This is a genomic window from Micromonospora sp. DT41, assembly GCF_049841715.1.
Lineage (GTDB): Bacteria > Actinomycetota > Actinomycetes > Mycobacteriales > Micromonosporaceae > Micromonospora > Micromonospora profundi.
Genome location: NZ_JBNCKU010000009.1, coordinates 294,528 through 338,060, shown reverse-complemented (window position 1 = coordinate 338,060; position 43,533 = coordinate 294,528). Strand labels below are relative to the sequence as shown.

The 43,533-nt window shown below is 70.8% G+C and carries 18 protein-coding genes (1 of these 18 cut by a window edge); 6 read left to right on the top strand and 12 right to left on the bottom strand.

Translation table 11 applies throughout. The features are described from left to right. From ACLQ23_RS19385 to ACLQ23_RS19350, 8 genes are all read right to left on the bottom strand, one after another. The coding region (locus ACLQ23_RS19385) for an amino acid adenylation domain-containing protein (protein ID WP_425880893.1) at positions 1–10,271 on the bottom strand (10,271 nt) is incomplete at its 3' end. Between the two features lie 3 nt (positions 10,272–10,274). Further along, a complete protein-coding gene (locus ACLQ23_RS19380; protein ID WP_355597517.1) occupies positions 10,275–11,690 on the bottom strand; it encodes an MFS transporter in 1,416 nt (471 codons plus the stop codon). Positions 11,691–11,800: 110 nt separating this feature from the next. Next, positions 11,801–12,508 carry a 4a-hydroxytetrahydrobiopterin dehydratase gene (locus ACLQ23_RS19375; RefSeq protein WP_355597515.1) on the bottom strand — a complete coding sequence of 236 codons (708 nt, stop codon included), beginning with the start codon at positions 12,506–12,508 and terminating at the stop codon, positions 11,801–11,803. A gap of 69 nt (positions 12,509–12,577) precedes the next feature. Then, on the bottom strand, positions 12,578–14,026 hold the full coding sequence (locus tag ACLQ23_RS19370; protein WP_355597513.1) for an MFS transporter: 1,449 nt from the start codon (positions 14,024–14,026) through the stop codon (positions 12,578–12,580). Positions 14,027–14,369: 343 nt separating this feature from the next. Next, positions 14,370–16,850: a condensation domain-containing protein gene (locus ACLQ23_RS19365; RefSeq protein ID WP_355597511.1), complete on the bottom strand. Its 2,481-nt coding sequence runs from the start codon at positions 16,848–16,850 to the stop codon at positions 14,370–14,372. 87 nt (positions 16,851–16,937) lie between these two features. After that, positions 16,938–25,076, bottom strand: a complete 8,139-nt coding sequence (locus ACLQ23_RS19360; RefSeq protein ID WP_355628030.1) for an amino acid adenylation domain-containing protein — start codon at positions 25,074–25,076, stop codon at positions 16,938–16,940. A gap of 14 nt (positions 25,077–25,090) precedes the next feature. Next, the gene (locus ACLQ23_RS19355; RefSeq protein ID WP_355597507.1) at positions 25,091–25,852 is read right to left on the bottom strand and encodes a thioesterase II family protein; all 762 of its coding nucleotides are present in this window, start codon (positions 25,850–25,852) and stop codon (positions 25,091–25,093) included. A gap of 13 nt (positions 25,853–25,865) precedes the next feature. Further along, entirely contained in the window at positions 25,866–26,078 is a 213-nt protein-coding gene (locus tag ACLQ23_RS19350; protein WP_355597505.1) for an MbtH family protein, read from the bottom strand. Between the two features lie 195 nt (positions 26,079–26,273). On the opposite strand from ACLQ23_RS19350, the gene ACLQ23_RS19345 reads away from it, so the two are divergent. Genes ACLQ23_RS19345 through ACLQ23_RS19320 form a run of 6 tightly spaced genes read left to right on the top strand, consistent with a single transcriptional unit; the run spans position 26,274 to position 40,940 of the window. Next, positions 26,274–30,905 carry an amino acid adenylation domain-containing protein gene (locus ACLQ23_RS19345; RefSeq protein WP_355628032.1) on the top strand — a complete coding sequence of 1,544 codons (4,632 nt, stop codon included), beginning with the start codon at positions 26,274–26,276 and terminating at the stop codon, positions 30,903–30,905. A 16-nt stretch (positions 30,906–30,921) separates the two neighbouring features. Further along, entirely contained in the window at positions 30,922–31,962 is a 1,041-nt protein-coding gene (locus ACLQ23_RS19340) for a MupA/Atu3671 family FMN-dependent luciferase-like monooxygenase (RefSeq protein WP_355597501.1), read from the top strand. Then, on the top strand, positions 31,959–32,447 hold the full coding sequence (locus ACLQ23_RS19335; RefSeq protein WP_355597499.1) for a flavin reductase family protein: 489 nt from the start codon (positions 31,959–31,961) through the stop codon (positions 32,445–32,447). Before ACLQ23_RS19340 ends, ACLQ23_RS19335 begins: the two co-directional genes overlap by 4 nt. Positions 32,448–32,504: 57 nt before the next feature. Beyond that, complete coding sequence (locus ACLQ23_RS19330) at positions 32,505–34,427, top strand: AMP-binding protein (protein ID WP_355597497.1); 1,923 nt, start codon at positions 32,505–32,507, stop codon at positions 34,425–34,427. Beyond that, positions 34,427–39,967: an amino acid adenylation domain-containing protein gene (locus tag ACLQ23_RS19325; RefSeq protein WP_355597495.1), complete on the top strand. Its 5,541-nt coding sequence runs from the start codon at positions 34,427–34,429 to the stop codon at positions 39,965–39,967. Before ACLQ23_RS19330 ends, ACLQ23_RS19325 begins: the two co-directional genes overlap by 1 nt. Positions 39,968–39,977: 10 nt before the next feature. After that, the gene (locus ACLQ23_RS19320) at positions 39,978–40,940 is read left to right on the top strand and encodes a chlorinating enzyme (protein WP_425880892.1); all 963 of its coding nucleotides are present in this window, start codon (positions 39,978–39,980) and stop codon (positions 40,938–40,940) included. Between the two features lie 12 nt (positions 40,941–40,952). Here ACLQ23_RS19320 and ACLQ23_RS19315 read toward each other — a convergent pair whose 3' ends face one another. The 4 genes from ACLQ23_RS19315 to ACLQ23_RS19300 all read right to left on the bottom strand — a co-directional run. Further along, on the bottom strand, positions 40,953–41,657 hold the full coding sequence (locus ACLQ23_RS19315) for an SDR family NAD(P)-dependent oxidoreductase (RefSeq protein ID WP_355597491.1): 705 nt from the start codon (positions 41,655–41,657) through the stop codon (positions 40,953–40,955). Between the two features lie 118 nt (positions 41,658–41,775). Further along, on the bottom strand, positions 41,776–42,807 hold the full coding sequence (locus ACLQ23_RS19310) for a pyridoxal-phosphate dependent enzyme (RefSeq protein WP_355597489.1): 1,032 nt from the start codon (positions 42,805–42,807) through the stop codon (positions 41,776–41,778). After that, complete coding sequence (locus ACLQ23_RS19305) at positions 42,797–43,399, bottom strand: GNAT family N-acetyltransferase (RefSeq protein ID WP_355597487.1); 603 nt, start codon at positions 43,397–43,399, stop codon at positions 42,797–42,799. Before ACLQ23_RS19305 ends, ACLQ23_RS19310 begins: the two co-directional genes overlap by 11 nt. Before the next feature lie 30 nt (positions 43,400–43,429). Next, a protein-coding gene (locus tag ACLQ23_RS19300; protein WP_355597485.1) for an alpha/beta fold hydrolase crosses the window boundary here: on the bottom strand, positions 43,430–43,533 show its final stretch. It continues 1,126 nt past the right edge of the window; only the last 104 of its 1,230 coding nucleotides appear in the window; its start codon lies beyond the right edge, outside the window; its stop codon occupies positions 43,430–43,432.

Genomic DNA, 43,533 nt, shown 5'->3' with positions numbered 1-43,533 from the left:
CCTGCCCAGGCTCCGGCGCCGGTGGGGTGAGCCGGCCGGGGCCGGTCGGTGGGGAAGTCCAGCGTCGGTAGGTCGGCCAGGATCATCCGCCAGCGATCGAGTTGGCGACCCAACTCCTCATCGTCGAGGCGGGCACGTTGCCAGACGGCGTGGTCGGCCGGCTGCACGGCCAGACCAGGCAACGGATCCGAAGCGGTGACGCCGGTTTCCGCGGCATAAAGGTGGGCCAACTCGTCGGTGAGGATTCCTACTGACCAGCCGTCGGCGACGATGTGGTGCGCTACGAGGACGAGTACGTGGTCGTCCGGTGCCAGGCGGCCGAGGGCGGTGCGGAAGACGGGTCCGGCTGCCAGGTCGAAGGGGCGGTTGATTTGTTCGTCGACCCAGGTGTCGATGGTGTCGGCTGTGATGTCGACCGTGGGCAGGGCAAGGTCTGCCGGTGGGGGGTCGATGACCTGGTGGGGGAGTCCGTTGTGTTCGATGAAGCGGGTGCGTAGTGCTTCGTGTCGGGTGATGAGGGTGTGCAGGGCGCGGTTCAGGGCGGTGTCGTCCAGGGCGCCGTGTAGTCGTAGTGCTGCGGGGATGTGGTAGACGGCCGAGGCGGGGTCGAGTTGGTGTTCGAACCAGAGTCCTTCCTGCTGGCGGGTGCAGACCAGTTTTTCTTCACGCGGTACCGGCAGGATCGGTGTGCTGCCGGTCGTGGTGGCGGTGCGGTCGATCTGGTCGGCGAGTTGGTGCAGGACTGGGTTGGCGAACAGTTCGCGTGGGGGAAGTTCGGTGTGGAGTTGGTCGCGTACTCGTGCGGCGAGTTGGGTGCCCAGGAGGGAGTTGCCGCCGAGGTCGAAGAAGTTGTCGGTGGCGCTGACCTGGTCGAGGTCGAGGAGGTTCTGCCAGGTGTCGGCGAGCCATTGCTCGGTGTGGGTGCGTGGTGCGACGTGTTCAGTGGCTGTTGGTGTGGGCTCGGGTAGCCGGGTGGTGTCGAGTTTGCCGTTGGGGGTCAGTGGTAGTTCGGGAAGTGTGATGAGGGTGGTGGGGACCATGTAGGTGGGGAGTCGGTCGGCGAGGTGCCGGCGAAGGTGGTTCAGGTCGGGGTGCCCGGTGAGGTAGGCGACGAGTTGGGTGTCGTTGTACAGCTGGACGGTGCATTGGCGTACGTCGGGGTGTTGGGCGATTGTGTGTTCGATTTCGCCGAGCTCGACGCGTTGGCCGCGGAGCTTGACCTGTCGGTCGGTCCGGCCGAGGTATTCGATGGCGCCGTCGGTTCGCCAGCGGGCGAGGTCACCGCTGGCGTACATGCGCTGGCCGGGCCGGTGATCGTGGGGGTCGGTCAGGAAGCTACGGGCGGTGAGTCCGGGGCGGTTGTGGTAACCGTGGGCGAGGCCGGTGCCGGCGATGTGGAGTTCTCCGGGTATGCCGATCGGTGTCGGGCGCAGCAGGTTGTCGAGCACGTAGATGCGGGTGTTGGCGATTGGCTGCCCGATGGGCACCGTGGTCGAGTCCGGTTCGCATTGCCAGGCGGTGACCTCGATGGATGCTTCGGTGGGGCCGTAGAGGTTGTGGAGTTCGATGTGGGGCCAGGTGGTGAGGAAGCGTTGTGCGGTGTCGGGGGGTAGCGCTTCGCCGCTGCAGAAGACGTGGCGGACCTGGCCGAGGGGGCCGCGGTCGGCGGTGGCGTCGAGGAAGGTCTGCAGCATGGTGGGGACGAAGTGCAGTGTGGTGATGCCTGTGTCGGTGATGAGTTGGTGCAGGTAGTCGGGGTCGCGGTGGCCGCCGGGGGCGGCGAGTACGAGGGTGGCTCCGGTGGTGAGGGGCCAGAAGAATTCCCAGACGGAGACGTCGAAGCCGAAGGGCGTTTTCTGAAGGACCCGGTCGCTGGCCTGGAGGTGGTAGGTCTCTCGCATCCAGGCGATGCGGTTGTGGAGTCCGCGGTGGGGGACTGCCACGCCTTTTGGTGTGCCGGTGGAGCCTGATGTGTAGATCACGTAGGCGGTGTCGTCGAGGGTGCAGCCGGCGTCGAACGTGGAGCCGGCGTTGACGCTCGGGTCGGCGTCGGAGGTGAAGCCGCCGGTGTCGGTGACGTCGAGGGTGTGGGTGGTGGGGAACGATTGGGTGTGGGTGCTTGTGGTGATGATCAGGGGTGGGTTGGCGTCGTGGAGCATGGCGGTGAGGCGTTCGGGGGGTAGGTCGGGGTCGAGGGGGACGTAGGCGGCTGCGGCTTTCCAGATGGCGAGCAGTGTGGTGACGAGGTGGATGCTGCGGGGTAGGCAGACGCCGATGTGGTCGCCGGGGGTGATGCCGTGGTGGTGGAGGCGGTGGGCGAGTTGGTTGGCGGTGGTGTTGAGGTCGCGGTAGGTGTGGTGGGTGCCGTCGTGGTCGATTACGGCGATGGCGTTCGGGGTGTGTTCGGCGACGCGTTCGACAAGGTGGTGCAGCGGCTCGGCGTGGTATCCGGCGGTCGTGTCATTCCAGGCGTGCAGAACCTGGTGGACTTCCGCGGCCGGCATGATGTCGATCTCTTCGGCGGGCTGGTCGGGCTGTGCGAGTCCGTTGGCGAGCGCGGTGATGTAGTGCTCGAGGAGTCGGTTGATGCGGTCGGCGTCGAAGAGTTCGGTGGAGTACTCGGCGGCGATGTTGAGGTGGCCGTCGGGTGTCTCTTCGATGTCGATGGCGATGTCGAAGCGGGCGTTTCCGGTGGTGGCGTCGATGGGGTTGGCAGTGAGGGTGCCGAGGCTCAGTTCGTTTCGGGTCGCCGGTTGGAGGGTGAGGCTGATCTGGAACAGGGGGTTGCGGCCGGTGACGCGTTCGGGTTTGAGGCTGTCGACGATCAGGCTGAACGGGATGTCCTGGAGTGCGGTGGCTTCCAGGACGGTGTCGTGGCAGCGGTGGATGAGGTCGGTGAAGGTGGGGTCGCCGTTGGTGTTGGTGCGTAGGACGACGGTGTTGGCGAAGTAGCCGACCATCGGTTCGGTGTCGATGTGGGTGCGGCCGGAGAAGATCGAGCCGATGGGTAGGTCGGTTTGTCCGGTGTAGCGGTGCAGCACGGTGAGCAGTGCGGCCTGGTGGATGGCGAGGAAGGAGACGTGGTGGTCGCGGGCGTAGCGGCGGGCGGCGGCTGTCACGTCGTCGGGCAGTGGTTGGCCTGCCCAGGCTCCGGCGCCGGTGGGGTGAGCCGGCCGGGGCCGGTCGGTGGGGAAGTCCAGCGTCGGTAGGTCGGCGAGAGTGGTGCGCCAGCGGTCGAGTTGGCGGGTGAGTTCGTCGTCGTTGAGGCGGGCGCGTTGCCAGGCCGCGTGGTCGGCGGGTTGTACGGGCAGGTCTGGTAGCTGGGCCTGGGTGGTGAGGCCGGTTTCCGCGGCGTAGAGGCGGGTGAGTTCGGTGGTGAGGATTCCCACCGACCAGCCGTCGGCGACGATGTGATGCGCTACGAGGACGAGTACGTGGTCGTCGGGTGCTATCCGGGCCAGTGCGGTGCGGAACACGGGTCCGGTCGCCAGGTCGAACGGCCGGCTGATTTGTTCGGTGACCCAGGTGTCGATGGAGTCGGCGGGGACGTCCACGACGGTGATGGGTTGTTCGGCCGGTGGAGGGTCGATGACCTGGTGGGGCAGTCCGTCGTGTTCGACGAAGCGGGTGCGTAGTGCTTCGTGTCGGGTGATGAGGGTGTGCAGGGCGCGGTTCAGGGCGGTGTGGTCCAGGGCGCCGTGTAGTCGTAGGGCTGCGGGGATGTGGTAGACGGCCGAGGCGGGGTCGAGTTGGTGTTCGAACCAGAGTCCTTCCTGCTGGCGGGTGCAGACCAGTGTTCCGTCGCGGGGTACCGGCAGGATCGGTGTGCTGCCGGTCGTGGTGGCGGTGCGGTCGATCTGGTCGGCGAGTTGGTGCAGGACTGGGTTGGCGAACAGTTCGCGTGGGGGAAGTTCGGTGTGGAGTTGGTCGCGTACTCGTGCGGCGAGTTGGGTGCCCAGGAGGGAGTTGCCGCCGAGGTCGAAGAAGTTGTCGGTGGCGCTGACCTGGTCGAGGTCGAGCAGGTTGCGCCAGGTGTCGGCGAGCCATTGCTCGGTGTGGGTGCGTGGTGCGACGTGTTCAGTGGCTGTTGGTGTGGGCTCGGGTAGCCGGGTGGTGTCGAGTTTCCCGTTGGGGGTCAGTGGTAGTTCGGGAAGTGTGATGAGGGTGGTGGGGACCATGTAGGTGGGAAGTCGGTCGGCGAGGTATCCGCGCACCTGGTCGAGGTCCACAGCGGTGTCGCCGGCAGCGGACCCGACCAGATAACCGACGAGGCGGCTGTCGCCGTGGAGCACGACCGCGCACTGCCGCACCGCGGGGTGCTCTGCCAGAACGTGTTCGACCTCGCCGAGTTCGATGCGCTGGCCGCGCAGTTTGACCTGCCGGTCGATGCGGCCGAGGTACTCCAGGAGCCCGTCGGAGCGCCAGCGGGCGAGATCACCGCTGGCGTACATGCGCTGTCCGGGTCGGTCGCCGTACGGGTCGGCCAGGAACCGTTCGGCGGTCAACGAGGGCCGGTCGAGATAGCCGTGCGCGACGCCCAGTCCGGCGATGAACAGCTGGCCGGGTACGCCGATCGGGGCCGGGCGCAGGCGGCGGTCCAGCACGTACGTTCGGTGGTCGGCCAGAGCGGAGCCGATCGGGGGCCGGCCGTCCAGCGGTGCGTCGAAGAGGTGGTCCGTGCACACCACAGTCGTCTCGGTCGGGCCGTAGGAGTTGTGGAGTTCGAGACCAGGCCGGGTCCAGCGGTTGACCAGCTCGGCACTGAGCGACTCGCTCCCGATGTCCAGCGCCCGCAGCGCGCTGCCGGCCAGTCGCTGCGAATCGAGGTGGGACAGGAGTGCCGGTGGGAGATAGGCGACAGTGACCTGCTCATCGCACAGGAAGGTCGTGAGCGCGTCCGGGTCGGAGATCACGTCCAGCGGCGCGCCGACGACGGTGCCGCCGCCGAGCAGGGTGGCGAAGCTTTCGAACACGGTCATGTCGAAAGCCGGGTTGGCCACCAGCGGAACGCGATCGGCCGGTGTGATCGCGAAGAGGGCAACCGCGTTCTCGCAGTACCCGAAGGCCGACCGGTGGGAGACAAGGACGCCCTTGGGTGTCCCCGTGGAGCCTGAGGTGTAGATGAGGTAGGCGACGTCGTCAGGCCGTACCTCGATGTTCGGGGGCGTGTCCGGCCGGGCCGCTATGGCGGCACCGCGCTGGGGGTCGTCCAGGCACCAGTGCGGCGGGTGGGCCGGTGCCAGCTCAGCCAGGTCGCGACGGGTCAGGACGAGCGCGGCCTTCGTGTCGTCGACCTGGAACGCCAGTCGCGCGCTGGGATGCTGGGGGTCCATCGGCATCCACGCGGCGCCTGCCTTCAGCACCGCCAGCTGGGCCACCAGGAGGTCGAGCCCGCGATCGAGCAGCAGCGCCACCACCTCGCCCGGCCGGACCCCGGCCTCGGCAAGAGCATGAGCCAACTGGTTGGACCGCTGGTCGAGCTCCCGGTAGGTGAGCTGGCCCGTCGTCGAGCCACAGAACCGGATCGCCACCGCGTCCGGGTCGGATCCGGCCAACACGTGGTGCAGCAGACCGGACGATCGTTGCGCGCCCCGGGCGGTGACCGGGAGGCGCGGGGAACTCCATTCCTGAAGAACCTGACGGCGTTCCTCCGGGGACATCAGCTCGATGTCGTGGGCGCCGACGGTGCCGGGATCGGCGATTCCGTCCGCCAGCGCCGCCGTGAAGTGGTCGATGAGCCGCTCGATCCGGTCGGCGTCGAACAACTCGGTCGAGTACTCCACCGAGACGTACAGTCCACCGTCGGCGTGCTCGGTCACGTCGAAGCTGAGATCGAACCGGGCGTAGTCACCAGTGATGTCGATCGGCTCCACGGCGACCGCGCCCAGCTTGAGCTCTTCCCCGGCCTGAGCTCCGGCCATGCCGGCCGGCTGCAGGGTCAGGCAGATTTGGAAGAGGGGGTTGCGGCCGGGGATGCGTTCGGGTTGGAGGGTGTCGACGATGAGGCTGAACGGGATGTCCTGGAGGGTGGTGGCTTCCAGGACGGTGTCGTGGCAGCGGGCGATGAGGTCGGCGAAGGTGGGGTTGCCGTCGAGGCGGGTCCGTAGGACGACGGTGTTGGCGAAGTAGCCGACGAGGGATTCGATTGTGGTGTGGGTGCGGCCGGAGAAGATCGAGCCGATGGGTAGGTCGGTTTGTCCGGTGTAGCGGTGCAGGACGGTCAGCAGTGCGGCCTGGTGGATGGCGAGGAAGGAGACGTGGTTGTCGCGGGCGTAGCGCTTTGCGGCCGTGGCGAGGTCGTGGGGCAGCGGCCGGTCGACGCGGGCCCCGGCGCCGGTGGGGTGAGCGGGGCGAGGCCGGTCGGTGGGGAACTCGATGGTCGGTAGGTCGGCCAGGCTGGTTCGCCAATTGTCGATTTTCCGGGTGAGTTCGTCGTCGTTGAGGCGGGCGCGTTGCCAGGCCGCGTGGTCGGCGGGTTGTACGGGCAGGTCTGGTAGCTGGGCCTGGGTGGTGATGCCGGTTTCCGCGGCGTAGAGGCGGGTGAGTTCGGTGGTGAGGATTCCCACCGACCAGCCGTCGGCGACGATGTGGTGTGCCACGAGCACGAGTACGTGGTCGTCCGGTGCCAGGCGGCCGAGGGCGGTGCGGAAGACGGGTCCGGCTGCCAGGTCGAAGGGGCGGTTGATTTGTTCGTCGACCCAGGTGTCGATGGTGTCGGCTGTGATGCCGACCGTGGGCAGGGCAAGGTCTGCCGGTGGGGGGTCGATGACCTGGTGGGGGAGTCCGTTGTGTTCGATGAAGCGGGTGCGTAGTGCTTCGTGTCGGGTGATGAGGGTGTGCAGGGCGCGGTTCAGGGCGGTGTCGTCCAGGGCGCCGTGCAGTCGTAGGGCTGCGGGGATGTGGTAGACGGCCGACTCGGGGTCGAGTTGGTGTTCGAACCACAGTCCTTCCTGCTGACGGGTGCAGACCAGTGTTCCGTCGCGGGGTACCGGCACGATCGGTGTGCTGCCGGCCGTGGCAGCGGTGCGGTCGAGCTGGTGAAGGACGACGTCCGAGGTGGTCTCGGCCTTGTCCAGCCGGGTGGCGAGCTGCTCGAGGCTGGAGCTGGTGAACAGGTGGCGCGGGGCGAGCTCGATGTTGAGGTGGTCGCGGATGCGGACGGTGAGCTGGGTGGCGTGCAGCGAGTTCGCGCCCAGGGCGAAGAAGTCGTCATCGACGCCGACCTGCTCGACACCGAGGAGGTCGCGCCAGGTGTCGGCGAGCCACCGTTCGGTCCCGGTCCGGGGCCCGACCGTCGCAGGTGCAGCATGTTCGGGCTCGGGCAGGCGGGCGGTGTCCAGTTTGCCGCTGTGTGTGACCGGCAGTTCGGCAAGTGCGACCCACCCCGTCGGGGTCATGTAGGCGGGTAGCCGTTCGGCGACGTACGCCCGAAGCTCGCCCAGGTCCGCGTCGCCGACGACGTAGGCGACGAGACGGCCCGCGTCGCGGACGGCGACGGCGCACTGGCGGATGCCGGGGTGCTGGGCGAGGACGGTTTCGATCTCGCCGAGTTCGATCCGCTGGCCGCCGATCTTGACCTGGCCGTCCTGTCGGCCGAGGTACTCGAGCACGCCGTCGGCGCGCCAGCGGGCGAGGTCTCCGGTGGCGTACATGCGCTGTCCGGACGGACCGTACGGGTCGGGAAGGAACCGCTGTGCGGTGAGCGCCGGCTGGTGGTGGTATCCGTGGGCCAGGCCGACTCCCGCGAGGAACAGTTGGCCGGCAACCCCGACCGGTGCCGGCCGCAGCAGGTCGTCGAGGACGTAGGTCCGGGTGTTGGCGATCGGCCGTCCGATCGGGACGGTCTCCGCGTCCGGCGTGCAACGCCACGCGGTGACGTCGATGGACGCCTCGGTCGGCCCGTAGAGGTTGTGCACCTCGACGTGCGGCCAGGTGGTCATGAACCTGCGCACGGTGTCGGCGGGCAGTGCTTCACCGCTGCTGAGGACACGACGCACGCTCGGCAGGGGGGCGGCGCCGACGGCGTCGAGGAAGCTGTTCAGCATCGTGGGTACGAAATGCAGTGTGGTGACGCCCGCGCGGTTGATCAACTCGTGCAGGTGCCGGGGGTCACCGTGGCCACCGGGCTTGGCGAGAACGAGGGTGGCCCCGGTGACCAGGGGCCAGAAGAACTCCCACACCGACACGTCGAAGCCGTACGGCGTCTTCTGGAGCACCCGGTCGTCAGCCTGGAGCCGGTAGGCGTCCTGCATCCAGGCGATCCGGTTGTGCACGCCCCGGTGCGGGACCTGCACGGCCTTCGGAGTGCCGGTGGAGCCGGAGGTGTAGAGCAGGTAGGCGGGGTCGTCCAGTTCACCGCCACCGTCCGGCGCCGTGGCCGGCTCGCCGGCCAGGGCCGGCCGCTCGATGTCGAGCGCGATGACGGTCGGGAACGACGAGGCGTGGGCGGCGTCGGTGACCACGACCGCCGGTGCGGCGTCATCGAGCATGAAGGCCAGACGCTGCGGCGGCAGGTCGGGTTCGAGGGGCACGTAGGCGCCGCCGGCCTTCCACGTGGCGAGCAGGGCGGTGACCAGGTCGGCGCCACGCCGCAGGCAGACGCCGACACGGGTGTCCGGGCCGACGCCGACGCGGCGCAGACGGTGGGCGAGCTGGTTGGCGGCCGAGTCGAGCTGCCGGTAGGTGTACGGGGTGCCGTCGTGGTCGACGACAGCGACCGCGTCGGGGGTGGCGTCGGCGGCGGCCTCCACGAGCCGGTGCAGCGGCTCGGCCGGGTAGTCCACCGCCGTGTCGTTCCAGGCGTGCAGCAGCTGGTGCCGTTCGCCGTCGGAGAGGTGCTCGATTCGGCTGACCGGCTGGTGCGGCTCCCGCAGACCGTGGGCGAGGGCGGTGGTGAAGTGGGAGGCGAAGCGGTCGATGCGGTCGGCGTCGAACAGCTCCGTGGCGTACAGCACGGAGAACTCCAGCGCGCTGCCCGGGCCGTCGACCACCAGGACGTTCAGGTCGAAGCGGCTGTGTTCGCCGGTGGTGTCGAGGAGTTCCGTGGTGATGTCGCCAAGCGTCGGTACGTCGACGGCGGCTCCGGCGGGTTGCAGCGTGACGGTCACCTGGAACAGCGGGTTGCGTCCGGCGACCCGTTCCGGCTGCAAGGTGTCGACCACAAGGCTGAACGGGATGTCCTGGTGGTTTGTCGCCTCGAGCACTGTGGCGTGGCAGCGGCGGACGAGTTCGGCGAAGCCGGGGTCGCCCTCGAGGCTGGTGCGCAGCACCATGGAGTTGACGAAGAAGCCGACCAGAGGTTCGAGATCCGCCCGGTTGCGTCCGGAGAAGTCCGATCCGACCGGCAGGTCCGATTGCCCTGTGTACCGGTGCAGCACAGTCAGCAGCGTGGCCTGCATGAGAGCCAGGAGCGACACACCGTTGGCACGAGCGTAGGCGCGGGCCGCGTCGGCCAGCTCGCTCGGAAGGTTGCGCGACTGGGAGGCTCCGGTGCCTCGGGGTTCGGCCGGTCGAAGCCGGTCGGTCGGCAGGTCTACTGTGGCCAGGTCACCCAACCGGGTGCGCCAGTAGTCGCGCTGGCGGTCGAGCCGGTCTCCATCGAGCCAGCGGCGCTGCCAGGCCGCATGGTCGGCGGGCTGGATCGGCAGCTCGGGGAGCCGGGCCTCGGGGCCACCCGTCTCGGCGGTGTAGAGCATCGACAGCTCGCCGGCCAGGACGCGCATCGACCATCCGTCGCATACGATGTGGTTCACGACGAACACGAGCACGTGCTCCCGCGGGCTGACGCGGGCCAGCGACGTACGCAGGAGCGGGCCGTTTGCCAGGTCCATCGGTCGATGGATCTCGTCGGCCGCCCACTTCTCGATCTCGTCGGCGGTCAGCTCCACCACGGGGAGCGGCCGGTTCACCGGCGGGGGGTCGACGACCTGCCGGGGTACGCCGCCCTCGTCCACGAACCTCGTACGCAGGGCCTCGTGGCGGACGACGAGGGCGTGCCATGCCCGCTCCAGCGCCGGTACGTCGAGATCACCGTGCAGCTTGAGCGCGAACGGAATGTGGTACGCCGACGACAGCGGGTCCAACTGCTGGATGAACCAGGCACCCTCCTGCTGGAACGTGCAGGGCAGCGAGCCGTCCCGCGGAACCGGAAGGATCAGGCGCGCCTGCGTGAGCCGCTCCCTCTCCGCCCGCTTCTCGGCGAGCCGTCGCTGCAGTTCTGCGCGTGAGGGGGCAACCTGCTCACGCAGATCGCGTGGCATGACAGAAGACATGCGTCACCGCCGAGCCGGCGTCGAGGTCGCGGCCGGCAGGTCCGCGGAGACCGTTGGGCCCGCGAGGGCCGGATCCACCCGGTCGCCAGGTGTGACGTCCGGAAGGTCGTCCACCCGCCGCACATGAAGGCTCCGGGACACGAGGGCCACGACGACTGCGACGAAGGCGGCCCCGCCCATCATGACGACTGCCCAGCTCCGGCCGGCCGCGTCGCCGACGAGCGCCGAGACCGCCGGCGACCGCACCTCGTCCCGACCGATCACGGTGACGAGACCCGCCCCTACCGTCACCACGATCGTGGAGCCGATCATGTGCGGACCGGCGACCATGAGGTTCTTGAAGCCCATCGCCCGCCCGAGATGCCGGGGGTCCACCTTGGAGTGCAGCACCGTCTGCACGCAGGCGACGAAGACCGCCGTGCTGCCCAGGGCGATGAACGCGCCGACCGCCATCACGGCGACGTTCGGTCGCGCCGCCGCCACGAGGAGCGCCACGGCGAAGACGACCCCCGACGAGAACAGTCCGCGAGCGAGGCGGCGGGGCCGGCCGGTGACGATCATGACGATGCTCGTGACGAGCATGCCGACCCACCCCGACGCGAAAACGATCATTATCCCGGTCTCGCCGGCGAACGCGTAGACGTTCTCGGGACCGGCGCCCTCGAGGATCGAGATGACGCAGCTGACACCTGCCAGGAACCCCAGAACCGGCAGCAGTCCCGGCCGGGACCGGAGGTGCGACCAGGTCGAGAGCACCTCCGCGCCGAGCGACCGCCGTGCCGCGTCGTCCGCACGCTTCGGGACGACCGGGATGTCGAGAGTACGCACCACCAGGATGGCGACCACCACCGCCGCGCACTCGAGCAGGATCACGCCCACCGGCGCCACGACTGTCAGGGCGAGGGCGACGACCAGCGGTCCCAGGACCACACCGGTGACGGTCAGCAGCATCCGCGGGGCGTTCGCCCGGATGAGCAGTCTCCTCGGGACGAGCAGGGGCACTGCCGACTCGAGCGCGGCAAGCTGCGGCGCCTTGAGGATGGCGTCGATCGCGAGGACGACGATGAGAGGCCACAGCAGGGGGATATCCATGAGCAGCACGACGACGAGCGCGCCCAGGTTGATCAGGTAGCCGATGTTGCTGGCGATGAGCACGCGCCGATGCCCGTAGCGGTCCACCAGCGCACCGGCGGCCGGGGACAGGAGCGCGAAGGGCGCGAACAGGACGAGGAACGCGAAGATGAGCGCGCCAAGCGAGTCGAACTCCGCGAAGATGTCGAGGCGGAACACCAGGACGGTCAGCGCAGCCGCGAACACCACGAGCCACTGGGAGCACCACAGGAGGACGAACGTACGGATCCCGGATGGAGGGCTGCTATCGGGCCGCCGGGTGGAGGGTTCGGTGTCGGCGGTCGACATCGGCGCTACCTGCTCTCGTCTGATCGCGGCGGTGAGCCTCGGTTTTGTACGTCAGGATCTCGACGGCGTTGCATGGTGTCTTGTCACACGAACCGGGGTCCGGTCGACGGTCAGTCGACAGTCGCGGGGGAATCGGCGACGCAGAGGACTCCCCGGTTGCCGTCCTGATCGGCGATGACGGTGAGCGACGGCGTCCTGCTGCCGTCGACGACGGTCCCTCCTGCGGCGACGACGGCGGCGATCCGCTGCTCAGCCATCTCGTGGGGCACGTAGACCTCGATGTGGAAGCGCTGGCCGGGGACGTCACCGTCGCCGGCGTCCCCGAACCACAGGTTCGGCACGCGTCCCGTGGCGTCCCGGATCTCGTCGCTGGGCGTACCGTGGCCCTGGGCTCCGGGGTTGCCTGTCAACAGCGCGGCCCACACCGGGGCGATGGTCGCGGAGTCCGCGGTGTCGAGGCCGAGTTCGATGAGGCTGACCGAGGCCGGGTCGGCCTTGAGCCCGTGGTCAGCGGCGATCTCGGTGATCCGTCGGGCGAGATCGACGTCCTGCTGCGTCACCCATTCGACGACGTGTTCGGTGCCTTCGTCGTCCCGGTAGATCGCGTCGGCACTGACCAGCTTGAGGTCGACGTGCCCGGTGCCGAGCGACGCGCTCGGGTGGTGCCCGAGCGCGTCGCCGGCCTCGCCCACCGCGGCGACGAACCGCGCGCCGGTGCTGAAGTCGTCGACCAGATAGCGGGCATGCAGTCCCTGGGCCAGCTTGCGCCAGTCGGTGAGCTTCGCGTTGGCGATCTCGTCGCCGCTCAGCATGTCCATGGTTGGGACTCGCTCCCTCGTGTGGTCGTCGGTTTCGTACTCAGCTCGGCGTGCGCGTTCGTTCCTGGGTTACGCGGAGCGGCCTCCCGACGCCGGCTCGCTGACGCCGACGGGCGCGAGGTCCTCGGTGGGCTGGGGCAGCCGGTCCGCCGGCGTCACGTCTGGCAGGTCGTTCTCCATGCGGAGGAACGCGGGGCTGCGGAACCTGAGGTATGCGACGTACGCAGCTACCCCGACCCCGATCAACATCATGAAGAGGGCCCAGCCGCGGCCCGGGCCATTGCCGATGAACGCCGCGAGGACCGGTGAGCTCACTTCCTCCCAGCCATCCTCCCGACGTTGCCCGTCGGAGGTGAAGCTGGCCGAGAGCAGGGTCACGCCGATCACGATCGCTCCGAGGTCCCCGACGATGTGCGACAGCGTGACCGAGGTGTTCTTCAGGCCGAACACGCGACCGAGGAGGTGCGGCTCGACCTTGAGGTGCACCACGGTCTGGAAGCTGGCGATGATGACCGCGAGACTGCCCATCGCGATGAAGCCGCTCACGGACATCAGGATCAGGTCCGGTCGGAACGAGGCCGCGGCAAGCGCCAGGGCGAACGTGAGCCCGGCGACGAGCATGCCCGACACAAGCCGACTGGGGACGCCCCACACCACCATCCCGATGGTCGCGACGACCATGCCGAGCCAGCACGCCGTGGACACCGCGATGGCGCCCTCGTAGTCGGAGAAGCCCATGACCGTCCCGCTGGACGTGATCTCGAGGGCGCCGAGGGTGCCACTGACGAGGGCCAGGAACCCCACCATCGTCAGCAGTCCGTGCCGGAGGCGAAGGTGCCGCCACGCGTCGACGACGTCCCGCCACAGCGACTGATCGGGCGCATCGCCGTCCGGCCTCTTGACGAGAGGGATACGGGAGGTGAACACGACGTAGATGGCGAACACCACCAACAGGCACTCCGCCATGACGATCGCGACCGGCGAGGCGACGCTCAAGAGCAGGTACGCGAACAGCGGCCCCGCCAGGACGAACGTCGCGGTCATCAGCATGCGCGGGCCGTTGGCCCGACCGTAGTGGCGCTTCGGCACCAGCAGGGGCACCACCGACTCGATCGCGGCCAGCTGCAGCGTCCGGAGGATCGTGGAGATACCTGCCGCCGAGACGGCGTACAACGACCCGCCGATGTCGGTGACCATCACGATGACGAGGGCAATGAGGTTCAGTAGCGTGCCGATGTTGCTGATCAGCAGCGCACGCCGGTGGCCGTAGCGGTCCACGAACGCGCCGGCGAACGGAGACAGAATCGGGAAGGGCACGAACAGGATGGCGTAGCCGATGACGACCAACCAGAACGGGTCGAAGTCCACGTAGATGTTGAGCCCGACCGCGAAGACCGTGAAGCTCACGGCAGCGCACGCGAGCCACTGTGAAATCCAGAGACGGACGTACGTGCGGGTTCCGGACGCCGGTAATGCGTCCGACTGATCCTGGGGTGGTCCGGTCTCGACGGTCGTCATGAGTGCCTCCTGCTTTCGTCAGGTCGGTGCGGTAGCCGTTCGATAGCGATGCTGGGGAACCTGTGGGTCATCGGTGCCTTCGTTGTCGCGGTGGATCGCGTCGGCACTGACCTGCGAAGAGGTCGAGGTGCCCGGCACCGAGCAGGCCGCCCATCACGAGCCGACCGAGGGACGCCCCACACCGCCGGTAGCGCGTCCGACCGAACCGCTGACGGTTCGGCCTCGACGTTTGTCATGGGTGCCTCCTGCTCAGGTCGGGCCGGCGCAATCGCCTGGATCGCGCACTTCGGAACGTAGGAGCCGTCCATCGACGTGTCTTGTCACAGGAACCGGGTCCGGCTGGTCACGGCCGCCGTCCGGTCGCCACGAGGTGCGGGCCGATACCCAGCAACTCGGGCACCCGTTCGTGCGCTCGTGCGCTGGCGAGGATCGCCTCGTGGCCCCGGGGGTCGTCCATACGTTCGGTGAGGTCGGTCAGGAGGAAGGCAGTGCCTTCGACGCTTACCAGGTCGGTCATGTCGAGGCCGGCGGAGGAGAATTCCGACTCCAGCTCGTCCGGCCGGTGCGTGTAGGCCGTGTAGCCGCCCCGGGCCAGCGGCGGAAGGACCCCCGTCTCCTCCACCTGGTCGATGTGGGCAAGCATCTCCGGGCCCCGCTCGTAGATGCGTTCCCGGAGGACCCCGTCCATCCGCGCCGCCCAGCGCGAGATGGCGGACGCGAAGACGGCGCCGCCGGGCGCGACGATGCGCCGCGCCTCCCGGAGCACCTGCACCCGGTCGGCCAGGCGGGGGAGGTGGTACAGCGGTCCGAGCAGGAGCACCGCCGCGACGCTCTCGTCGGCGAGGTCGAGGCTGCGCGCGTCGCCGACAGCGGTCTCCACGTCGGTGTCCGGCCGGATGGCCGCTCGCAGTTGCTCGACGTACAGGGGAACGATGTCGCGGTGCACCACCCGGTAGCCGAACTCGGCCAGCCAGAGCGCGTAGCGGCCGGTGCCGCCGCCGATGTCGGCGATGACGGCGGGCGCTGGCGGCAGGTGCCGCAGCAGGATCTCCTGCGTCCGCTCGAACTCGAGCCGGCCGTGGCCGGAGGCGGCAGCCTCCCGCTCGTCCTCCTCGCTCGTCGTGTAGAACGCGGTCAGCTCATTGGCGAGGTCGTCGGTTTCGGCGAGCTGTCGCTCCAACTCGGCGATCTCGGCGTCGAGCTCGTCCTCCTCGCTCGTCAGACCACCGGCCGAGAGCGCGGCCGCCAGCGCGCGCACGCTCGGATTCAACGCGAGCAGCGTGACGGAGGCGCCCTCGATGCGGCCGACCGCCCGGACGGCACCGAAGGAGTCGCCCCCCAGGTCGAAGAAGCTCGTGGTGACGTCGACCTCGGTCAGTTCGAGGATGTCGCGGTAGACCGCCGCGACCGCCTCCTCCTCAGGTGTCGCGGGCGGGACCACGGGTCCACTCCGTGCGTCCACGAGCGACGGGGAGTCGGGCGCCTCGGATGGCGTGAGCATGGGCCCGGCGGCGGCAACGACCTGCTCGACGCGGTCGGCCCCGACGATCGCCTTCAACGTGGTGAACAGGCAGTCGAGGATGCCGTCGGCGAAACCAGGTTCGGCGCGGTTCTCGTGGAGCAGGAGCTGTACCTCGGACACCGGCGCGGGCGTCACGATCAGCGCCATCGGGACGCTCACCTTGTCGTAGGTGGTTTGCGAGCGCACTGTGAGCTGCCGATCCGGCGAGCCCTCGGCCTGGACACCGAACGAGTGGTTGTCGAGCACGAACAGGCTGTCGAACAGCTGCTGGCCCGGGGCGCCGGCCCACTTCTTGATGTCCGAGAGCGGGCTGAACTCGTAGCGGCGGATGTCGGCGTACCTGGCCTGTAGCTCGTGCAGCCACGGCCCCAGGTCGCCGTCGCGGGGGACGCTCAGGCGGACGGGCAGGGTGTTGACGAACATGCCGATCATGCGGTCCACCCCGGGCAGCTCCGCGGGCCGGCCGGAGCTGACACAGCCGAAGACGATGTCGGAGCGTCCGCTGTAGCGGCCCAGCACGACGGCCCACGCGGCGTGCAGGACGGTGTTGACTGTGACCCGGTGACGGGAGGCGGCGTCGCGGAGGCCCTCCTCGAGAGCTGGCGGAAGGCTCACGACGTGCCGGTCGACGCCGCCCGTGCCCTGGCGGGGGTCCGGCGGTCGCATCCCGGCCAGGGCGGCCGGGGTGACGCCGTCCATGACCTCCTTCCAGAAGGTCCTCGCCGCGTCCATGTCCTGACGTTGCAGCCACGCGATGTAGTCGCGGAAGGGCGGCGCGGGCGGAGGCAGCGGGCCGCCACCGGTAAGCGACTGGTAGTGGGCCATCACCTCGTTCATGAAGATCGGGACCGACCAGCCGTCGAGGAGCAGGTGGTGATGGGTCCAGGCCAGCGCGTGTCGGTCGGCCCCGAGACGGATGAGGTGCAGTCGCTGTAGCGGGGCCACTGCCACGTCGAAGCCGGTGGCGCGGTCCTCGGCCATCATCGCGTCGAGCCGTTCCTGTTGCTCGTCGTCACTCAGCGCGGACCAGTCGTCCTGGTGCGCCGGTGGCGTGACGTCCCGATGCACGACCTGAAGCGGTTTGTCGTTCCCGTCCCAGTGGAACGACGTCCGCAGCGCGGGATGCGACTCGAACACCTTCCGCCAGGCCCGGACCATCGCATCGACGTCGAGGCTCCCCTCGACGATGTAGACGTGCTGGCCGAGGTACATGTCGGTCGCGCCGTCGTGCACCGTGTGCAGCAGCATGCCCTGCTGCAACGGGGACAGCTCGTAGATGTCGTCGACGTTGGACGTGCTCACGGAAGCTCCTGCCTCCGCGCTGGGTCCTCATCGGTGCAATCCGCTGGTAGGACCGGCGCGGCAACGGTCGGGCGGTGCAGTGCGAATCTAGGAGCCGCGTGCTGGGGGTGTCCCGTCACACGAACCAGGGGCCGCAGGCTCCGGCCCCTGCTCAAGCGACCTCCGCACGACCGCCGCGAGGTCCTGCACGTGGGGCGGGCGCAGCATCGTGAAGTGGTCACCGGGCACGGTGAGGTGTTCCAGGCGGGGCGCGTGGGCCTGCCAGGTGGACACGTCGTCCGTCGCCCTGTTGTCACCGGCGGTGACGAGCACCAGGCGGCCGAGGTAGTCCCGCGGCCGGTACGCGGCGTAATGCGCGATGTTCGTGGCGAAAGCCCGCATCCTGGTCCGCAGGTCGTCGTGGGTGTCCGGTGGTGCCAGCCCGGCCCGGGCAAGCACGTCCAGGGCCACGGTGTCCAGCGCCTGGCGGTCGAGCCCCCGCAAAGCGTCGAGGTCGACGTCCGGCAGGGGCACGCCTGCAGTGCCGGCCGTGTCGAGGACGAACCAGGTGAGCGTCTCCAGGTCGGTCGGGTCCTGGCCAGGGACCGGCAGGGCCGAGTCCAGCGCCAGGACGACGGCGACCTCCTCGCCCGCGTCCCGGAGCTGCCCGGCCATCTCCATCGCGACGGCCCCTCCGAGCGACCAGCCGCCGAGGTGGTACGGGCCGTGTGGCTGGACGCCGCGGACCAGGTCGAGGTAGCGGCCGGCCCGCTCGGCAAGGCTGCCGGCGGGGGCGATGCCGTGCAGTTCCGGGTCCTCGATGGCGTACACCGGCTGGTCGTCGCCGAGCATCGTCGCCAGCGTCAGGTAGTGGGTCACCGCTCCGCCGACCGGGTGCACCAGGAACAGAGGCGGTCGCGTTCCGCCGGGCTGGAGCGGGACGAGCGGGCCGGTGGCCTCGGCCGGCGCCCCGGCGGTCTCGTCAAGGTGCCGGGCGAAGTCCTCGAGGACCGGGTTGGCGAACACGTGCCGGAGATGGACGTCGAGGCCGAGCCCGTCGCGGACCCGTGCGGCGAGCTGAGTGGTGTGCAGCGAGTTGGCACCGAGGTCGAAGAAGCTGTCGTGGGCGCCGACCCCCTCGACGCGCAGCAGGTCCTCCCACACGCCGGCCAGCCACCGCTCGGTGTCGGTGCGCGGTTCGACGTGCCTGACTGTGGGCGGTGGCTCGGGCAGCCGGGCGGTGTCCAGCTTGCCGTGTGGTGTGACCGGCAGATCCGGGAGCGCGACGACCGTCGTGGGGACCATGTACGTCGGCAGTCGGTCGGCGAGGAACCGGCGTACGTCGGCGGGATCCGCGTCGCCGACGATGTAACCGATCAGGACGCCGTGGCGGACCGTTACCGCGCTCTTGTCGACCGCCGCGTGCTGGCACAGGGCGTGTTCGATTTCGCCGAGTTCGACGCGTTGGCCGTGGAGTTTGACCTGTCGGTCGGTCCGGCCGAGGTATTCGATGGTGCCGTCGGTTCGCCAGCGGGCGAGGTCACCGGTGGCGTACATGCGTTGTCCGGGTGGCCCGTACGGGTCGGCCCGGAACCGTTCGGCGGTGAGGCCGGGCCGGTTGTGGTAGCCGTGGGCGACGCCGGTGCCGGCGACGTGGAGTTCTCCGGCGATGCCGATGGGGGTGGGGCGTAGCCGGTCGTCGAGGACGTAGATGCGGGTGTTGGCGATGGGGTGTCCGATGGGGACGGTGGTGGAGCCGAGCTGGCAGTGCCAGGCGGTGACGTCGATGGATGCTTCGGTGGGGCCGTAGAGGTTGTGGAGTTCGATGTGGGGCCAGGTGGTGAGGAAGCGTTGTGCGGTGTCTGCCGGTAGTGCTTCGCCACTGCTGAAGACGCGGCGGACGTGGGGCAGAGGGCTGTGGTCGGCGGTGGTGTTGAGGAAGGTCTGGAGCATGGTGGGGACGAAGTGCAGTGTGGTGATGTCTGTGTTGACGATGAGTTGGTGCAGGTAGTCGGGGTCGCGGTGGCCGCCGGGGGCGGCGAGTACGAGGGTGGCTCCGGTGGTGAGGGGCCAGAAGAATTCCCAGGCGGAGACGTCGAATCCGTAGGGGGTTTTTTGTAGGACTCGGTCGTCGGTTTGCAGGTGGTAGGTGTTCTGCATCCAGGTGATGCGGTTGTGGAGTCCGCGGTGGGGGACTGCGACGCCTTTTGGTGTGCCGGTGGACCCGGATGTGTAGAGCAGGTATGCGGTGTCGTCGAGGGTGGGTCCGGTGGCGGGGGCGGTGTCCGGCTCGGCGTCGAAGGTGTCGGTGACGTCGAGGGTGTGGGTGGTGGGGAACGATTGGGTGTGGGTGCTTGTGGTGATGACCAGGGGTGGGTTGGCGTCGTGGAGCATGGCGGTGAGGCGTTCGGGGGGTAGTTCGGGGTCGAGGGGGACGTAGGCGGCTGCGGCTTTCCAGATGGCGAGCAGTGTGGTGACGAGGTGGATGCTGCGGGGTAGGCAGACGCCGATGTGGTCGCCGGGGGTGATGCCGTGGTGGTGGAGGCGGTGGGCGAGGTGGTTGGCGGTGGTGTTGAGGTCGCGGTAGGTGTGGTGGGTGCCGTCGTGGTCGATCACGGCGATGGCGTTCGGGGTGTGTTCGGCGATGCGTTCGACAAGGTGGTGCAGAGGTTCGTGGTGGTCCGCGGTGGTGGTGTCGTTCCAGCCGTGTAGCACCTGCTGGCGTTCCGCGGCCGGCATGATCTCGACCTCGCGGGCAGGCTGGTCGGGCCGGGCCAGGCCGTTGGCGAGCGCGGTGAGGAAGTGGTCGAGGAGCCTGTCGATGCGGTCGGCATCGAACAGCTCGGTGGCGAACTCCACCCCCAGGTCGATGCGGCCGTCCGGCGAGTCGATCACCGCCATGGCGAGGTCGAAGCGGGCGTGGCCGCCCGAGACCGGCATCGGCTCGGCGGTGACGGTGCCCAGCGACAGGTCACCCTGTGCGGCGGCAGGCGGCTGAAGCGACAGGTTTACCTGGAACAGCGGGTTGCGCCCGGGAATGCGCTCGGGGCGCAGGGCGTCGACCACAAGGCCGAACGGGACGTCCTGATGGGCGGTGGCCGCCAGGACGGTCTCATGACAGCGGCCGACGAGCTCCTCGAAGCTGGGCTCACCGTCGAGGCGGGTGCGCAGCACCACTGCGTTGACGAAGTAGCCGACCATCGGTTCGGTGTCGGCACGGGTCCGGCCGGAGAAGATGGACCCGATGGGTAGGTCGGTCTGCCCCGTGTAGCGGTGCAGCACGGTGAGCAGTGTCGCCTGAGTGAGGGTGAGCAGCGAGACCCGGCGGGCGCGGGCGTACTCCCGGGCGGCCTGCGCCAGATCGTCGGGCACCTCTCGCCATCGGTCCGCGCCGCTGCCGGTCGGGTTGAGTGGGCGGAGACGGTCGGTGGGGACGTCGATCGTGGCCAGGTCGGCAAGTGTCTCGCGCCAGAAGTCGAGCTGCCGCTCCCGTTCGCCACCGTCGAGCCGGGCGCGTTGCCAGACTGCGTAGTCGGCCGGTTGCACCGCCAGCTCCGGCAGCCGTGCCGGCGCCCCGCCGGTCTCGGCCGCGTAGAGGCGGGTCAGCTCGTCCGAGAGGAGTGTGGCCGACCAGCCGTCGGCGACGATGTGGTGGATGACAAGCACCAGGACGTGCTCGTCGGGACCGAGCCGGGCCAGCGGAGTCCGGAGGAGTCCGCCCGCGGCCAGGTCCATGGGCCGGCTGATCTCGGCCACCGCCCACGCCTCGACGGCCTCGGCGGGCAGGTCGGCCACTGGCAGCGGCAGCAGGTCCGCAGGCCTGTCGATCACCTGGCGGGGCCTGCCGTCCTCGGCGACGAAGCGGGTTCGCAATGATTCGTGACGCACCGTCAGGGCGTGCAGCGCCCGCCCGAGCGCCGGCACGTCCAGGGCTCCGTGCAACCGCAGTGCGAACGCGATGTGGTGGACCGGCGAGTCGGGGTCGAGCTGATGCTCGAACCACATCGCCTCCTGCTGGTACGTGCACACGAGCGACCCGTCGCGGGGCACCGGAACCACCCGGCGGGCGGCGTCCCGCCGTGCCCTCGCGGCCCGCTTCTCCTCGAGCAGCCGCTCCAGTTGGGCTCGTTCGGCAAGTCTCCGTTCCAGCTCGGCGATCTCGGCGTCCAGCTCGCTCCGGGGCGACGGCGGTGGTGGGGCGACGGCTGGGGCGACGTCCGGCGGTCGGGGCTGCCCGGCCTCGTGCCTGCCCTGCCGGTCCCTTCGCTCGTCCGGCCCGTCGCCCCGGCCGAGGTGCTCCAACACGCCGTCGGAGCGCCAGCGCGCGATCTCACCGGTGTCGTACATGCGCTCGCCGGGCCGGTCGGCGTACGGGTCAGCGAGGAACCGGCGCGCCGTGGATCCAGGCCGACCGGTGCCGCCCTGCGCCGCGCCGCTGCCCGTGACATACAGCTGGCCCGGGACGCCGATGGGCGCCGGGCGCAGCGCGGTGTCGAGGACGTACACGCGCCTTCCGGGCGTGTCAGTGCCGACTGTGCTTCCGCCTTCCCTCACCTCGGGCGGGAGGGTGGCGCGGGAACTCCAGTCGCGCAGCACCCGGTCCCGTTCGGCCGGCGGCAGGACGTCGATCTCGTCGGCCGGGCAGTCCGGGGCGGCCAGCCCTCGGGCGAGGGCGGTGGTGAAGTGGTCGACAAGGCGGTCGATCCGGTCGGCGTCGAAAAGCTCGGTGGAGTACTCCACCTGTAGCTCCAGCCCGCCGTCGGCCAGGTCGATGACGGCCAGCGCGACATCGAAGCGGGCGTACCCGGTGCTGACGTCGAGGGCCTCGGCGGTCGCCCCGGCAAGCGCCAGGCCGGACAGGGAGGTGCCCGGTGGCTGGAGCGACAGGCTGATCTGGAACAGCGGGTTCGTCTCGCCGGTCACCTCCGGGCGCAGGCTCTCGACCACGAGGGCGAACGGCGCGTCCTGGTGGGCGCCGGCGTCGAGGACCGTGTCGTGACAGCGGCGGACGAGGTCGGCGAAGGTGGGGCGGCCGGTGAAATTGGTGCGCAGCACGAGGGGGTTGGCGAAGAAGCCGACGAGTGGCTCTAGTTCGGGCCGGGTGCGTCCAGAGAAGATCGACCCGATCGGCAGGTCGCGCTGCCCGGTGTGGCGGTGCAGGACCGTCAGCAGCGCGGCCTGGTGGACCGCGAGGAACGACACGCGGTGGGTCCGGCCGTACGCGCGGGCGGCGGTGGAGACGTCGTCTGGCAGGCGCCGGGACACGGTGACGCCGGCGCCGGTGCGCCGGTCCGGCCGGGGCCGGTCGGTCGGGAAGTCCACAGTAGGAAGGTCTGCCAGGGCGTCCCGCCAGTAGGCCACCTGGCGCTCCAGTTCGGCTCTGCGCCGCTCGTCACGTTGCCAGACAGCGTGGTCCGCCGGCTGGAGGACGAGCGCCGGCAGCGCCTCGTCGGCAGCGCCGGTCTCGACGGCGTAGAGCCGGGACAGCTCGGCACCGAGGATGCGAGCCGACCACCCGTCGGCCACGATGTGGTGCACGACAATCAGGAGCACGTGCTCGTCGGACGCGATCCGGGCCAGGGGGCACCGGAAGAGATGCCCGGCGGCCAGGTCCAGCGGCCGACCGATCTCCCGCGCGACCCAGGCCTCGACGGCGGCCGGCTCGACGTCCACGACCGGCAGCGGGGTCATCGGCGGCGGGTCGTCGACCACCTGCTCCGGCAGGCCACCCCTGTCGACGAACCGGGTCCGCAGCGCCTCGTGCCGTACGACGAGGGCGTGCACCGCCCGGCCGAGCGCTGCCACGTCCAGCTCGCCGCGTACCCAGAGCCGCAACCCGATGTGGTACGTGGCCGACGAGGGGTCGAACTGGTGCTGGAACCAGAGTCCCTCCTGCTGGCGCGTGCAGGGCAGCGGCCCGGTGCGCGGCAACCGCGTGATCGGTTCGTCCACCGCCAGGGGAGCGGCCTCGTCGAGGAGGGCGGCGAACTGGTCGAGCACAGGGTGGGCGAAGAGGTGGCGCGGTTGCAGGTCGACGTTGCGGTGGTCCCGGACACGGGCGACGAGCTGGATGGCGTGCAGCGAGTCGCCGCCGAGGTCGAAGAAGCTGTCGGTGGCACCCACCTCCTCCGCCCCGATTACCTCCTGCCAGACGGTGGCCAGCCAGCGCTCGGTGTCGGTGCGCGGTGCGACGTACCCGTTGGCCGGCGGTGCCGTCGGCTCGGGCAGTCGCGTGGGGTCGAGCTTGCCGTTCGGGGCGAGCGGCAGCGCGGGCACCGTGACCAGAACGGTCGGGATCATGTACGTCGGCAGCCGGTCCGCCAGGTACCGGCGTACGTCGTCCAGGTCGGGTTCGCCGGTGAGGTAGGCGACGAGGTGGGTGGCGTCGTGGAGGAGAACCGCGCACTGGCGGACGCGGGGGTGGCGGCTGAGGGTGTGCTCGATCTCGCCGAGCTCGACGCGTTGGCCGCGGATCTGGACCTGACGGTCGCGGCGACCGAGGAATTCGAGGATGCCGCCGGGGAGCCAGCGGACGAGGTCGCCGGTGGCGTACATGCGTTGTCCGGGCTGGTCGGCGTGCGGGTCGGCGAGGAACCGTTCGGCGGTGAGGCCGGGCCGGCCGTAGTAGCCGTAGGTGACACCGGTGCCGGCGATGAACAGCTGTCCAGGAACGCCGACCGGGGTGGGGCGGAGGTGTTCGTCGAGGGCGTACGCGCGGTGGTTGGGCAGGGCCGTGCCGATCGGGGTCGGCCCGGTAAGCGGCTCGTCGGTGCACAGGTAGTCGGTGACGACCACTGTGGTCTCGGTGGGCCCGTAGCAGTTGTGCAGTTCGAGGCCGGGGCGCGACCAACGGCTGGCCTGCTCGGGGGGCAGGGCCTCGCCGGCGCTCCAGACGGCGCGCAGCGCGGTCCCGGCGAAGTCGTCGGGATCGAGCAGGGCCAGAACGGCTGTCGAGATGAAGGACAGCGTCACCTGTTCGTCACGGATGAGCGTGGTGAACGCGGCCGCGTCGGCGATCGTCTCGCGAGGGGCGCTGATCATCGTCGCGCCGGCGAGCAGCGTGGCGTAGCAGTCGCAGATGCTGGCGTCGAAGGCCGGGTTGGAGGTCTGGGCGACCCGGTCGGCGGGGGTGGTGCGGAACAGCTCGACGGCGGTTTCGCAGAAGGAGTAGGCGCTGTGGTGGGGCACCAGCACGCCCTTTGGTGTGCCGGTGGACCCGGAGGTGTAGAGCAGGTAGGCCGGGTCGTCCGGTCGGACGTCGATATCGGGTGGGGTGTCCGGGCCGCGGTCGTCGCGGTCGTCGAGGTTCCAGTGGGGGATGTCGGTGGGTGCCGTCGGGGCCAGGTCGGTGGTGGTCATCACGAGCCTGGTGCCGGCGTCGCCGGCCAGGAGGGCGAGCCGGGCCGGAGGGTGTTGGGGATCCAGCGGCAGCCAGGCGGCGCCGGCCTTCATGACGGCGAGTTGGGCGATGGGCAGGTGGATGCCGCGGTCCAGGAGCAGCCCGACGATGTGGCCGGGGCCGATGCCGTGCCGGTGCAGGGCGTGAGCCAGTCGGTTGGAGCGGCGTTCGAGCTGGTCGTAGGTCAGTTCGGTGCCAGCGAACCGGATTGCCACGCGGTCCGGGGGGTGGCCGAGGGTGACGTGGTGCAGCAGGCCGGGGGTACGCGGGACGGGCGGCGGGTTCCAACCGCGCAGGACCAGGTCCCGTTCGGCCGCCGGCAGGATGTCGATGGCGGCGACAGGCCGGTCCGGGTCGGTCAGCCCACCTGCCAGCGCCGCGGTCAGATGGTCCAGCAACCGGCCGGCCCGGCCTTCGTCCGCCCGGTCCGCCGGGAGTTTCACCGTGAGGTCCGCGGACTCCACGGTGAGCGTGACGTCGAACGGGTTGCCTGCTGCTGTGTCTCGCCCGGTCAGGCCAACCTGGAGCCGCGTATCGGTCCCGGCTGACGTGTGGCAGCGCGCGACAAGCTCGGCGAAGGCGGGGTTGCCGCTCAGGTCGGCGCGCCACACTGCGTCGCCCGACCTGAGCGCCAGATCAGTCTCGCCGGTGTACCTGTGCAGGACGGTCAGCAGCGCGGCCTGCCACAGGGCGGACGAGGTCACGCCGTGGCGCTGGGCGTATCCGCGGGTGGCCTCGGCCAGGTCGTCAGGCGCTCGCCGCGTCAATGCGGCGCCGTGAGCGCGGGTGAGGTGAACCCGGTCCGACGTGAGGTCCATGGTGGCCAGGTCGACACGGTTGTCTCTCACCGCTGCTCCTTGGGTCAGCGTGCCCGGACGAGGTCGTCGCCGATTCTTCGGATTACCTGCCGTTCGGCCTCCGGGCCGAAGAAGTGCCCGCTCGGGACGACGTCCAGGTCGAAGCGGGCGGTCGTCTCGGCCTGCCACGCCGCCATCTGGTCGGGAGGCGCCGTCCAGTCCTCGGCGCCGGCGAAAGCGCGGATCCGCACGTCGAGCGGCGTCTGCGGCCGGAATCCGTGTGTGCTGAGCACTGTGAGGTCGGCCCGCAACGTGGGCACCAGCGCCCGCACCAGCTCCGGTTCGGCGAGGACCTCAGGCGGCGTTCCGCCCATCTCCCGCATGTAGCCCTCGAGCCCGTCCGTGCGCCCTTCCCACGGCCAGACGTCGTCGTCGTTGACCGGTGCGACGTCGCACGCGTGGAAGAGCATGAAGGGCATCGGCATCGCGCGCTCGCGCAGGGCGTGTGCGAGCGCCCAGGCCACCCGGGACCCCATGCTCACGCCGTAGCAGGCGAACGGACGGTCCAGCAGCGGCAGTAGCGCGTTCACCAGCGCGTCGACGAGTGGCGTCATCCGGTCGAACGCCGGTTCGCCGAACCGGTCGGCGCGCCCCGGCAACTGCACAGCGATCGGCTCGACGGACGCGGGCAGGAGACCGGGCCACTTCCGGTACATGGCGGCGCTGCCGCCGGCATGGTGGAAGCACAGCAGCCGGACCTCGGACGGTTGCTCGCGGCGCCCGAATCGCTTGAACCAGCGCCGGTCGATGTCCTGCAGCTGGGTCATCGTGGGGACCGGATCAGCTCGTGGTGGCTGTGCCGCGGCGGGCGCTGCGCGGGCGGATGTCGGTCCAGTTCGCCTCGACGTAGTCGAGGCATGCCTGGCGACCGTCCGGGCCGTGCACGACACGCCAGCCGGCCGGAACCGCAAGCGTCGCCAGCCAGAGCGAGTGCTGATCCTCGTCGTTGACGAGCACGAGGAAGGTGCCGTCGGGGTCATCGAACGGGTTCATGTCGCTGACCCTAGGACGCCGGGTAGTGACGTATCTGTCACGTGAAACGAGGACGGGAAGGCCAGTTGGCTGCCGCATACGTTGGCGGTGGCGTTGGCGCGGCTGCGGGCGACGGGGGAGTGGACGCATTCGTCGACCGCCGGACTCGACCCGCTGGAACGAGTGCCGCGGGACGACACAGGGACGGGATGACCAATGACTGATCTGCAACGACGCATCGCAGCCCTCTCGCCGGAGCAGCGGGCCCGACTGGAGGAACGCCTCGCCGAGATGGCGGCCGCCCGTGGTCACCAGGTGAGCACTGCCATCAAGCCGCGTGACCGCGACCGGCCCACACCGCTGGCGATCCAGCAGCAGCGTGAGTGGACCTTCGCCCAGTTCCAGTCGATCACCATCCCGGGAGCGTTCCGGGTCGAGGGCGAGTTGGACGAGGACCTGCTCCGTCGCGTCCTCGCCGAGGTGGTGGAACGGCACGAGGTGCTGCGATCCACAGTGGAGTTGCAGTCCGACGGGACCATGGCGCAGGTGGTGCATCCGACCACAGCGGTGCCGGTACCCATCGTCGACCTGTCGCACCTTTCCGACGACGAGCAGCGGGCCGAACTGCGCGAGAGCTGGCAGTCCGAGGTCCAGCTGCCGTTCGACCCCGGGGAGCCGCTGCGGCTGCGGGTCCGCGTGTTCCGCCTGGCCGAGCAGACCCACGTCGTCTTCATCACCGCCGACCACGTGGCCGCCGACGCGTTCTCGGTGGGCCTTCTGGTCCGGGAGTTCGCCACCCTCTACGTGGGCGCCCCACTCGACCCGCTGGAGATCCAGTACGGCGACTTCGCGGCCTGGCAGCGGTCTGTCGAGGCGGAGCGGATCGACGACGAGACCCGGCACTGGCAGGAGACCCTGGCCGGCATCCCGGCCGGACTGGGGCTGCCCACCGACCGGCCGTACCCGGCGCGCCCGACGTTCGCCGGGGCGTCCCACATCACCGAGCTGCCGGCCGCGGTCTCCACCGACCTGCGCCGCCTCGGTGAGCGCGAGAGCGCGTCGCCGGGAATCCTCCTGCTCGCAGCCTGCGCCGTGCTGCTGCACCGGTACACCGGCCGCGACGACGTCGTCATCGGCGAGAACGTCGCCGGCCGCAACCGAGCCGAGCTCGAACCGCTCATCGGCTGCTTCGTGGGGGCCCTCCCGATGCGGATGCGGCTCACCGGCGAGCAGCCCCTCGCAGCTGTGGTGCGGCAGGCCCGGGACACGGTGGTGACCGCCTACGATCACCAGGACCTGCCGGTGGACGGCATGCTGGACCGGCTCGGCCTGGAGGCCGCGTCCGCCACCCTGTTCGACATGTGGCTCGACGTGCGCACGCCGGAGCGGGACCTTGAGGTCCCGGGCCTGCGGATCAGCGCCGAGACGATCGAGACGGACCTGATCGCCGCCACGCCACTGACGCTTGACGCCGATCCGAACGGCGACACGCTGCGACTGCAGTGGATCTACATGACCGAGCTGTTCGACGCCGAGACCGTGCAGGTGCTCGCCGATCAGTTCGTCCGCATCCTGCAAGCGTTCGTCGACGCGCCCGACACGACGGTCGGCGACCTGCCGCTGGCTGTCGCACCGGCATCCCCGGCGGCGGTCGAGCAGACACCGGACGCCGCCCGCGACGATGCGCCAGGCTTCGTCGAGCTGTTCCAGCGCCGCGTCGCGCAGGCCCCGTTCGCACCGGCGGTGGTGCACGACGGCGTCCCGACAAGCTACGACGAGCTCAACCGCTCCGCCAACCGGCTCGCCCACCGGCTGCGGGCACTCGGTGTCGGCCGCGACACCACTGTCGGCATCCTGGTGGACCGCTCGCCCCGGCTGGCCGTGTCGATCGTCGGCGTGCTCAAGGCCGGCGCCGCGTACCTGCCGATCGATGCCGCCTACCCGGCCGAGCGCATCGCGGGCATGCTCGCCGACGCGGGCGTCCGCGTGCTGGTCTCCGAGGAACGGCTGGCGTCGATCGGGGCCGGCTCGGTGGACCACACGGTGCTTGTGGACGACGGGGCCGACGGCCCCGACACCGACCTGCCGGGACCGGATCCGGACGCACCGGCCTACGTGGTGTTCACGTCCGGCTCGACCGGGCGACCCAAGGGCACCGTGATCGAGCACCGGTCCCTCGTGACGTACGCGCGCGACGTGGTGGACCGGCTCGGGCTCGGCGCCGGCGACCGGTTCCTCCAGTTCGCCTCGCCCAGCTTCGACGTGCTCGCCGAGGAGTTGTTCCCGACCTGGTTGGCCGGCGGTTGCGTGGTCATCCCGGCCCGGTCGCTGTTGAGCGGCGGCGAGGATCTCACCGACCTCATCGAGCGCGAGTGGCTGACGGTTATCGAGCTGCCCACCGCGTACTGGCACGAGTGGGTGCGTGAACTCGACCGGACCGGCCGCACGCTGCCCCGGTGCCTGCGCCTGGTCATCATCGGCGGCGAGCCGGTCCTCGCCGACCGGCTGGCCATGTGGAGGAAACTCGACGTACTGCTGATGAACTGCTACGGGCTGACCGAGACGACCGTCACCTCGACGTTCTTCCGTCTGGACCCGGCCGGTCCGGTGGTCGACTGGCCCAACCTGCCGATCGGCACCCCACTGCCCTCGGCGGACCTGCGCGTGCTCGACCACCGACTCCGTCCGGTGCCACTCGGCGGCACCGGGGAGCTGTACATCGGCGGCGTCAGCGTGGGCCGCGGCTACGTGGGGCAGCCCGGCCTGACGGCGCACCGCTTCGTCGCCGACCCCGACCCGGCACGGCCGGGCCGCCGGCTGTACCGCACCGGCGATCTGATCCGCCGGCGGGTCGACGGCAACCTGGAGTTCGTCGCCCGGGTCGACCGACAGGTCAAGATCCGTGGCTTCCGGGTGGAACCGCTGGAGATCGAGTCGGTGCTCAGCCGCCACCCGGGGGTCGCCGAGACCGTCGTGTCGGTGCATGAGCCGTCCCCGGGCGACCGGCGCCTGGTCGCGTACGTGGTGCCCGGCCCGGACGGGATGCCCGACCTCGGCGAGCTGCGCCGGTACCTCGACGGCGAGTTGCCGGCGTACCTGGTGCCCGCCGCGTTCGTCGAACTCGACGCGATCCCACTGACCACCAACGGCAAGGTCGACCGGGACCGTCTACCGGCGCCGGACGAGGGCCGACCCGAGGTGGGCCCGGCCTACGCGGCGCCGCAGTCGCCGACCGAGCGCACGCTCGCCGGCATCGTCTCGGCGGTGGTCGGCGTCGACCCGGTCGGCGTCGACGACAACTTCTTCGAGATCGGCGGCGACTCCATCCTCGCGATCCAGGTCGTCGCACGGGCGCAGGAGGCGGGCCTCCGGCTGTCCCCGCAGGACCTCTTCGCGCACCCCACCATCGCCACCCTGGCCGTGGCGGCCAGCGCCGCGCCCACCATCGACGCCGAGCAGGCCGACGTGATCGGTCCGGTGCCGGTCGCGCCGAGCCAGCGCTGGTTCGGAGCCGCCTCCATCGTGGAGGCACGGCACTGGAACCGGTCCGTGGTGCTGGATCTGCCGGCCCCCGTGGAGCCGGAGCTGATCGAGAAGGCCGTCGAGCACCTGATGGGCCACCACGACGGGCTGCGTCAGCGGATCCTGCTGGCCGGCGCCGACCGCATGCGCGTGCGGATCGCCCCGCGCGGCGACCTCACACCCTTCAGCACGTACGACCTGACCGATCTCGACGAGGCGGCGCAACGACGCCGGATTGACGAACTGGGCACCGAGATCCAGGCCAGCCTGGACCCGGCCGTCGGGCCGCTGGTCCGGTTCGCCTGGTTCCGCTGCGGCGGCGGCCAGCCGGACCGGATCGCCGTCGTCGCCCACCGCCTGGTCGCCGACGCCTGGTCGATGCGGATCCTGGTCGAGGACCTGGGTCGCGCCCTCGCCTCGCTGGCAGCTGGCGAGCCGGTGGCGCTGCCGCCGAAGACGACGTCGTGGCAGTCGTGGGTACGTCGGCTTGTCGCGTACGGGCGTACGCCTGTGGTGCAGGAGCAACGCGCGTTCTGGGCCGACCTGGTCGCCTCGCCGGGCGGCCCGGTCCCCGCCGACCGCCAGGCGGAGCCGGAGGCCGATACCGCGGCGACCGAGCAGACGATCACCGTGTCGCTCGACGCTTCGCGGACGGCCGAGCTGCTCGCCGCTCCGGAGGCGCTCAACTGCCAGCTCGACGAGTTGCTGCTGACGGCGCTCGGCCGGACGCTGCGCGCGTGGAGCGGTGCCGGGCGGCATCTGGTCGACGTCGAGCGGACCGGCCGCGCGGCGCTGTTCGACGACGTCGACCTGGGCCGCACAGTGGGTTGGGTCAGCCATACCCATCCGCTGCCCCTGACCGGCGACCAGGACGACTCGTCCGAGACGAGCCTGAAGGCGGTCAAGGAGGCGCTGCGCGCGGTGCCCGCCGACGGTGTCGGATGGTCGCTGCTGCGGTTCGACGCCGAGCCGGTGCCCGCGGCGCCGGTCGAGCTTGCCTTCACGTACCTCGGCGACGTCGACCCGCCCGGTTTCAGCCCGGCGTCCACTCTGGTCGGCCCGGACGTCAGCCCTCGTGGGCTGCGGCCGTACCCGATCGCTGTCGAGGTGTCGCTTGCCGGCGGCGCGCTTGTGGTCCGCTGGCGCTACAGCGAGACGCGGCACGACCAGCAGACCATGCAGGCCCGCGCCGACAGTTACCTCGCGGAGCTTGAGGCGCTCGTCGAGGCGGCGCGGCAGCCGGCCGAAACCACCCACTCGCCTACCGACTTCCCGCTCGCCCGCGTCGACCAATCCCGGCTCGACGCTCTGCTCAGCCGGCTCTGACCCGACGGGAGTGGTGGTGGACTACAGCCTGTTCTTCTTCGCCGACGGAGGCGTCGCCGGTGACGACGGTTACCGCCTCCTGCTGGAGAGCGCCCGATTCGCCGACGCCAACGGGTTCACGGCGGTCTGGACGCCGGAGCGTCACTTCCACTCGTTCGGCGGCCTGTACCCGAACCCCGCTGTCACCGGGGCCGCGGTGGCCGCCGTGACCGAGCGGGTGGGCGTCCGGGCGGGCAGCGTGGTGGCGCCCCTGCACCACCCGGTCCGCATCGCGGAGGAGTGGTCGGTCGTCGACAACCTGTCCAAGGGCCGGGTGGGGCTGTCGTTCGCGTCCGGCTGGCACGCGGCCGACTTCGTGCTGCGCCCGGAGAACTACGCCGACCGCAAGAACGTGACGGCCGAGACGGTGGACACCGTACGCCGGTTGTGGCGTGGCGAGGAGGTCGAGTTCGCCGACGGAGCGGGGGAGAAGCGGGCCGTCCGTATCTTCCCCGCGCCGGTGCAGCCCGAACTGCCGGTGTGGGTGACAAGCGCCGGCTCGCCGGAGACGTTCCGGACCGCAGGCCGTCTCGGTGCGGGGCTGCTGACCCACATGCTCGGCCAGGATCACGCCCGGCTCGCCGAGAACATCGCCACCTACCGGTCGGAGCTGGGCGGGGCGCCGGGACACGTCGTGCTGATGCTGCACACGCTGATCGGCACGGACCGGGCCGAGGTGCGCGAACAGGTCCGCGAGCCGATGAGCAACTACCTGCGCAGCTCCGCTGACCTGATCGTCAAGGCAGCCGCGAGCATCCTGCCGCCCGGCTTCGACGTGAACCGGCTGCCGGAGCGGGACAAGGACTTCCTCATCGCGCACGCCTTCGACCGCTACTTCACCAGCAGCGGCCTGTTCGGCACCGTGGCCGACGGGGCCGACATGGTGAGCCGGCTGGAGGCGATAGGTGTCGACGAGATCGCCTGTCTGATCGACTTCGGCGTGCCCCGCCAGGACGTGCTCGGGTCCCTGCGACACCTTGCCGAGCTGGCCCGGCAAACGGGTCAGCCGGCCAGGTGACGTCGCCGGCTCACGAGACGGTCGGGGCGGAGCATCTGCGCCGCCTCCTCCGCCGCTGGGCCACCACTGTGACAGTGGTGACGGCGGCCGGCGATGGTCGGCCCTTCGGGTTCACCGCGACGTCGTTCACGTCGGTGTCGCTGTGCCCACCGGTCATGTCGTTCTGCGTCGACAGTGGCTCATCGAGCTGGCCGATGCTGCGGGAGGCCGAGCACGTGGCGGTGCACGTGCTCGACGCCGGGCAGGCCGACCTGGCGCGTACGTTCGCCACCCGCGGCATCGACCGCTTCGCCGCGACAGGTTGGCGCCCCGGGCCGTACGGCGTGCCGCTGCTGCCTCGGAGCCTGGCCTGGCTGGTGTGCCACGTCTCGGCGCGGATCCCCGCCGGCGATCACGTGATCGTCCTCGTCGAGCCGCTGGAGGCCCAGGTCATCGACGGCAGCCCGCTGCTGTACCACGATGGACAGTACGCGGCGCTTGCCTGACCACTACCCCGCTTTAGGGGACAGCTACGGCGCGAGCAGGCCCGATACGTTCTGGGCATGGCCACCCAGTCCTTGGCCGACGTGCTGCTGATCCGGGCCGAATCGACGCCGGACGCCGTCGCCTACGAATACGTCGATTCCGCCGGCGAGGTGAGCACACTCAGCTACTCCCAGGTGGCCGCACGCGCGTCCGCCCTGGCCGAGCAGATCGCCGGGTGCGGCGACGACGGTCCGGTGCTGCTTGCCGCTCCGGCGGGGCTGGACTACCCGGTGGCGATCTTCGGTGCCTTCCTCGCCGGACGTCCGGTGATCCCGGCCTACCCGCCCGGGTCGAGCGGGCCCGACCGGGGCCGGCTGGACGGCATCGTGGCCGACGCCCGCCCGTCGGTGGTGATCGCCGAGCGCACGTATCCGGAACTGGCGGCCGTACCCGCGGCGCTCACAGTGCCCGGTAGGGAGGCCGACGGCGGTCCGTTGAGCGGACAGGGCCGCAGCGCCCCGACGGATGTGGCGATCGTCCAGTACACGTCGGGCAGCACCGGGAAACCGCGCGGCGTGCTGGTCCGGCACGACAGCGTCCTCGCGAACGTCGCGGGCATCACCGACCGGTTCCAGCTGACCGAGACCGCTCGCGCGCTGCTCTGGCTACCGCCCTTCCACGACATGGGCCTCATCGGCGGCCTGCTGACCCCGGTCGGTGCGGGCATCACGATGCGCATCATGCCGCCGGGTGACTTCCTCAAGTCGCCACTGTGGTGGCTGCGGCAGGTGACCGAGAGCGGTGCGACGGCCAGCGGCGGACCGGACTTCGCGTACGCCCTCTGCGTACGCCGGGCGCGGCTGCGCGGGCCGGAGGCGCTCGCCGGACTCGACCTGTCGGGATGGCGGGTGGCCTTCAACGGTGGCGAGGCGGTCCGGCACCGCACGCTCACCGAGTTCGCCGAGACCTTCGCTCCGGTCGGGTTCCGTCCCGAGGCGTTCCTGCCCTGCTACGGGCTGGCCGAGGCGACCCTGATGGTCAGCGCCGGCCACTGGCGGCCGGCCCCCGGTCCGGTCAGTTGCGGAACGCCGGTGCCCGGCCAGCGGGTCGCGGTGGTCGACCCGGAGCGCCTGACCGAGGTGGGCGACGGCGACGAGGGTGAGATCTGGGTGGCGGGACCCCACGTCACGTCGGGCTACCTGTCCGGCAGCGACCAGGACGACCTGTTCGGCGACCTCGACGGCACCCGCTACCTGCGTACCGGCGACCTGGGCTACCGGGCTGGCGACGAGCTGTTCCTGACCGGGCGGAAGAAGGACGTCATCGTTCTTCGCGGCGTCAACCACCACGCGATCGACGTGGAGGCCGCCGCCCTGGACGCGGCCGGTCAGGCCGTCGGCACGGCCGCCGCGTTCCTCGTCGACATCGAACCCGAGCCGTTCGCCTGCCTCGTGCTGGAGGTGCGGGGCAGGCCCGCCCCGCACCTCGTCGGGGACGTGCGGGCCGAGGTGCTGGCGCGGACCGGCCTGCGGCTGGGCGCCATCGCGTTGGTGCCACCGCGATCGGTACCACGTACGTCGAGCGGCAAGGTACGCCGGGCCAACTGCCGCGACGCCCTGCTGGCGGGAGCGTACGACGGCTCGGTTGTCGCCGACCCGGCCCTGATCGGTGCGCTGGCCCAACGGCGCGACCGGGACGCCGCGGTCGCCGACCTGGCCGGCGTGATCTGCGGCATCATCGCCGAGCTGTGCGAGGTCGACGACTGCCGACCGACCGATCGCCTCGTGGACCTGGGCGTGGACTCGGTGCGCGCAGGCGAGGCCGCCGACGTGCTGGGCGACACAGTGGGCCTGGACGTGCCGTTCGAGACGGTTCTCGTCGCCACCACACCGCGTGCCGTCGCGGACGCGCTGATGGACCGGTGGCTGAGTGAGGGCAGCACACCGGGTCAGGTGCGCGAGCGGCTCGCCGCTGTCGACAGCCACGCGAGCGTCTCGTGATGGAACCTGCGGTCGGGCGGCACCTTGTCCAGCGCTGGCGCTCCGGCGGTCCTGCGCCGGCGACCCGACCCGGCCCCGCCCCGGTGTCGACAGCGCAGCGGGGCGTCCTCGTGTTCGAGCGGCTCTACCCGGGCACCACTGTCTTCAACCTGCAGCACGTCGCCAGGCACACCGGCGCGCTCGACGAGGACCGGCTCGACGACGCGCTGTCCGTCGTGCTCCGCCGGCACCCGGCCCTGCGCAGCACGTTCGCGGACGCGAACGGTAGTGGTCCGGTCCGCATCGTGCACGACTGGACGACGCTTCGGGCCGAGCGCACGGACCTGACCCACCTGGACCCGGCACAGCGTGCGGCCGCCGCCCGCGAACACGCGCAACGGCTCGTCACCCGACCGTTCGACATCGCAAACGGGCCCCTGGTCCGGGTACACGTCCTCCGGTTGACCGACAACGAGCGCCTGCTCGTGTTCGTCGCGCACCACCTGGTCTGCGACGGCGGCTCGATGCGCGTACTCCTCACCGAGCTCGACCGCGCGTACCGCGGCGAGCTGACCGGCGGGCCGGGCGACACGGTCCCCAGCCCGGCCCCCGTGCCGCCCGGCCCGGGGGCGCTTGACTACTGGCGGGAGCGGCTGGCCGGCCTGCCGGAGCTCGACCTGCCTGCCGATCACGGGCATCCCGCGCGGCCGACGTTCGCCGCGGACTCGGTACCGCTGACCGTCGGACCGGACGTCGTCGCGGCAGCCGAGCGGCTGGGACAGACCGAGCGGGCCACCGTGTTCATGGTCCTGCTGGCGGGGTTCCAGCTCCTGCTCGGTGAGCACAGCGGACAGGACGACTTCGCTGTCGGTTTCCCCGAGGCCGGGCGGTCGGGACGGGGCCGGCACGGCGCTGTGGGTCTGCTCGCCGACCTGGTCGTGTTCCGGGCCGATCTGAGCGGCCGTCCATCGTTCCGGGAGCTGGTCCGGCGTGCCCGGGACAGCTTCCTGGCCGGCTTCGCCCACCGCGGGGTGGCCTTCGAGGACGTGGTCGCGGCGTTGGCGCCGGGCCGGAGCCTCGACGGGTCCCTTGTCTCCGCCAGCCTTGTCTTCCACGGGGAGACGGGCGAACCGACACTGGGCGGCGCGCCCCTCGAACGGGTGACGGTCGGCCGTCCCGGCCTGCGCTACGACGTGGACCTGCACCTGTGGCGGGAGCGGGACCGGCTGTGGGGGAGCTGGGACTACCGGACCGAACTCTTCGACCCGGTGACGGCGGCCCGGATGGCCGAGCGGCTGCCGGTCCTGCTGGCCCGGGCGCTGGCCGAACCGGACCTGCCGGTCGACCAGCTCGACCCGCTCACCGACACGGAACGGGCGCTGCTCGACCGGTGGGGCCACGGTCCGGCCGTCGGTGACCGGCCGCTCACCCTGCACGACGCGTTCGCCCAGCAGGTCGCCCGTACGCCCGACGCGGTGGCCGTCCAGGACTCCCGTCGTACGCTCACCTACCGGCAGCTCGACGAGCGTTCCAACCAGATGGCCCACTACCTGCGGGACCGGGCGGTGTGCGCCGGGGACATCGTCGGCATCCGGCTCGGCCGGTCCGTCGACCTGGCCGTGGCGATGCTGGGCATCCTCAAGGCCGGCGCGGCGTACCTTCCGCTCGATCCCGCCTACCCGGCCGACCGTACGGCCTTCATGCTTGAGGACAGCGCGGCCCGGATGGTCGTGACAGCCGCCGAGCTGGCCGCGCTGGACGACCAGCCGGTGCGCGCTGTGGACGGTCCGCCGGTGTCGCCCGACGCGTCGGCGTACGTGCTGTACACGTCGGGTTCGACCGGCATGCCCAAGGGCGTGCTGCTCACCCACGACAGCGCGGTGACGATGGTGACCTGGGTCCGGCGGACGTTCTCGCCGGACCACCTGTCCCGGGTGCTCGCGTCCACGTCGATCTGCTTCGACGTCTCGGTTCCCGAGTTCTTCGCGCCGCTGTGCGCGGGCGGCACCGCAATGATCGTCGACAACGCCCTCTCGCTGCTCGCCGACGTACCGGACGTGACGATGATGAGCGTCGTGCCGTCGGCCGCGAAGGCGCTCGTCGAGGTGGGGGCACTGCCCCGCAGCGTGCGGGTGGTGGGCCTGGGCGGGGAGGCGATCACCGGGACCCTTGTGGACGACCTCTACGCCACCGGGCACATCGAGGCCGTGATCAACCTCTACGGTCCGACCGAGGACACCACGTACTCGACGTACGCCCAACTCCGCCCCGGCGAGCAGCCGCCTCCGATCGGCGCACTGTTGCCGGACGCGCGCGCGTACGTCCTGGACCGGTCGCTGCGGCAGGTGCCGGTCGGCGCGGTCGGGGAGCTGTACCTGGCCGGGCGTGGCCTGAGCCGCGGCTACATCAACAGGTCCGGGCTGACCTCCGCCCGGTACGTCGCCGACCCGTTCGCCTCCGCGCCCGGCGACCGCATGTACCGAACCGGCGACCTGGTGCGTTACCGCTCCGACGGCGCCCTGCTCTACCTCGGCCGGCAGGACTTCCAGGTCAAGGTACGCGGGCAGCGGATCGAGCTCGGCGAGGTGGAGACCACGCTCCAGAACCATCCCGACGTCCGTGACGCGGTGGTCGCGCTGCACGGCGACCGCCTGGTCGGCTACCTGGTAGCGCGGCCCGCAGACGGCATCGACCTGGACGGGGTGCGGGCGTACCTGCGCCGGACGCTGCCGGTGGTGATGGTCCCCGGCAGCCTGGTGGTGCTCGACGAACTGCCGCACACGCCCAACGGCAAGGTCGATCGCCTGGCGTTGCCGGCGCCGGCCGACCCGACAAGTGGCGCCCAGAGCGATCCGCCGCGCGGCGCCGACGAGGAACTGGTCGCCGAGGTGTGGCAGCAGGTTCTCGAACTCGACCGCGTCGGACGGGACGACGACTTCTTCGACCTCGGCGGGGACTCCCTGCTGGCCGGCCAGGTGCTCGGCCGGCTGCGCGCGCGGGCCGGCTCGTCACTGCCGCTGCGGCTGGTGTTCGAGAACTCGCGCCTGTCCGACCTGGCGGCAGCCCTGCCCGCGCCGGCGGAGGGCGCGCCGGACCCGGCTGACCGTCCTGAGGTGTCGCCCCGGCCGGCCGACGAACCACCGGTCCTCTCGTTCGACCAGGAACGGTTGTGGCTGGAATCCCAGATCCGGCCCGGTGCCGCCTACCACGTGCACGGCCGCCTGCGGATGCGCGGAGCGCTTGACGTCGCGGCGCTTGAGCGCAGTGTCCGGGCGATCGTCGACCGGCACGAGATCCTCCGTACGACGTTCCCGGTGGTCCGCGGCCGGGCTGTGCCACACGTGGCGCCGCCCGACCCGGCCTGGCGCGTCGACCGGGCCGACGCCGACCGGGCGGAGGTGGCCGAGCGGCTCGCGGACGACCAGGCGGCCACGCCGTTCGATCTCGCCAAGGGACCGTTGTTCCGCTGCCTGCTCATTCGCCAGAGCGACACCGATCACCTGGTGAGCATCACGATCCACCACGTCATCTCCGACGCGTGGTCGGTCGGTCTGTTCCTGCGCGAGCTGTCCGCCCTGTACGCGGTCGGCGGGGACACCGCAGCCGCCGAGCTGCCAGCCCTGCGCGTCCAGTACGGGGACTACGCCGCATGGCAGCGACGGTGGCTGACCGCCGAGCGGCGCGCGGCCCAGGCCGACTACTGGCGCGACCGGCTGGCCGGGGCGCCGGCGGCGGTGGACCTGCCGACGGCACGTCGTCGATCGCCGGCCCAGGGCGCTGTCGGTGGTCGGGTCCGGGCCACTCTGGACTCCGCCGGCGCCGACGCGTTGAGGCGGCTGTGCCGCGAGCACGAGGTGACGCCGTTCATGGCCACCGTCGCGCTGTTCTCCACGGTGCTGCACCGCTGGTCCGGCCAGGACGACCTGGTCATCGGCGTCGCGGTGAACACCCGCCGCGATGCCGGGGTGGACGCGTTGCTCGGCCTGTTCGTCAACACCGTCCCGGTGCGGATCGACCTCGGCGGCGCTCCCGGCTTCGACGAGCTGCTGCGCCGGGTCCGCCGGGCGTGCATCGACGACTGCGTCAACCACGGCGAGACCCAGATCAACCTCCTGCTCCGGGAGCTGTCGGTGGTCCGCGACCCGTCGCGTACGCCGCTGTTCCAGACGCTCGTCAGCATGATCGACACCGCCGAGGGCAGGTTCCGGCTGCCCGGCGTCGAGGTGGAGGGCGTGGAGCCGCCACCTCAGCCGGGCAAGGTCGATCTCAACCTGAACGTGCACGAGGGCGGGGACGGCACCGGCGAGTTCCGGCTGGAACTGCTCTACCACGCCGACCGTTACGACGCCGCTGCGATGCAGGCGTTCCTGGACCAGATCGCCGCGTTGCTGCCGGCGGTGGCCGCCGATTCGACAGGCGGCATCCTCGACTACGAGCTGTCCGGCGCACCGGTGGCCGTCGGTCCGGCCGCGACGGTGGCCGCCGAGCCTCGTACCGTCGGAAAGCCGTGGGCGGAGCGGGCATCGGACCGCGTCGTGCTGGTCGACGGGGACCGGGAGTGGACCGACCGGCAGCTCGCGGACGCGGTCGCCGGTCCGGACGGACCGGATCGCCAGGCCGCCGGCCGCAGACTGACGGCGCTGATCGCCGCGCTCCGGCACACCGCCGCAACGGACGCGACCGGCACCGCCGAGCCCGCCGAATGGGCTGTCGAACGGTTCGGCCTGACCGGCGAGGACCGGCTCGCCGTCCTGTCCGGCCCGCCCGGTCTCGTGACGTCGGCGCTGTCGTCGGCGATGGCCGCCGGCACCGTGCTGCATCTGCCGGCCGACGACGAGCCCGATGTGTTGCGGGACTGGCTGCGGACCACCGCCGTGACGGCCGTGTACCTCACCCCGCCGTCGCTGCGGGCGCTGACCTCGCACCGGGCGCAGGCGGCACTGCCACACCTGCGGTACGCGTTCGTGGCCAACCGTGGCGACCTGACCGCGCAGGACGTGGAGCGACTCCGGACGCTGGCACCCGGCTGCCAGGTGGTCGGCGTCTACGGCGGACCGCCGAGCGGCAGCCCGCTGGCCGGCTACGCCGTGCCGGCAACCTGGACGGCGGCCACGGCCCCGCTGCGCGTACCGATCGGCACGGAACTGGCCGGCGCGCTGGTCGTGCGCAACCGGGCCGGGCGGCCGGCGGCCGTCGGCGAGGTTGGCGAACTCCACGTCGGCGAGCTGACCACCGGCCAGCTGGCCCGGCGGCGGCCCGACGGCGTGCTCGACTTCGCCGGCGGCGGGCCGGCGTCCGCACCGTACGCCGATCCGCTGGAGACACTCGCGGCCCTGCGTGACCTGGCCGACGTGGACGACGCGCTCGTGGACGACTCGGCTACCGCCTACGTCGTCGGCACCGCCAGCGCCGTGGACCTCGGCCGCCTGCGCCAGCACCTGGTCACGCGGCTGCCGGAGCACCTGATCCCGAAGCGGATCGTCGTGGTCGACCGGCTCCCGCTCACCGTCGACGGTGAGTACGACCTGGACTCGTTGCCCGATGCACCCCTACCGAAATGAGCGAGCAGCCATGACCGACACCGCCCGCGCACAGTACGCGCTCACCGCCGAGCAGCAGGAGACGTTCTGGCGGCAGGGCTTCTTCGGCCCGTTCCCCGTCCTGGACGAGGACGAGATGGTGCGCACCTGGCGGTCCGAGCGGCTGTCGGTGCTGGACCGGCGCAACGCCGTCTACCCCGAGAACGCGGCATTGTCGGGCAACACCAACATCTCCAACTACGACAGGCACCTGGACAACGGCTTCCTGGCCGACCTGGTCACCGACCCGCGGATCACCGACCGGGTGGCAAGCGTGATCGGGCCGGACGTGCTGTGCTGGCGCACCGAGTTCTTCCCGAAGTACCCCGGCGACGAGGGCACCGACTGGCACCAGGCCGACACGTTCGCGAACGCCTCCGGCAAGCCGCAGATCGTCTGGCCCGAGGACGCCGAGTTCGGTGGCACCATCACCGTCTGGACGGCCTTCACCGAGGCGACGACCGACAACGGCTGCCTGGAGTTCATTCCCGGCTCGTACACGCGGATGAACTACGACGAGTCCAAGGTGATGGAGTACTCGCCGGACACGATCAACAACGCGACGAAGAGCGGCAAGAAGCGCGGTTTCTTCGGCTACGACTACCGGCAGCTCCAGGTCGACCCGGACTTCCAGCCGGACGAGTCGAAGGCCGTGCCGATGGTCATGCGGCCGGGCGAGGCGGTGATGTTCTGGTCGACGCTGATGCACGCGTCGTACCCGCACTCCGGCAAGACCGACGCGATGCGGCTCGGCTTCGCCGCCCGGTACGTGCCGACCTCCGTGCACGTCTACCCGGACACCGACGTGGTGGAGGAGTACGGGGGAACGGTGAGCCTCGACCGGTACGGCGCCGTCCTGGTCAGTGGCGAGAACCGCTACGACCACAACCGCATCGCCACGCACACCACGACCGGCCGCCCGTTCCGCCTGCCCACGTCACCGACCAACCGGTGAACTCCGGCGCGGTCACGAGTCGATCGGGCTCCGGCCGCGCCAGAGCCGTCCGGTAGGACCGCCGTCGGGCAGGGTGGCGAGCCATACCGCGGTGTCCACTGACGTCGAGGCGTCGACCGGCCCGGCACCGCCGGCCTGGTCGGCGCCCGCCTCCGGGCAGCACGCGTTGACCAGGATGCCGTCGCCGGCCAGCTCGTCCGCGAACACTCGGGTCAGCGCGTTGACGGCGGACATCGAGACGCGGCTCGCCCACGCCCCGCGCGGATCGGCGGCCGACCCGGACGAGACGTTGACGATCCGTCCGTAGCCGGTGGCGCGCATCAGCGGCAGGACTCCCTGGACGAGCCGCCACGGACCGAACAGGTTGGTCTCCAGGGTCCGGCGGACCAGTTCCACGTCCACGCTCGCCGCTGCCGCGCCGTCGTCGAGCAACGCGTCGGCGTTGTTCACCAGCACATCGCACCGGCCGAGACGCCTGTTCACCCAGGTCACGAGCCAGGCGACGCTGTCGGCGTCGCTGACGTCCACCTGGCGCACCGCCACCCGGTCGGCGAGGCCGCCCAACCGTTCGATCGCCGCGCGACCGTCCTCGGCGACGCGACAGGCGAGCACGACGCGCATGTCCAGCTCGGCGAACCGTCGGACCAGCTCCAGGCCGAGCCCGCGGTTTCCTCCCGTGACGACTGCGACCCTGTCCGGGGCCAATGTGTGAACCATCCTCCCGCGCTGGCCTGCGTACGTGCCCGACTCGTGCACTTGATCCTGAACGTCCGGCCGGGCCGGAACATGTCACCGAATGCGGCGACCCCGTCATGCACGACGGAGGAGGCCGGCGCTATCCGCCCGTCACCAGTTGCGGCCGGTTCACCTCGCGCCCGACGTACCGGCCGGTCCGTTCGAGGATCTCGCCGTACCGGTGGATGTCGTTGTTTCCCCCGGACAGCACGCACACCACCGGCCCGCGCAGCGGGCTGCGCAGCGGCATCCGCAACGCGGCGCTGGCCAGCGCCCCTGCCGGTTCGGCGATGATGCCGTCGGTCTGGTACAGGTCGACCATCTCGGCGCACACCGCGTCCTCGGGCACGGACACCAGCTCGTCCAGCAGGTCGCGCACGACCCGGTGGCCGATCCGCCCCACCGACGGAACGGCGGCGCCGTCGACGAACGTGTCGATCGGACGCAGCGCCGTGGGCCCGCCGTGGTCGAGTGCGGCCCGCATGCTCGCCGCGCCCGCCGGTTCGGCGCCGATGACAGTCACGCCGGGCAGCCTGTGCTTGAGCCACGTCAGCATTCCCGCGACAAGCCCGCCGCCGCCGACCGGAACGATCACCGTGCCGACGTCGCCGCCGAGCTGTTCGACCACCTCGACAGCGACAGTGGCCTGCCCGGCCACGACCGCGGGGTTGTCGAACGGGTGCACGTAGGCGCCACCGGTGCGTTCGCAGTCCTCCAACGCGGCGCTCGTGGTGGTGTCGAAGTCGGCGCCCGCCACGACGACCGTGCGCACCACGCCGTCGCCAAGCGCCGCGATGCGCTCCCGCTTCTGCCGCGTCGTCGTGGCCGGCAGGAACACGCGCCCGGGGATGGCCAGCTGCCGGCACGTGAACGCGACGCCCTGTGCGTGGTTGCCCGCGCTCGCGCACACCACACCGCGGTCGCGCTGGCCCGCGGTGAGCGAGGCGATCGCGTTGTACGCGCCGCGAACCTTGTACGAGCGGCACAGCTGAAGGTCCTCGCGCTTGAGCCACACGGGTACGCCGGCGGCGGCGCTCAGGCGCGCGTTCGGATCGAGGGGAGTGCGGCGTACCACGGGACGCAGCACCTGGGCGGCCCACGTGATCGACGCGACGGACGGCTCACCGCTCATGTCGCCTCGTCGGCGGAGACGTCGCCGGAACCTCCTTGCGCATCACACAGTGGCTCTTGCCCTTGGGCCGGATGTAGGCGAATCCGGCCTGCTCGAACAGGCTGCGCGTGGCGTTGTAGAGGAAGGAGGCAGAGGTCTTCTTCCCGGCGGTGTCCTGGGGATAGGACTCCACGAGCCCGCCGCCGCCCTGCGCGATCAGGCTGAGAGCGCCGTCGAGCGCGACCCGGGACACGCCTTTGCGACGGTAGTCGCGGTCGACGAAGAAGCAGGTGATCCGCTGGTCCGGCAGGATGTCGAGTTCGGCCCGGTACTGCTTGCCGTGCTGGACGTTCGGCAGTTCGTCAGGCGTTCCGTACTCGCACCAGGCCACTGCCGCGTCACCGTCGAACACAAGTGCGGCGTGGGCCCGTCCCTCGTTGACAAGCCGCTGTTTGAGACTGCGGTTGCCCTCGGCGCCCTGCCCCCGTTCGGCGCAGGACGGGTGGAAGTAGATGCACCAGCAGCCGCCCCACACGCCGTTGTGCTTCTCGACGAGCCCCGCGAACGCGTCCCACGTGTCCGGACCGAGCGGTTTGACAGTGAAGTCGCTCATGGTGCCTCCATTGACGGAAATTCACCGATGCTAGGCGTGGGCCACGTCCTCCCGCGTGGTCGGATGCGCGATGAAGTCGGCGGCCGCCTGCATCAGGGCGGTGCTGTCGGCGTGGAACAGGGAGGCGTGGTCGC

Bases quoted from the DNA above. Each gene is read 5' to 3' on its own strand.
- ACLQ23_RS19370 (WP_355597513.1), bottom strand. From the start codon at position 14,026: ATGACGACCGTCGAGACCGGACCACCCCAGGATCAGTCGGACGCATTA.
- ACLQ23_RS19345 (WP_355628032.1), top strand. From the start codon at position 26,274: ATGACTGATCTGCAACGACGCATCGCAGCCCTCTCGCCGGAGCAGCGG.
- ACLQ23_RS19325 (WP_355597495.1), top strand. From the start codon at position 34,427: ATGGAACCTGCGGTCGGGCGGCACCTTGTCCAGCGCTGGCGCTCCGGC.
- ACLQ23_RS19375 (WP_355597515.1), bottom strand. From the start codon at position 12,508: ATGGACATGCTGAGCGGCGACGAGATCGCCAACGCGAAGCTCACCGAC.
- ACLQ23_RS19380 (WP_355597517.1), bottom strand. From the start codon at position 11,690: ATGTCGACCGCCGACACCGAACCCTCCACCCGGCGGCCCGATAGCAGC.
- ACLQ23_RS19310 (WP_355597489.1), bottom strand. From the start codon at position 42,807: ATGAGCGGTGAGCCGTCCGTCGCGTCGATCACGTGGGCCGCCCAGGTG.
- ACLQ23_RS19315 (WP_355597491.1), bottom strand. From the start codon at position 41,657: ATGGTTCACACATTGGCCCCGGACAGGGTCGCAGTCGTCACGGGAGGA.
- ACLQ23_RS19320 (WP_425880892.1), top strand. From the start codon at position 39,978: ATGACCGACACCGCCCGCGCACAGTACGCGCTCACCGCCGAGCAGCAG.
- ACLQ23_RS19330 (WP_355597497.1), top strand. From the start codon at position 32,505: ATGGCCACCCAGTCCTTGGCCGACGTGCTGCTGATCCGGGCCGAATCG.
- ACLQ23_RS19305 (WP_355597487.1), bottom strand. From the start codon at position 43,399: ATGAGCGACTTCACTGTCAAACCGCTCGGTCCGGACACGTGGGACGCG.
- ACLQ23_RS19350 (WP_355597505.1), bottom strand. From the start codon at position 26,078: ATGAACCCGTTCGATGACCCCGACGGCACCTTCCTCGTGCTCGTCAAC.
- ACLQ23_RS19355 (WP_355597507.1), bottom strand. From the start codon at position 25,852: ATGACCCAGCTGCAGGACATCGACCGGCGCTGGTTCAAGCGATTCGGG.